The organism is Cellvibrio sp. KY-GH-1 (assembly GCF_008806975.1).
Taxonomy (GTDB): domain Bacteria; phylum Pseudomonadota; class Gammaproteobacteria; order Pseudomonadales; family Cellvibrionaceae; genus Cellvibrio.
This window is the reverse complement of the sequence record NZ_CP031728.1, coordinates 2,189,683-2,247,353: the sequence shown is the minus strand read 5'-3', so window position 1 is coordinate 2,247,353 and position 57,671 is coordinate 2,189,683. Positions and strand designations below refer to the sequence as shown.

General features: G+C 48.3%; 50 protein-coding genes (2 of these 50 only partly in view). 37 read left to right on the top strand and 13 right to left on the bottom strand.

What is annotated here, in order from left to right; all coding sequences use genetic code 11:
• The 7 genes from D0C16_RS09720 to hisD all read left to right on the top strand — a co-directional run.
• Positions 1–1,658, top strand: partial view of a type I secretion system permease/ATPase gene (locus D0C16_RS09720; protein ID WP_151032174.1) — the 3' portion only. It extends 523 nt beyond the left edge of the window; only the last 1,658 of its 2,181 coding nucleotides appear in the window; the start codon falls outside the window, past its left edge; its stop codon occupies positions 1,656–1,658.
• Positions 1,651–3,141, top strand: coding sequence for an HlyD family type I secretion periplasmic adaptor subunit (locus tag D0C16_RS09715; RefSeq protein WP_151032172.1), 1,491 nt, complete (start codon positions 1,651–1,653; stop codon positions 3,139–3,141). Before D0C16_RS09720 ends, D0C16_RS09715 begins: the two co-directional genes overlap by 8 nt.
• Positions 3,142–3,345: 204 nt before the next feature.
• Positions 3,346–5,703 carry a calcium-binding protein gene (locus D0C16_RS09710; protein ID WP_151032170.1) on the top strand — a complete coding sequence of 786 codons (2,358 nt, stop codon included), beginning with the start codon at positions 3,346–3,348 and terminating at the stop codon, positions 5,701–5,703.
• 165 nt (positions 5,704–5,868) lie between these two features.
• The gene (locus D0C16_RS09705; protein ID WP_151032168.1) at positions 5,869–6,123 is read left to right on the top strand and encodes a BolA family protein; all 255 of its coding nucleotides are present in this window, start codon (positions 5,869–5,871) and stop codon (positions 6,121–6,123) included.
• Positions 6,124–6,176: 53 nt separating this feature from the next.
• Positions 6,177–7,442 carry a UDP-N-acetylglucosamine 1-carboxyvinyltransferase gene (murA, locus tag D0C16_RS09700; protein ID WP_151032166.1) on the top strand — a complete coding sequence of 422 codons (1,266 nt, stop codon included), beginning with the start codon at positions 6,177–6,179 and terminating at the stop codon, positions 7,440–7,442.
• A 2-nt stretch (positions 7,443–7,444) separates the two neighbouring features.
• Positions 7,445–8,083 carry an ATP phosphoribosyltransferase gene (gene hisG / locus D0C16_RS09695; RefSeq protein ID WP_151032164.1) on the top strand — a complete coding sequence of 213 codons (639 nt, stop codon included), beginning with the start codon at positions 7,445–7,447 and terminating at the stop codon, positions 8,081–8,083.
• 168 nt (positions 8,084–8,251) lie between these two features.
• Entirely contained in the window at positions 8,252–9,559 is a 1,308-nt protein-coding gene (gene hisD, locus D0C16_RS09690) for a histidinol dehydrogenase (protein WP_151032162.1), read from the top strand.
• 77 nt (positions 9,560–9,636) lie between these two features.
• On the opposite strand, the gene D0C16_RS09685 is transcribed toward hisD, so the two are convergent.
• Positions 9,637–10,764 carry a trypsin-like peptidase domain-containing protein gene (locus tag D0C16_RS09685; protein ID WP_151032160.1) on the bottom strand — a complete coding sequence of 376 codons (1,128 nt, stop codon included), beginning with the start codon at positions 10,762–10,764 and terminating at the stop codon, positions 9,637–9,639.
• Positions 10,765–10,877: 113 nt separating this feature from the next.
• Positions 10,878–11,381, bottom strand: coding sequence for a YhcB family protein (locus D0C16_RS09680; RefSeq protein ID WP_225318971.1), 504 nt, complete (start codon positions 11,379–11,381; stop codon positions 10,878–10,880).
• 139 nt (positions 11,382–11,520) lie between these two features.
• Here D0C16_RS09680 and D0C16_RS09675 point away from each other — a divergent pair, with 139 nt between their 5' ends.
• The 17 genes from D0C16_RS09675 to D0C16_RS09595 all read left to right on the top strand — a co-directional run bounded on the left by D0C16_RS09675 (position 11,521) and on the right by D0C16_RS09595 (position 30,091).
• Positions 11,521–12,183 (top strand): alpha/beta hydrolase, encoded by a 663-nt coding sequence (locus tag D0C16_RS09675; protein ID WP_151032158.1) that lies wholly within the window; start codon positions 11,521–11,523, stop codon positions 12,181–12,183.
• Between the two features lie 91 nt (positions 12,184–12,274).
• Positions 12,275–13,408, top strand: a complete 1,134-nt coding sequence (gene zapE / locus D0C16_RS09670) for a cell division protein ZapE (RefSeq protein WP_151032156.1) — start codon at positions 12,275–12,277, stop codon at positions 13,406–13,408.
• Positions 13,409–13,543: 135 nt separating this feature from the next.
• Positions 13,544–13,972 (top strand): 50S ribosomal protein L13, encoded by a 429-nt coding sequence (gene rplM, locus D0C16_RS09665; RefSeq protein WP_151032154.1) that lies wholly within the window; start codon positions 13,544–13,546, stop codon positions 13,970–13,972.
• A gap of 11 nt (positions 13,973–13,983) precedes the next feature.
• Positions 13,984–14,373, top strand: coding sequence for a 30S ribosomal protein S9 (rpsI, locus tag D0C16_RS09660; protein WP_151032152.1), 390 nt, complete (start codon positions 13,984–13,986; stop codon positions 14,371–14,373).
• A gap of 285 nt (positions 14,374–14,658) precedes the next feature.
• On the top strand, positions 14,659–15,258 hold the full coding sequence (gene petA, locus D0C16_RS09655) for a ubiquinol-cytochrome c reductase iron-sulfur subunit (RefSeq protein ID WP_151032150.1): 600 nt from the start codon (positions 14,659–14,661) through the stop codon (positions 15,256–15,258).
• Between the two features lies 1 nt (position 15,259).
• Positions 15,260–17,494, top strand: coding sequence for a ubiquinol-cytochrome c reductase (locus tag D0C16_RS09650; protein WP_151032148.1), 2,235 nt, complete (start codon positions 15,260–15,262; stop codon positions 17,492–17,494).
• Positions 17,495–17,600: 106 nt separating this feature from the next.
• A complete protein-coding gene (locus tag D0C16_RS09645; protein WP_151032146.1) occupies positions 17,601–18,017 on the top strand; it encodes a ClpXP protease specificity-enhancing factor in 417 nt (138 codons plus the stop codon).
• 192 nt (positions 18,018–18,209) lie between these two features.
• Positions 18,210–19,181, top strand: a complete 972-nt coding sequence (locus tag D0C16_RS09640) for a PstS family phosphate ABC transporter substrate-binding protein (RefSeq protein ID WP_151032144.1) — start codon at positions 18,210–18,212, stop codon at positions 19,179–19,181.
• A 159-nt stretch (positions 19,182–19,340) separates the two neighbouring features.
• On the top strand, positions 19,341–21,632 hold the full coding sequence (locus D0C16_RS09635) for an ABC transporter permease subunit (RefSeq protein ID WP_151032143.1): 2,292 nt from the start codon (positions 19,341–19,343) through the stop codon (positions 21,630–21,632).
• Between the two features lie 29 nt (positions 21,633–21,661).
• Complete coding sequence (gene pstA / locus D0C16_RS09630; protein ID WP_151032141.1) at positions 21,662–23,350, top strand: phosphate ABC transporter permease PstA; 1,689 nt, start codon at positions 21,662–21,664, stop codon at positions 23,348–23,350.
• 87 nt (positions 23,351–23,437) lie between these two features.
• Positions 23,438–24,214, top strand: coding sequence for a phosphate ABC transporter ATP-binding protein PstB (gene pstB, locus D0C16_RS09625; protein WP_151032139.1), 777 nt, complete (start codon positions 23,438–23,440; stop codon positions 24,212–24,214).
• Between the two features lie 21 nt (positions 24,215–24,235).
• Positions 24,236–24,955 carry a phosphate signaling complex protein PhoU gene (phoU, locus tag D0C16_RS09620; RefSeq protein ID WP_151034870.1) on the top strand — a complete coding sequence of 240 codons (720 nt, stop codon included), beginning with the start codon at positions 24,236–24,238 and terminating at the stop codon, positions 24,953–24,955.
• 220 nt (positions 24,956–25,175) lie between these two features.
• Positions 25,176–25,886 carry a FadR/GntR family transcriptional regulator gene (locus D0C16_RS09615; RefSeq protein ID WP_151032137.1) on the top strand — a complete coding sequence of 237 codons (711 nt, stop codon included), beginning with the start codon at positions 25,176–25,178 and terminating at the stop codon, positions 25,884–25,886.
• A gap of 73 nt (positions 25,887–25,959) precedes the next feature.
• Positions 25,960–26,745, top strand: a complete 786-nt coding sequence (locus D0C16_RS09610) for an SDR family NAD(P)-dependent oxidoreductase (protein WP_151032136.1) — start codon at positions 25,960–25,962, stop codon at positions 26,743–26,745.
• A gap of 228 nt (positions 26,746–26,973) precedes the next feature.
• Positions 26,974–28,539, top strand: coding sequence for a sodium/sugar symporter (locus tag D0C16_RS09605; protein WP_151032134.1), 1,566 nt, complete (start codon positions 26,974–26,976; stop codon positions 28,537–28,539).
• Between the two features lie 162 nt (positions 28,540–28,701).
• Positions 28,702–29,583, top strand: a complete 882-nt coding sequence (locus D0C16_RS09600; protein WP_151032132.1) for an SMP-30/gluconolactonase/LRE family protein — start codon at positions 28,702–28,704, stop codon at positions 29,581–29,583.
• A gap of 13 nt (positions 29,584–29,596) precedes the next feature.
• Positions 29,597–30,091 (top strand): N-acetyltransferase, encoded by a 495-nt coding sequence (locus tag D0C16_RS09595; RefSeq protein ID WP_151032130.1) that lies wholly within the window; start codon positions 29,597–29,599, stop codon positions 30,089–30,091.
• 15 nt (positions 30,092–30,106) lie between these two features.
• Here D0C16_RS09595 and D0C16_RS09590 read toward each other — a convergent pair whose 3' ends face one another.
• Positions 30,107–31,000: an AEC family transporter gene (locus D0C16_RS09590; protein ID WP_255482043.1), complete on the bottom strand. Its 894-nt coding sequence runs from the start codon at positions 30,998–31,000 to the stop codon at positions 30,107–30,109.
• Between the two features lie 179 nt (positions 31,001–31,179).
• Positions 31,180–32,595, bottom strand: coding sequence for a glucuronate isomerase (uxaC, locus tag D0C16_RS09585; RefSeq protein ID WP_151032127.1), 1,416 nt, complete (start codon positions 32,593–32,595; stop codon positions 31,180–31,182).
• Positions 32,596–33,111: 516 nt separating this feature from the next.
• On the opposite strand from uxaC, the gene D0C16_RS09580 reads away from it, so the two are divergent.
• The 7 genes from D0C16_RS09580 (at position 33,112) to D0C16_RS09550 (ending at position 42,641) form a co-directional block, all read left to right on the top strand.
• Entirely contained in the window at positions 33,112–33,462 is a 351-nt protein-coding gene (locus D0C16_RS09580) for a pentapeptide repeat-containing protein (protein WP_151032125.1), read from the top strand.
• 247 nt (positions 33,463–33,709) lie between these two features.
• On the top strand, positions 33,710–34,984 hold the full coding sequence (locus D0C16_RS09575) for a glycosyl hydrolase (RefSeq protein ID WP_151032124.1): 1,275 nt from the start codon (positions 33,710–33,712) through the stop codon (positions 34,982–34,984).
• A gap of 221 nt (positions 34,985–35,205) precedes the next feature.
• The gene (locus tag D0C16_RS09570; protein ID WP_151032122.1) at positions 35,206–37,464 is read left to right on the top strand and encodes a glycoside hydrolase family 3 C-terminal domain-containing protein; all 2,259 of its coding nucleotides are present in this window, start codon (positions 35,206–35,208) and stop codon (positions 37,462–37,464) included.
• Positions 37,465–37,560: 96 nt separating this feature from the next.
• Positions 37,561–40,125, top strand: coding sequence for a carbohydrate-binding protein (locus D0C16_RS09565; protein WP_225319032.1), 2,565 nt, complete (start codon positions 37,561–37,563; stop codon positions 40,123–40,125).
• 258 nt (positions 40,126–40,383) lie between these two features.
• Positions 40,384–40,590: a YtxH domain-containing protein gene (locus tag D0C16_RS09560; RefSeq protein WP_151032119.1), complete on the top strand. Its 207-nt coding sequence runs from the start codon at positions 40,384–40,386 to the stop codon at positions 40,588–40,590.
• Positions 40,591–40,766: 176 nt separating this feature from the next.
• Positions 40,767–42,044, top strand: a complete 1,278-nt coding sequence (locus D0C16_RS09555) for an MFS transporter (RefSeq protein WP_151032117.1) — start codon at positions 40,767–40,769, stop codon at positions 42,042–42,044.
• 15 nt (positions 42,045–42,059) lie between these two features.
• On the top strand, positions 42,060–42,641 hold the full coding sequence (locus D0C16_RS09550) for a DJ-1/PfpI family protein (RefSeq protein WP_151032116.1): 582 nt from the start codon (positions 42,060–42,062) through the stop codon (positions 42,639–42,641).
• 4 nt (positions 42,642–42,645) lie between these two features.
• On the opposite strand, the gene dinB is transcribed toward D0C16_RS09550, so the two are convergent.
• Positions 42,646–43,746: a DNA polymerase IV gene (gene dinB, locus D0C16_RS09545; protein ID WP_151032114.1), complete on the bottom strand. Its 1,101-nt coding sequence runs from the start codon at positions 43,744–43,746 to the stop codon at positions 42,646–42,648.
• Between the two features lie 273 nt (positions 43,747–44,019).
• Between dinB and D0C16_RS09540 the strand changes: the two genes are divergently transcribed.
• Entirely contained in the window at positions 44,020–45,573 is a 1,554-nt protein-coding gene (locus tag D0C16_RS09540) for an alpha-N-arabinofuranosidase (protein ID WP_151032113.1), read from the top strand.
• 79 nt (positions 45,574–45,652) lie between these two features.
• On the opposite strand, the gene D0C16_RS09535 is transcribed toward D0C16_RS09540, so the two are convergent.
• From D0C16_RS09535 to D0C16_RS09510, 6 genes are all read right to left on the bottom strand, one after another.
• Positions 45,653–46,339, bottom strand: coding sequence for a mobilization protein (locus tag D0C16_RS09535; RefSeq protein WP_151032111.1), 687 nt, complete (start codon positions 46,337–46,339; stop codon positions 45,653–45,655).
• A 237-nt stretch (positions 46,340–46,576) separates the two neighbouring features.
• A complete protein-coding gene (cysK, locus tag D0C16_RS09530) occupies positions 46,577–47,488 on the bottom strand; it encodes a cysteine synthase A (RefSeq protein WP_151032109.1) in 912 nt (303 codons plus the stop codon).
• Between the two features lie 144 nt (positions 47,489–47,632).
• Positions 47,633–48,643 (bottom strand): choice-of-anchor A family protein, encoded by a 1,011-nt coding sequence (locus tag D0C16_RS09525; protein WP_151032107.1) that lies wholly within the window; start codon positions 48,641–48,643, stop codon positions 47,633–47,635.
• Between the two features lie 157 nt (positions 48,644–48,800).
• On the bottom strand, positions 48,801–49,934 hold the full coding sequence (locus tag D0C16_RS09520; RefSeq protein WP_151032105.1) for an ABC transporter permease: 1,134 nt from the start codon (positions 49,932–49,934) through the stop codon (positions 48,801–48,803).
• Positions 49,931–50,899, bottom strand: a complete 969-nt coding sequence (locus tag D0C16_RS09515) for an ABC transporter ATP-binding protein (protein WP_151032104.1) — start codon at positions 50,897–50,899, stop codon at positions 49,931–49,933. Before D0C16_RS09515 ends, D0C16_RS09520 begins: the two co-directional genes overlap by 4 nt.
• Entirely contained in the window at positions 50,892–51,848 is a 957-nt protein-coding gene (locus D0C16_RS09510; protein WP_151032102.1) for an HlyD family secretion protein, read from the bottom strand. The genes D0C16_RS09515 and D0C16_RS09510 overlap by 8 nt, the downstream gene beginning before the upstream one ends.
• Before the next feature lie 124 nt (positions 51,849–51,972).
• On the opposite strand from D0C16_RS09510, the gene D0C16_RS09505 reads away from it, so the two are divergent.
• Genes D0C16_RS09505 through D0C16_RS09495 form a run of 3 tightly spaced genes read left to right on the top strand, consistent with a single transcriptional unit; the run spans position 51,973 to position 54,201 of the window.
• On the top strand, positions 51,973–52,386 hold the full coding sequence (locus tag D0C16_RS09505; protein WP_151032101.1) for a DUF350 domain-containing protein: 414 nt from the start codon (positions 51,973–51,975) through the stop codon (positions 52,384–52,386).
• A 21-nt stretch (positions 52,387–52,407) separates the two neighbouring features.
• Positions 52,408–53,025, top strand: a complete 618-nt coding sequence (locus tag D0C16_RS09500) for a DUF1190 domain-containing protein (RefSeq protein ID WP_151032099.1) — start codon at positions 52,408–52,410, stop codon at positions 53,023–53,025.
• Between the two features lie 3 nt (positions 53,026–53,028).
• The gene (locus D0C16_RS09495; protein ID WP_151032097.1) at positions 53,029–54,201 is read left to right on the top strand and encodes a glutathionylspermidine synthase family protein; all 1,173 of its coding nucleotides are present in this window, start codon (positions 53,029–53,031) and stop codon (positions 54,199–54,201) included.
• A gap of 33 nt (positions 54,202–54,234) precedes the next feature.
• Here D0C16_RS09495 and D0C16_RS09490 read toward each other — a convergent pair whose 3' ends face one another.
• Positions 54,235–54,786, bottom strand: a complete 552-nt coding sequence (locus D0C16_RS09490) for a sugar O-acetyltransferase (protein WP_151032095.1) — start codon at positions 54,784–54,786, stop codon at positions 54,235–54,237.
• Positions 54,787–54,872: 86 nt separating this feature from the next.
• Between D0C16_RS09490 and D0C16_RS09485 the strand changes: the two genes are divergently transcribed.
• Both D0C16_RS09485 and D0C16_RS09480 read left to right on the top strand, forming a co-directional pair.
• Positions 54,873–55,358, top strand: a complete 486-nt coding sequence (locus D0C16_RS09485; protein WP_151032094.1) for a DUF1456 family protein — start codon at positions 54,873–54,875, stop codon at positions 55,356–55,358.
• A gap of 3 nt (positions 55,359–55,361) precedes the next feature.
• Complete coding sequence (locus D0C16_RS09480; protein ID WP_151032093.1) at positions 55,362–55,910, top strand: DUF1415 domain-containing protein; 549 nt, start codon at positions 55,362–55,364, stop codon at positions 55,908–55,910.
• A 127-nt stretch (positions 55,911–56,037) separates the two neighbouring features.
• On the opposite strand, the gene D0C16_RS09475 is transcribed toward D0C16_RS09480, so the two are convergent.
• Positions 56,038–57,671: the 3' portion of a TonB-dependent receptor domain-containing protein gene (locus D0C16_RS09475; RefSeq protein WP_225318970.1), read on the bottom strand. It continues 1,492 nt past the right edge of the window; only the last 1,634 of its 3,126 coding nucleotides appear in the window; the start codon falls outside the window, past its right edge; it ends in the stop codon at positions 56,038–56,040.

Genomic DNA, 57,671 nt, shown 5'->3' with positions numbered 1-57,671 from the left:
TGGTGATGGATAAAGTGTTAGTGCATCGCGGGTTCAGTACGCTCGATGTCATCGCCTTTGGTTTTTTAGCGATTGCGATTTTTGAAGCATTGCTCGGGGGTATTCGCAGTTATGTGATGTCCCATACCACCAGCCGGGTGGATGTGGAATTGGGCTCGCGCCTGTTTAATCATTTAATGGCCTTGCCCATGGCCTATTTCGAGTCGCGGCAAGTGGGGCAAAATGTCGCGCGCGTGCATGAGCTGGATACCATCCGCAATTTTATTACCGGTAGTGCACTTACTTTAATTCTCGATCTGGGTTTCACCATCGTCTTCCTGCTGGTGATGTGGTACTACAGCACCACCTTATTTTTTGTGGTGGCCGCCACCATCCCCTGTTACATCCTGCTCTCGGTATTTATCACGCCGATATTGCGTCATCGCCTCAATGACAAATTCAAATACGGTGCCGCGAATACGGCATTCCTTACCGAATCCGTCACCGGTGTACAAACCGTAAAAGCCATGGCGGTAGAGCCGCAGATGCAGCGCAAATGGGAAGATCAACTCGCCCATTATGTGAATGCCTCCTTTCGTAGCCAGAACCTCGGCAATGTGGCCAATCAAATTGCCGGATTGATTAATAAGCTAATGACACTCGGGATTATCTGGTGGGGAGCGCATTTGGTAATCGCCGGTGAACTCACCGTTGGCGAATTGATTGCGTTCAACATGCTCGCCGGTCGCGTGAGCGGCCCTATTTTAAAACTTGTACAACTCTGGCAAGACTTCCAGCAAGCGGGTATTTCCATTGAGCGCCTGGGCGATATTTTAAATACCCCGCGCGAACCCGGTTACAACCCCAATCGCTCCACACTGCCATCGATTGCCGGGCAAGTGAATTTTGAACACGTGCGTTTCCGCTATCGCCACGACGGCCCGGTGATTCTCGATCAATTTAATCTGCAGGTTCAACCTGGGGAAATTATTGGTATTGTCGGTCGCTCCGGTTCCGGTAAAAGCACGCTTACCAAATTGATCCAGCGGCTGTATTTGCCCGAGTCGGGGCGAATGCTGGTGGATGGAGTAGACCTTGCTATGGTGGATACCGCTTGGCTGCGACGCAATATTGGTGTGGTATTGCAAGAGAATTTTTTATTTAACCAAACCGTGCGTGAAAATATCGCGCTCACTAATCCCGCCGCGCCCATGGAGCAGATTGTGGCGGTTGCCAAACTCGCCGGCGCCCATGAATTTATTGTGGATCTCCCCGAAGCTTACGACACTATGGTCGGCGAACAGGGCAGCAACCTCTCCGGCGGCCAACGCCAGCGCCTCGCGATTGCCCGCGCGTTATTAACCAATCCCAAAATATTAATCTTCGATGAAGCCACCAGTGCGCTGGATTACGAATCCGAACGCATCATCCAGGACAACATGGCGCACATTTGTAACGGCCGCACCGTGTTTATCATCGCCCACCGCTTAAGTACGGTGCGCATTTGCAATCGCATTATTGTGATGAACAAAGGCCGCATTGTAGAGCAGGGCTCGCATGATCAGTTATTGCAACAACAAGGCTACTACGCGCAATTGCATGGCTATCAGGATGCCAAGGCAGCCGCACGCCCGATGGTAAAAAAGGAAAATATTGAGATGGAGTTTAACCATGACTAATTTTTTTGAATTACTGCGCGAAGCCTGGCGTGAACGCGGTAAATTGGGTGATGGTTCCAAGCAGCAAGGCTTGTCGGAATTTATGCCAGCGGCATTGGAGCTACAGGAAACCCCGCCCAACCCCTTAGTGCGCTGGCTCGCCTGGACACTCATTACCTTATTTATCCTCACGCTGCTCTGGGCCATCTTTGGCAAAGTGGATGTAGTAGCCAGTGCGGAAGGCAAAATTATTCCCGGCAGTCGCGTTAAACAAATCCAGCCGTTGGATAAAGGCGTGATCAAAGCCATCCACGTGAAAGAAGGGCAGTATGTAAAAGAGGGTGATCCACTGATCGAATTGGATCGCACCATCACTGCTGCGGATCAGGCACGTATGCAACAGGAGCTGCACAATGCGAGTTTGAATCTTGCGGGCAGTGAAGCCTTGCAAGCATTAATAGCTGACCAGCAAAACACGGCAGAAAAAAATTCGCAACAACCCAAGAATCAACAGCATCAAAAAATTCATCAAAGAATCAACCAACACAAAAAACCTGTCGCCGCGAGTGAGCTGGCCTTGGTGATTGATGAAAAACTCACATTATCTGCTTCAGAAATATTATTGCACCAACAAAAAACCTGGGAGCAATGGCAACAATACCAGGCACAACTCAGCAGCTTGCACAGCGCCTTAACCAAAGCGCAAAGTGAAAAAATCGCCAACCTGGAAACCATCAAGAAACTCGAGCAAACCCTGCCGATGGTCACCAAACGCGCTACTGCCTTGCACAGCCTCTATCAAAAAAACATGGCCTCAGAAGCGGAATACCTGGAACTGGAACAACAGCGCATCGAACGCACGCAAGACCTCGCCACGCAACAGCAAATCCAACAACAACTTATCGCCGCGATCAATGAAGCCCAGCAGCAAATCAACGCCCTCAAAGCAGACACCAGCAGCAAACTGCTCGCACAAATTGCGGATAGTCGCAACCAACTCGCCACTATCACCGAAGAGCTGGTTAAAGCGCGCGATATGAATGACAAACAAATCCTCTACGCCCCGGTCTCCGGTTACGTACAACAACTCGCGGTCAACACCATCGGTGGTGTTGTCACCGAAGCCCAACAATTAATGATTGTGGTACCGGAAGAAGAAAACCTGGAAGTACAAGTCATGCTCGGCAACCAGGATATCGGTTTTGTGCAAAGCGATATGCCGGCAGAAATTAAAATCCACACCTTCCCCTTCACCAAATACGGTTTGATCGACGCCACCGTTACCCATATCTCCGATGACGCCATCCTCGATGAAAAACTCGGCCTCGTATACGCCATGCATTTAAAAATGCACAAGAGCACTATTCGCGTAGAAGCGAAAGATGTGAAATTAATTCCGGGCATGGCGGTCACGGCGGAAGTGAAGACGACGCAGCGACGAGTGATTGAATATTTTCTGTCGCCACTGTTGAAGTACAAGCAGGAGAGTATTCGGGAGCGGTGAGTAATTATTTCACAAAAATTTATTTTCAATGTTTGTGTTAATTTTTATCAATTGCAACTATCTGTCATTTTTTATTAAAACCAATTCAAGTATATTCATTGTGCCTTTTAACAAAGGAAATTTTTTGTGTGGTAGTGTTCTGTTTTGCGCCACATAAATTTTGTTATTTATTTTATCTTAAAAAGTGACAAAGGAGTTTTATAAATGGCAACAATAAATGGCGACCAAAATGCAAATATCATTGTTGGTACTGACGTCGGTGATTTGATATACGGTAAGGCGGGAGATGATGTTATTTCAGGTGCAAGCGGCAACGATAGTGTCTACGGCGATGCCGGCAACGATGTTCTGGATGGCGGAACGGGTAATGATATTCTGAGTGGTGGTGCGGGTAATGATACTTACCTCTTCGGTTACGGTGGCGGTCAGGACAGTATTTCTAACTACGATACCGGCGCTGGTCGAGTTGATGTATTGCGCTTCGCGGATGCGGTTGCTACGACAGATGTAAGAGTTACCCGTAACTACAATGATCTGATCGTTACCTTGACTAGTACCGGCGACAAGGTGACTGTTGGTAATCATTTTTATAACGATGGTGCGGGAGGTTATGCATTAAATCATCTGGTATTCGCTGATGGTACTGTGTGGGATTACGCTGCGCTTCAGGCATTGGCGGCGACGGCCACAGAAGGGGCTGATAATTTATACGGTGATGCTGGCAATAATGTTCTGAGTGGCTTGGGCGGCAATGATTATTTATATGGCCGTGCAGGGAATGATGTACTTGAGGGTGGTTTTGGTGCTGACAACCTTTATGGTGAAGATGGCAATGACAACCTCAATGGCGGTTCAGATAATGATTATGTTGCGGGCGGCAACGGCGATGACTTCGTTGCTGGTGGTGCAGGTAATGATAACGTCTACGGCGATGCCGGCAACGATGTTCTGGATGGCGGAACGGGTAATGATAATCTGAGTGGTGGTGCGGGTAATGATACTTACCTCTTCGGTTACGGTGGCGGTCAGGACAGTATTTCTAACTACGATACCGGCGCTGGTCGAGTTGATGTATTGCGCTTCGCGGATGCGGTTGCTACGACAGATGTAAGAGTTACCCGTAACTACAATGATCTGATCGTTACCTTGACTAGTACCGGCGACAAGGTGACTGTTGGTAATCATTTTTATAACGATGGTGCGGGAGGTTATGCATTAAATCATCTGGTATTCGCTGATGGTACTGTGTGGGATTACGCTGCGCTTCAGGCATTGGCGGCGACGGCCACAGAAGGGGCTGATAATTTATACGGTGATGCTGGCAATAATGTTCTGAGTGGCTTGGGCGGCAATGATTATTTATATGGCCGTGCAGGGAATGATGTACTTGAGGGTGGTTTTGGTGCTGACAACCTTTATGGTGAAGATGGCAATGACAACCTCAATGGCGGTTCAGATAATGATTATGTTGCGGGCGGCAACGGCGATGACTTCGTTGCTGGTGGTGCAGGTAATGATAACGTCTACGGCGATGCCGGCAACGATGTTCTGGATGGCGGAACGGGTAATGATAATCTGAGTGGTGGTGCGGGTAATGATACTTACCTCTTCGGTTACGGTGGCGGTCAGGACAGTATTTCTAACTACGATACCGGCGCTGGTCGAGTTGATGTATTGCGCTTCTCGGATGCGGTTGCTACGACAGATGTAAGAGTTACCCGTAACTACAATGATTTGATCGTTACCTTGACTAGTACCGGTGACAAGGTGACTGTTGGTAATCATTTTTATAACGATGGTGCGGGAGGTTATGCATTAAATCATCTGGTATTCGCTGATGGTACTGTGTGGGATTACGCTGCGCTTCAGGCATTGGCGGCGACGGCCACAGAAGGGGCTGATAATTTATACGGTGATGCTGGCAATAATGTTCTGAGTGGCTTGGGCGGCAATGATTATTTATATGGCCGTGCAGGGAATGATGTACTTGAGGGTGGTTTTGGTGCTGACAACCTTTATGGTGAAGATGGCAATGACAACCTCAATGGCGGTTCAGATAATGATTATGTTGCGGGCGGCAACGGCGATGACTTCGTTGCTGGTGGTGCAGGTAATGATAACGTCTACGGCGATGCCGGCAACGATGTTCTGGATGGCGGAACGGGTAATGATAATCTGAGTGGTGGTGCGGGTAATGATACTTACCTCTTCGGTTACGGTGGCGGTCAGGACAGTATTTCTAATTACGATGCTGATGCATCCAGTGTTGATATCGCGCGTTTTGATGGAAATGGTTTGCAGGATTTGTTGTTCTCACGGCTTGGTAATGACGTGCTTGTTGCTAGGGTTGGTTCAGCTGATCAAGTTTCCGTTTATAACTGGTATTCCAACCAATCTTATCAGTTGGATCAGATTGAAATAGGGGCGGATATCATAACGAATAGCCAAATTAATCAATTGGTTAGCGCTATGGCGGCATTTGCTCCGGCAGTTGGTGTTAGTAGCTTGAGTCGTGTTGGCGAAAATGATCACCAGTATCCTGTTTTGGCAGTGATGTCTTGATGCGCTAGTATTACCGAGGACTAATATCCATTTTGAACCCCGGCCTAACGGCTGGGGTTTTGTTTTTGGGGTGGGTGGGATTTTGGGTAAAACCGGTTTTTGGGGTGCTAGTTGCCAGCAGTTCCGGTAAACTTCGCGCCTTATTTATTTCTACCGGATACAACTATGCAAGCCGAACAAATCAAAGCGCTAATTGAGAGCCAAATTCCTGATTGTGATGTGAAATCTGTCGAAGTGCAGGGCGATCATATTGGTCTTGTTATCGTCAGCCCGGCGTTTGCGGGTTTGACGCCGGTCAAAAAGCAGCAGCTGGTGCTCTCCACCCTGAGTGCCCAATTCGCTGATCGTAGCATCCATGCGGTGGATTACATTAAGTCCTTTACCCCTGAGCAGTGGCAACAGCAGCAACAGCAGCAGTAATTCGTCGGCGCGAGCCAGTCCCGTTTTTACAATTTTCAGTTTTCAGGTTAGTAATGGATAAGTTTTTAATTACAGGCGGCGGTCCGCTTTCCGGTGAAATTCGTGTTTCCGGTTCCAAAAATGCCGGTTTACCACTGCTGGCGGCGACGATTCTTGCCCAATCCAAAGTGCGTCTGACGAATGTCCCGCACTTGAAAGATATGACCACCATGGTCACCTTGTTGCAAACCCTCGGGTTGACGATTGAAATTCAAGGTGATCACGTGGTGATCGTTGACCCGAATACCATCAACTCCTACACCGCACCTTACGAGCTGGTGAAAACCATGCGGGCCTCGATTCTGGTGCTCGGCCCACTGTTGGCGCGTTACGGCGAAGCCAATGTGTCTTTTCCGGGGGGGTGTGCGATTGGGTCGCGTCCTGTGGATATCCACCTCCGCGGCCTTGAAGCTATGGGTGCCAGTATTGAAATCGACGGCGGTTATATTCGCGCCCGCTCCCATGGCCGCTTGAAAGGCTGCCATTTCCTAATGGATGTGGTGACGGTTGGCGGTACCGAAAACCTGTTGATGGCAGCGGTATTGGCCGATGGAAAAACCGTGTTGGAAAACGCCGCGCGCGAGCCGGAGATTGTCGATCTCGCCAATATGCTGGCGGCCATGGGTGCAAAGATCGAGGGTATTGGAACCTCGACCTTAACGATTCAAGGCGTTGAATCCCTGCACGGCTGCGATTACGCGGTAATGCCGGATCGTATCGAAACCGGTACTTATTTGGTTGCTGCGGCCGCTACACGTGGCAAAATCAAACTGATCAATACCCGCGCGGATATTCTGGAAGCGGTAATTTTGAAGTTGCAGGAAGCTGGCGCAGACATTGCGAGCGGCGGCGACTGGATTACCTTGGATATGCATGGTCAGCGCCCGAAAGCGGTCAGCCTGCGCACCGCGCCTTACCCGGCATTCCCTACCGACATGCAATCGCAATTTATGGCGATGAATGCCGTTGCCGAAGGTGTCAGTCATATCACTGAAACGATTTTTGAAAATCGTCTGGTGCAAGTGGCTGAATTGAATCGTATGGGGGCACATATCGAGCTGGAGCACAACACCGCGATTGTCACAGGTGTTGAGCGATTGAAGGCAGCGCCGGTGATGGCGTCGGATCTGCGTGCGTCGGCGAGTTTGGTGATTGCCGGGTTGGTAGCTGACGGCGAGACCCTGATTGACCGCATTTACCACATTGATCGCGGTTACGAAGCGATTGAAGAAAAATTCCAAAGTTTGGGCGCCAGCGTGCGCCGAGTAAAAGGTTCCTGAGCATGAGTCAGACGCTGACTATCGCCCTGACCAAAGGGCGTATTCTGGATGAAACCCTGCCGCTGCTGGCGGCAGCGGATATTCGTCCGCTCGAAGACATGGAAAAAAGCCGTAAGCTGGTTTTTGAAACCACTCAACCTAATGTGCGCTTTTTGTTATTGCGCGGCGCTGATGTGCCTACTTACGTGCAATTTGGCGCGGCGGATATGGGGATTTCGGGCAAAGATACGCTGATGGAAAATGGTGCAGATGGTTTGTATGAACCTCTCGACCTGAATATCGCGCGTTGCAGACTAATGACCGCGGGCGTTAAAGGGCAGCTAACACCCCCGGGCCGTATTCGCGTTGCAACCAAGTACGTCAATGTCGCTAAACAATATTACGCTGCTCAGGGTCGCCAAATCGATGTAATCAAACTTTATGGTGCAATGGAGTTGGCGCCGATTATGAATTTGGCTGACGAAATTGTGGATATTGTGGATACCGGCAACACCCTGCGTGCAAACGGCCTTGAGCCACGCGAGTTTATCGCTGATATCAGTTCGCGACTCATAGTGAATAAAGCCTCGATGAAAATGAAGCATGTCCAAATTCAGGCGATTATTGATTGCGTCGCGGGTGCAATAACTTCTGCAGAATAAATTCTTCGCAATGCCGGCGCTTGCAATCTTTGCGAGGCAAACAAGCTATGATTGCAATTAAATAGTTTAATGAGCTATTGCAGGCGCCGGTAAGCATCATAAGTTTCGACTAATTCACCGTTATTCAGTGTTTTCCCTTTTTACCTTTGTTACAGCAACGAGATTTTTATGTCTGAATCTGTTATCACACGATTGGATGCAAGCCAGGGAGATTTTAATCAGCGTCTGGATGAATTGTTGGCTTGGGAATCAGTGAGCGATACCCGTGTGGCCAGTGTGGTAGAAGAAATTCTGCATCAAGTAAAAGCCCGTGGCGATGCGGCTGTGGTGGAATACACCAATAAGTTTGATCGTCGTAGCGCACAATCTTTGAATGATCTCGTGGTGCCGCCAGCGCAATTGCACGCGGCACTGCAACAAATCACGGCGGAGCAACGTACTGCCTTGGAAGTGGCAGCAGAACGCATTCGCAGTTACCACAAGCATCAATTGCAATCCTCCTGGCAATACACAGAGGCCGATGGCACTGTGTTGGGGCAGCAAATTTCCGCGATGGAACGTGTCGGGCTTTATGTGCCCGGCGGTAAAGCGTCTTACCCATCCTCTGTTTTAATGAATGCGATTCCCGCAAAAGTGGCTGGAGTGGATGAGTTAACTATGGTGGTGCCGGCACCGGATGGTGAAATTAGTCCAATCGTATTGGCTGCTGCCGCGGTTGCTGGTGTTGATCGCGTAATTACCATCGGCGGTGCGCAAGCCGTTGCAGCGTTGGCTTTTGGAACTGAATCAATTGCCAAAGTCGATAAGATTGTGGGACCGGGCAATATTTATGTGGCGACTGCCAAGCGTGCGGTATTTGGGCAGGTAGCGATTGATATGATCGCCGGGCCGTCAGAAATTTTAGTGGTATGCGATGGTTTAACTGATCCGGATTGGATTGCGATGGATCTGTTTAGTCAGGCTGAGCATGATGAGCAAGCCCAAGCTATTTTGTTGTGCCCTGATGCGGAGTATTTGAATAAAGTTGAGGCATCGATTAAAAAATTATTACCCACACTCGCACGCAAAGACATTGCTAGTGTTTCTTTAAAAAATCGCGGTGCCTTAATTAAAGTGGCGGACATGCAGCAAGCAGTTGCGATTAGCAATCGCATCGCACCCGAGCACCTGGAATTGTCAGTTGCAGATCCGGAAGAGATTCTGCCGCAAATTCGTCACGCGGGCGCTATTTTCATGGGACGCCATACCCCAGAAGCGTTGGGAGATTACTGTGCTGGGCCAAATCACGTTTTACCCACTTCAGGTACTGCGCGCTTTTCGTCTCCCTTGGGTGTTTACGATTTTCAAAAGCGCAGCTCGGTAATTATGTGTTCGCCAGCGGGAGCATCGACTTTATCGAAAACCGCGTCGGTATTGGCGCGTGGTGAACAACTAGAAGCGCATGCGCGCTCCGCAGAATATCGCATCATTGAATAACAATTGATGATGTGTTGTGATAAAAAAACGGGTGCATTTGCACCCGTTTTTTAGTTCTTAATTATTGAATGGGCTAATCAGGTCTTGGTAGGAGGGAAGGCTGCAACGGCTTTAATCTCAATGGACTTTCCATCGCGCAGCACTCTGAAGGTTACTTCGGCGTTAGGCTGAATATTGAAGAGCGAATTGTTAACTGAGCGCTTGTCAATGAGTGGTATGTTATCAATATGGGTGATGTAGTCGTTCACTTTAAAACCCGCTTTTGCAGCGGGGCTATCGGGTTCAATTTCGCTAACCAGTAAGCCTACAGCACCTAGTTTCTGCACCAGCTCGGCGGAAGTTTCTGTTACGCCAATGCCCAGCCAGCCGCGTCTTACTCCACCAAACTCTACAATTTGCTTGAGTGAGTTCATTGCCTTATCGACGGGCACCGCAAAGCTGATTCCAAATGATGCGCCTGTTTCATCCAGCATGGCGGTATTTATACCGATCAGATTGCCGTAGGCGTCTATCAGTGCACCACCCGAATTTCCAGGGTTAATAGCGGCATCGGTTTGAATAAAATTTTCGGCACTGTTAATGCCAAGATTCCAGCGACCGGTGGCACTTACAATTCCCTGGCTGACGCTTTGGCCAACACCAAAAGGATTGCCGATTGCCAGCACGACATCGCCCACGCGAATGTTGTCGGAATTGCCAAGATTGATAGCGCTGATTTTGTCGAGCTGTATGCGCAACACCGCCAGATCGTTGGCTTTATCAATACCTACTAATTCGGCGGCAGTAAATCGGCCATCATACAGAAGCACGAAAATTCGATCGGCGCCGTTAATGACGTGGTTGTTGGTGAGAATTAATCCGTTGTTATCAACAATCACGCCTGATCCCAGGGTTTTTTCCATCCGCTCTTGTTGTGGGACGTTTGAGTTGTTGTAGAGCTGGCGAAAAAAAGGATTGTTGTACAGGTTTTGGTAGCGCTGTATTACGCGCTTTTCCGTGTAGATATTTACCACCGCCGGTGCGGCACGATTTACCGCATCGGCATAGGACACAACACCGGTGCCCAGGTTGCTAGAGGAATTGCTGTTGGTCGGGGTTTGTATGTCGCCGCGTAATTGGGGAAATAAAAGTAGTGCTAGTAACGCGATAATTACACCTGCAATAACCGGCCAGCCGATAAAGTTTAGCAAGCGTTGAAAGTGCATTACTGTGTTCTCCGTCGATTTGTTTTTGGTGTGCAACAAAAACCCCGCGAGCGCGGGGTTACTTAATTCCAGTCGACGTCCTGTGCGCAGAAATGGCTATTGTTGAGAAAATGTTAATAGCGGTTGGCCTTGCCATCAAAATCAAAATCATCGGCGGACTCCGTTGGCATGCGGCTGTGATGCTGGTCTTCGCGCAGATCGTAATCTTCGCTCAGTGTGCCTTTAGTGCCAGGGGTTTTAGGTGCCCAGTCGCGTGGTGGCTCAATCCGTTGTTCATTGATATAGGCTTTTGTATCGCCACTCAGGTTAGTGTTGGCGGAGTCGATAATTTGGCGGCTGATGGCGGGTGTGGCCAATTTCAACGCACCGCTCGCGAGATGCTCATGCACTTCACGATAAGCTTGGGTGAGGTTGTTTACCAGTTGCGAGGTTTGGGCGAAATGCTCAGCAACATCGCGCTGATAACCTTGTAGTGAGTTTTCTGCTTCATGCAGGCGTTGTTCTAAATCGCGGCCTAATAATTGAGCGCGAAAAACGTACAGTACGGCAGCGCCCACAGCGCCACCCATCAATAAACAAATGAATCCGGTAATAACTAGCGCACTGAATGAATACACAGGAATCTCCTCATCAACGAGTGTGTTTATGATCATATGCGATCAAGAACACGCATAGACCTATTATAAGTCCATTTTCTCATTAAAATGGGCAAAAATTATCGGGCTTTCGTCTGAGTAACGAAATTTGAGGTAAATCATGCAATTTCCGTTTGCAAAAGAAGAGTTGTTAATAATCCCTGGGCCAGTTGGTCAGTTGCAGGCTGTCCTTCATCAGGGGGATGAGGCAGGCATGTTTGCCAGCCATCACTGGTTAGTGGTCGTTTGTCATCCGCACCCGGTGCATGGCGGAACCATGGACAACAAAGTGGTGACAACCTTGATGCGCACTTATCGCGATCTTGGCATTCATGTGTTGCGTTTTAATTTTCGCGGCGTAGGTAAAAGCGATGGTGTTTTTGATAATGCTATTGGCGAGCAGGATGACTTGCGAGCAATTATTAGTTGGTGTCGGCAGATGCTACCGGACGCAGGTGTGCTACTCGCAGGGTTTTCATTTGGTTCCTCGATCGCGGCCCAGGTTAGTTACGAGGTTGCCGGGTTGCGCCATTTAACCCTGGTGGCGCCACCGGTAGAGCGTTATCCCTACTCGCGCGACAATCAATTTTCCAGTGCGACCTGTGTTATTCAGGGAGATCAGGATGAGCGAGTTATCGCCCAAGGCGTATATGACTGGGTTGCGAGTTTGCAGGGCGAGGTAAAATTATTGCGCTACCCTGATGCCGGGCATTTTTTTCACGGCTATTTAACGGCGTTAAAGACGGATCTCACACAAATCCTGCAACAGCAATTGCGCTTATAATCTGAAATTGCCGTGGTCATTCCTCGATGCAGCCGTTAAAGTGGCTGCTGCACTTTAATCTTCTCTCTTGATGTTAAATTCAGCTAATCCCATGACAACACCAGATTCAAATTCTCCGCTTGCGCGCTATGGGCGCGATTTGCTGCGTCCCGACTTTCGCCATGATCCGGCCCAGGAGGCTGCGGTTAAGCATTTGCAGCATTTGTATGAGCAGTTGGTTTCAGCGTGGCGGGCCGAGCAACAACAGAGTCTGTTCGGTAACTTTTTTAAGCGTTTTAGTGGTGATTCATCAAGGGAATTGGTGCGTGGGTTGTATTTTTGGGGTGGGGTAGGGCGCGGTAAAACCTACCTGATGGATAATTTTTTTGAGAGTTTGCCATTTGAGCAGAAGCTGCGCGCACATTTCCATCGCTTTATGCGCCGGGTTCATGCGGAGTTGAAAAAGCTTGATGGTAAAAAGAATCCACTCAAACTGGTGGCCGATACTATTGCGGCTGAGGCGAGGGTGATTTGTTTTGATGAGTTTTTTGTATCGGATATTACCGATGCCATGATTCTTGGCACCTTGATGGAAGAGCTGTTTGCGCGTGGTGTTACGCTGGTGGCTACGTCTAATATTGTCCCTGATGGCTTGTACAAAGATGGGCTGCAGCGTGCGCGCTTCCTGCCTGCCATTGATTTACTGAACAAACATACGCTAGTGGTGAATGTAGATGGTGGTGTGGATTATCGTTTGCGTGCGCTGGAACAGGCGGAGTTATACCATCATCCACTAGATGATGCCGCTGACGAAAGCTTAATGTGCAGTTTTAAAAGCCTGGTGCAAGCTGGCGCCGAGGTGCGTGAGCAGTTAGAGGTGGAAGTTGAGGGGCGGATGATTCAGTCCCGTTATATCTCCGAGGGGATTATCTGGTTTGATTTTGTTGATCTCTGCGATGGCCCTCGCTCGCAGAACGATTACATCGAGCTGGCGCGCGAGTATCACACGGTTATTTTGAGTAATGTCCCAGGCTTGGGGCGGGCAAAGGATGATCAGGCTCGCCGCTTTGTAAACCTTGTGGATGAATTTTATGATCGCCAGGTTAAGTTGGTTATATCCGCGGAGCTCCCGCTAGCGGAGCTGTATTCTACCGGCAAGTTGGATTTTGAGTTTCAACGTACTGTGAGCCGGTTGCTAGAAATGCAGAGCCACGAATACCTGACGCGGCCGCATCGCCCCGAATAGTCGATCGCCTTGCGGATGCCGAACCTATATTCTGGTTGAAATCTACTCGTCGTATGTGTAGTATGCCGCCTCCCTGATTTCAGGGGTGTTTGATTCATTTAAATCAGTTCCACATCCAATTTAGGCAGGAATAACATGAAGACCTATATTGCCAAACCTGAATCTGTCGTACATGACTGGTTCATCGTGGATGCGGCGGGTAAAACTCTCGGCCGTTTATCTGCGGAAATCGCCTCGCGTCTGCGTGGCAAGCACAAGCCAGAATTCACTCCACACGTTGATACCGGTGATTACATCGTTGTTATCAACGCGTCGCAAGTGCGTGTTACTGGCCGTAAAGCTACTGACAAGGTTTACTACCATCACACCAACTTCGTTGGCGGTATCAAATCTACTACCTTCGAAAAGTTGATGGAAAAAGCTCCAGAGCGCACTATCCAGATCGCCGTTAAAGGCATGCTGCCAAAAGGCCCGCTGGGTCGCGCTATGTTCAAGAAACTGAAAGTTTATGCAGGTAATGAGCATCCGCATGCTGCTCAACAGCCTAAAGAACTGAGCATCTAAGGGGAGTCGACATGTCTGCACAATTTTACGGCACAGGCCGTCGCAAGACCTCTACCGCACGTGTGTTCATCACTGCCGGTACTGGCACTATTACTGTAAATGATCGTCCTCTGGACGAATACTTTGGTCGTCCGGTAGCGCGCATGGTTGTTCGTCAGCCGCTCGAGCTGGTTGGTCTGGTAGAAAAATTTGACGTAAATGTTACTGTCTCTGGTGGCGGTAGCTTTGGTCAAGCTGGCGCTATTCGTCACGGTTTGACTCGCGCTCTGATGGAGTACGATGAGAGCCTGCGTGGCGATCTGCGTAAAGCTGGTTACGTAACCCGCGATTCTCGTGAGGTTGAGCGTAAGAAAGTTGGCTTGCGTAAAGCGCGTAAAAAGCCACAATTCTCCAAGCGTTAATGATTTCTTGCGGTGGGTTTTGTGCCTGCTGCTTGATGATCATCAAAAAAACGCCCAAGTCTTTTCTGGCTTGGGCGTTTTTTTACGTCTAAAATTGCGGGCCAATAACCCACTGTTTGTGTGTGGTTATTCTTGTAAGCCGTGTGTGAATTCATTAAGATTGCCCGCCTTTTCTTGAGTCACCCAATAATCCTTTGTCGTCGGACTTGGTTGCAGAATCTTTGCACAGTCGCAGCGCGATTTAGGCGATTTGCTAGCCGTTAGCTGTTAGGGGAGAAATTCGTCATGAGTAATGACGCAGTAAATAAGACGCGCCGTCGTGTATTAATCGGAGCCACTTGTGCAGTGGGTGCGGTTGGTGTGGTTGGTGCAGCAGTGCCGTTTGTAGGTTCCTGGAACCCGAGTGCCAAGGCGAAAGCTGCAGGTGCTCCTGTGAAATACAACCTTAGCAAGGTAGAGCCGGGCGCTATGGTCACCGTTGAGTGGCGCGGTAAACCGGTGTTTGTGGTGCGTCGTACCCAAGCCGCACTGGATAGCCTGAAAAAGGTAGAGGAGTTGGGAGTATTGCTCGACGCAAACTCGGAAGAGCCTCAGCAACCTGAGTATGCAAAAAATCCAGAGCGTGCCATCAATAAAGAGTTTGCGATCCTGTTGGGCGTTTGTACCCATTTGGGTTGTGCACCTATGTATCGTCCGGATGTACACGCGGCGGACCTGGGTGGTGAGAAATGGCAGGGTGGCTTCTTCTGCCCATGTCATGGTTCGAAATACGATTTGGCAGGCCGCGTTTACATCGGCGTTCCTGCTCCACTGAACCTGGAAGTTCCTCCTCATCGTTATGAGAGTGATGCTGTAGTTGTGATTGGCGAAGATCAAGGGGCTTAAGATGAATTGGTTAGTTGGATTGTGGCAATGGGTTGATAAGCGTCTTCCGGTACAACGTGCCTGGGATACCCATATGGGTAAATACTACGCACCCAAGAACTTTAACTTCTGGTATTTCTTTGGTGTGCTTTCGCTGCTGGTATTGGTTAACCAATTGGTTACCGGTATCTGGTTGACCATGAGCTACAACCCTTCAGCAGAAGGTGCTTTCGCGTCTGTTGAATACATTATGCGCGATGTGGATTTCGGTTGGTTACTGCGTTACATGCACTCTACCGGCGCTTCTGCATTCTTCATCGTTGTTTATCTGCATATGTTCCGCGGCATGATGTACGGTTCTTATAAGGCTCCACGTGAACTGGTGTGGATCTTCGGTATGACCATCTATCTGGTGCTCATGGCAGAAGCCTTTATGGGTTATGTATTGCCTTGGGGGCAGATGTCCTACTGGGGTGCACAGGTAATTGTTTCGCTATTCGGTGCTATTCCCGGTATTGGGGAAGATTTGGTGCAGTGGATTCGTGGTGATTACCTGATTTCCGGTATTACCTTGAACCGCTTCTTCGCCCTGCACGTAGTGGCGTTGCCAATTGTATTGTTAGCTTTGGTAATGATGCACATTTTGGCGCTGCACGAAGTGGGTTCAAACAACCCTGATGGTGTTGAGATCAAAAAGAACAAAGATGAGAATGGCATTCCGCGCGATGGCGTTCCTTTCCATCCGTTCTATACAGTGCACGATTTGGTGGGGATCACAGTATTCCTGTTTGCCTTCTGTTTCATAATGTTCTTTATGCCGGAGATGGGCGGTTTCTTCCTTGAATACGCCAACTTCGAAGAAGCTAACAACCTGAAGACACCAACACATATCGCACCGGTATGGTACTTCACTCCTTTCTATGCGGTACTGCGCGCAGTGACCATGCAAATCGAACTCGGCCCAATGGTATTGACCGCCAAGTTCTTAGGCTTTGTGGCTATGGCAGCGGCAATCGCTATTCTGTTCGTATTGCCCTGGTTGGATCGCAGCAAGGTCAAATCTATGCGCTATCGCGGACATATTCCACGTATTGCGCTGATTGCATTTGCCTCCATGTTCGTTGTTCTCGGGTATTTGGGTGTTAAGGCTCCAACGGAAGGTAGAACCCTGCTATCGCAAATTGCCACAGCGTTCTACTTTGCATATTTCGTAACTATGCCGGTTTGGACAACTACGAGTGCAGAAAAAGCCAAATCCAAAACCTCGTGGGTGTTGAGTGGTGCTTTTGCGGTGATCTTTGCCTGGATGGGTGCTGTTTATATCGGTGGTGATGTACCTGCGCTGCTGATTGGGTTCTGCTTCCTGCTAGCGGCTATCTTCGCGGTTCTGCCCTTGTTGGCGGCGCGTGATAAAGATTTGGTTGAGCCGACTCGTGTTCAGGCCAAAGGATTGCCGGGCTTGTTGGTTGCTGCTGGCTTTATCCTGTTTGTGATTCTGGCGGTCGTACCTATCAAAGCGGTGGCATCTGAAGGTGCTTTCAATTGCGGTGCGATTCCTTGTGATTACATGGAGGCTGACCTGAATGACAAGGATTCATTGCAGCGTGGCGCCAAATATTTCACGAACTACTGTATGGGTTGCCATTCACTGAAATATTCCCGTTTTGAGCGTGTAGCTGATGACTTGGGTATTCCCCATGATGTGATGGAGCAAAACCTGATTTTCGGCGATCAACGTATCGGTCAATTGATGGAGATTGCTATGAAGCCCCAGCAAGCCAAAATTTGGTTTGGTGTGGTTCCTCCGGATTTGACTTTGGTTGCGCGTGCACGCTCACCTGAGTGGATTTATACCTATTTGCGTAACTTCTACAAAGATGAAACCCGCCCATGGGGTGTTAACAACCGTGTATTTCCTAATGTGGGTATGCCGCACGTGTTAATCGGCCCGCAAGGCTTGCTTGAATGCGGTGCCGGCCCAAAACTGAATCATCACGGTGGCGCGTTGCGCAACGATGTTGGTCAGGTGGAAATCGATGAGCATTGCGGTGCGCTCAAAGAAGGTAAAGTTAAGGGTTCTATGTCTCAAGCTGAGTTTGATGAGGCGGTGTATGACCTTGTTAACTTCCTGGAGTATGTGGCTGAGCCAATCGCTGTAAAGCGTCAGGGCATTGGATACTATGTCTTGGGCTTTCTGGTAATTTTATTTATCTTTGTATACTTCCTGAACCGTGAGTTCTGGCGAGAAATTCACTGATAGATCTGCAACAAACAAAAAGGGCGACGCAAGTCGCCCTTTTTGTTTGAGTCTATTGTTGAATCCCTGTAACTTGATGATGTTGTTTACTTTCAAGGAAAATTTTATGTCCATGTCTTCCAGTCGCCCTTACTTTTTGCGCGCCATCTACGAATGGATATTGGACAATAATTGCACCCCTCATATTTTGGTGGATGCCCATGTGCAAGGAACCCAGGTACCCCAGCAGCATGTCAACAAAGATGGTCAGATCATCTTGAATATATCACCCACTGCAGTGAAAGATTTTTTTATGGATAATACGGCGGTTTCCTTTAATGCTCGTTTTAGTGGTGTGGTGAATAATCTGTATATCCCCACAGGCGCCGTTCTGGGTATCTATGCCCGTGAAAATGGCCAGGGGATGATGTTTGAGGCGGAGGCACATCCCCAGCCGCCGGTGCCGCCTCCTACCCCACCTACACCACCGGTTAAGTCAATAGGGGATGGGGCGAAACGGCCCGGACTCAGGGTTGTGAAATAAAACTAGACTCAACAACACCAGCTGCGGCTGGTGTTGTTGCTTTAGGTGCAGGTTTGTGACGCTTGTGCGACATATTTGTGACAAAAACATTCGTTGGTCACATTACTGTCATATTCGCTCGTTAGAGTAGCGCTCAGTGGTAAGGCAACCTTGCCATCTAACCAATCTACGCAATGACTAACGGAGCGCTCTATGAACGCCAAGAACATTATCAAGGGGCTGGTATTGGCCGGCTCTATGGTTTGCACTGCTGCACTGCAGGCTGCCGTTGATCCAAAGTTGCCGGAATACAAGGTGGCAACAGGGGTTTCCGGCAACGTTAACTCAATTGGTTCAGACACACTGAACAACTTGATGACCCTTTGGGCAGAAGATTTCAAAAAGCTGTACCCGAATGTAAACATCCAGATTCAAGGTGCTGGTTCTTCAACTGCGCCACCAGCGTTGATCGAAGGTACTGCTAACTTCGGCCCAATGAGCCGTGAAATGAAAGCTGAAGAAGTTCAGGCTTTCGAAGCAAAATACGGTTACAAGCCAACTGCTGTGCCTGTGGCGATCGATGTTTTAGCAGTCTATGTAAACAAGGACAACCCGGTAAAAGGTTTGTCGCTGCAACAAGTGGATGCCATTTTCTCTGCTACCCGCAAGTGCGGCGAAGCTAAAGATATCACCCGTTGGGGTGAGGTAGGTCTTGAGGGTGCATGGGCGAACCGCGATTTCACCATCTACAGCCGTAACGCAGTATCGGGTACCTACGGTTACTTTAAGGATGAAGCCCTGTGTAAAGGTGACTTCAAAGCAACTATCAATGAGCAACCAGGTTCTGCTTCGGTAGTGCAGGGTGTATCAGAGTCGATCAACGGTATTGGTTACTCAGGTATTGGTTACATCACTTCTGGCGTGCGTGCGTTGCCACTCTCCAAGAAAGATGGACAACCATTCATAACGCCTGATGCAACTCACGCATTGGATGGCACCTATCCTCTGGCGCGCGTGTTGTATGTTTACATCAATAAGCACCCAAATCGCAAGCTGGATGCTCTGCAGCTCGAGTTTTTGAAGATGGTTCTCTCCAAGCAAGGTCAGGAAACTGTAGTGCGTGATGGTTATATCCCGCTGCCGTCGACCATGACCACCAAAGCGCTGGCTGATCTGCAAAAATAACTAATTTGCTGATGTTAAAGGCCGCCCCGATGGGCGGCTTTTTTTCGTCCTAGTGATTTGTGTTACAGAAAAATGACAATCAAATCGGGTTTTGTAACAAAAGTGTCATTTTTGATTGTTAGGATTCTCGTGCCAGAAGTTTAATCAGGTGAGCAGACCATGTCCGAACCCATTCCCTTGGTAAAAGAAACCGTCAGCTTGATGCCGACACTCGAACAGCGCAACCGCCTGCGTCGCCTACGCAAATTTAAGGATGGCTTATCCCGTTATGGAGTGATGACCGCCGGCATGGCGGTTGTTTTTTCATTGGGGTTGATATTTTTCTACCTTTTCTCTGAGATCGCACCCCTGTTTCGTGGGGCATCGGTAGAGGTAGTCAAAACTTATACACCTGAGGCCCTTCATCAAGCGCCGGAAGATGAAACAGAATTCCTGACCCTGGAGCGCTATGAAGAAATTGGTGGCAACTTTAAACGCAGTGGCGCTATTAGTTTCTTCACCGTGGATGACGGTAAAACCCTGCTGTCTGCTCAAATGCCAAAATCGGAACGCAGCGAATTTTCGGCGCTGGCAACCAGTACGGCTGATCATGGTCTGGTAGCTTACGGCTATAACAATGGTCAGGTTGCTGTCGCGAAAACAGAATATGAACTCAGCTACCCAAACGACAAACGTCAAATTACTCCTAGCATTGAATTTCCACTAGGCGATCAGCCAATTCAATTGGATGAGAAGGGCAGTGCTTTAAGCGTATTAGCGATTCAGGAGACCTCCAGTGGTACGTTAATTGGAGCCTTGACGGCCGATAATAGGTTAATACTCGGTGTATTTAGCAGCAGTCGCAATTTAATTACCGGTGCGGTAAACCTCGAGCAGGAAATTTTTACTTTACCACCTTTGCCACAAGGCGCGACCGGTACGCACATGCAAATCGATGAGGGGGCACAACATCTGGTTGTTGCAACCGATAAAGCGCAAATTATTTTGTACAAAATTGTTAGCCCTTCTGCGGCAGAGCGCAAAGAAGCCGTGGTTATTCCTCACGGAAAAATCACCGCCATGCAATTTCTGGTAGGCACGGGTTCGCTGGCTGTGGGCACTAGCGAAGGCCACGTAAGTCAATGGTTTTTAGTGCGCGACCAACACAATGAATATCACGTAACCCATGTGCGCGATTTTGATTCTCTGCCAGGTGCAATTACCGGGTTTGCCCCGGAGTTTGCGCGTCGCGGTTTTTGGGCCGGCGATGTTAAAGGCAATATCGGTATTTATTTCGGCACGTCGCAGCGCACCTTGTTAGTTGAGTCCATGGGCGACAAACCCATTAACAAAATTGCCGTATCACCAATAAACAACCGCGCTTTGCTAATTGATAACAGCAAAAATTTGTCACTACTCGATGTTTGGAACAAACACCCGGAAGTATCTTTCAGCTCGCTCTGGCAAAAAGTGTGGTACGAAGGTCGCGATGCGCCGGAATATATTTGGCAGGCTTCTTCAGGTAGCGACAACTTCGAAGCCAAGATGAGTTTTGTCCCGCTTTCGTTAGGTACCTTAAAAGCCGCTTTCTTCGCGATTTTATTTGCGGTTCCGCTGGGTGTGATGGGCGCAATTTACACCGCTTATTTTATGACTCCGAAATTGCGCGGCATTGTAAAACCGACCATTGAAATTATGGCGGCGCTGCCGACAGTAATTCTCGGTTTCCTTGCAGGATTGTGGCTCGCGCCTTTTATTGAAAATCATCTACCCGCAATTTTCAGCATATTAATATTGTTGCCAGTCACTATGTTGGTAACCGGATTTGCGTGGAGTAAGTGCCCTGAATCTGTCCGCAACAAAATGCCGGAAGGTTGGGAGGCGGTAATTGTGTTGTTACCAATTGTTGCCACTGTGTGGGCCTGCGTTACGGTCAGTCCATTAACGGAAGTCTGGTTTTTTAATGGCAGCATGCGTCAATGGTTTACCGATGCCGGAATAAATTACGATCAGCGCAACGCGTTGGTGGTGGGAATTATCATGGGCTTTGCAGTTATTCCAAGTATTTTTTCTATCGCTGAAGATGCCGTGTTCAGTGTACCGCGTCATCTCACACAAGGTTCGCTCGCTTTAGGCGCAACGCCTTGGCAGACGATGGTGGGAGTAGTGTTGCCAACCGCAAGTCCAGGTATTTTTTCCGCAGTGATGATGGGGTTTGGTCGGGCAGTGGGTGAAACCATGATTGTGCTGATGGCAACTGGTAATAGCCCAGTGGTGAATTTCAATATCTTCGAAGGTATGCGTACGCTATCGGCAAACATCGCGGTGGAATTGCCTGAAACTGCAGTAGGTAGTACGCATTTCCGGGTGCTGTTCCTGGCGGCACTGGTGTTACTTGCACTGACGTTCGTAGTGAACACCTTGGCAGAAGTTATTCGTCAGCGTTTGCGTCAACGCTATAGCAATCTGTAATTTCAGATGATTTTTTTCGGAAGCCTGTAATGAAAAATTTATTGAAACGAAAAACGTCCTGGTTCAGCAGTGGCTCGCCCTGGATTTGGCTAAACGGCGGTGCAGTTGCCATTTGTATGTTGATGGTGTTGGGCCTGCTGGGTTTGATTGCGGTGCGTGGTTTTGGTCACTTCTGGCCGGCGGATATTTTGCAAACGTCGATTGTTGACCGCGACGGCGAGCGTCATGTCGTGATGGGTGAAGCCGTGCGCGATGAAATTATTTCTGCGGCGGTAGCACGTGATGGCGGCTACACAGTTGCACCTGAGGTTGAGTTAATCACTCGCCATTTATTAAAAATGGGTAATCGCGATGTCAACGGCCGCGACTTTGCCTGGTTCCTCGATACAGGGATGGATAAGTGGGAATACCCCAAAGATGCGATTGCGATTGAGCGTCGTGAGTGGGGTAATTTTTACGGTTATCCTGTGGCCATTAAAGAGCAGGACCATGTTGTTAGTGAATTAAGCAGCGCTGATTTTTGGCAGCAACTGGATCAGCGGCTCGGTCGTGCATTGGAATTGCATGACAAGATCCATCGCATTGAAAAAGTGGATATTGGTCGTATCAACAATCAAATGGACGAGTTGCGTCTGGAGCGCCGCCGGTTGGAATTGGATGGTGTCGCTGGTACGCAATTGGCCAATGCTGATGCAGAATTGGCTGAGCGTCGCGCGGCGCTGGAAGCAGAATACGAAGTGATAAAAAAAGAGCGCGATGAAATCCTTACGCAGGCAACACGTGACAAATTAATTGCGCGCACCGCAGACAACAAAGAAGTTGTGATTGCGTTCGATCATATAGTGCGCGTTACTCGCCCGAATGATATGGGTGTGATTGCCAAGTCAGGTCAGTACGTGGAGCGCTTCTGGGAATTTATGACAGCCGAGCCGCGCGAGGCAAATACTGAAGGCGGTATCTTCCCGGCAATTTTCGGCACCCTCACGATGGTAATCGTGATGTCTATTATGGTTACGCCATTTGGTGTGCTGGCGGCGATTTATCTGCGTGAATACGCCAAACAGGGCACTTTCTTAAAAATTATTCGTATCTCTGTGTATAACCTCGCCGGTGTTCCTTCGATTGTGTACGGAGTATTTGGTTTGGGATTCTTTGTCTATACGCTCGGTGGCAACATCGATGAATTGTTTTATACCGAGTCTTTGCCATCGCCAACCTTTGGTACTCCCGGTTTATTTTGGGCGTCGTTAACGCTTGCATTGTTAACCTTGCCGATTGTGATTGTATCGACAGAAGAGGGATTGTCGCGTATTCCCAGCACGATTCGCCAGGGCAGTCTTGCGCTGGGCGCTACCAAAGCGGAAACCCTTTGGAAAGTGGTTGTGCCGCTAGCAACACCCGCGATGATGACGGGTTTGATTCTGGCAATTGCTCGCGCGGCAGGTGAGGTTGCACCATTAATGTTGGTGGGGGTTGTTAAGTTAGCTCCCGCCTTGCCGGTAGATGGCAATTACCCTTACTTGCACCTGGATCAAAAAATTATGCACCTCGGCTTCCACATTTATGATGTGGGCTTCCAAAGCCCTAACGTAGAAGCGGCGCGCCCATTGGTATATGCCACTTCATTAACGCTGGTGTTGTTGATTATTGCCCTGAATATTACCGCCATCAAAATCCGTAATAACCTGCGTGAAAAATACCGCAGTGCGTCGGATTAATGGGTACGTGGGTTTGTAATAATTTTGTCATTTATTTGCAATATATTGTTCATCAAAATTTAACCGAGTCTTACACAGGCCCCGAATATGAGCCCAACAGCACTGGTAGAACCTATTAAGCTTGAAGTGAAAAACCTCAACTTGTACTACGGTCCGAAACGCGCGTTAAACACTGTGAATATGAAAATTCCAGAGAAAAAAGTGACTGCCTTTATCGGCCCTTCCGGGTGTGGTAAGTCAACTTTATTGCGCTGCTTTAATCGCATGAACGATTTGGTAGATGCCTGCCGCATTGAAGGTGAAATTTTGTTGGAAGGCGCTAACATTTATGACAAAGCGGTCGATGTGGCTGAGTTGCGCCGCCAAGTGGGAATGGTGTTCCAAAAACCCAATCCATTCCCAAAAACTATCTACGAAAATGTTGCCTATGGTCTACGCTTGCAAGGTGTGAAATCCAAGCGTGTATTAGACGAAGTAGTCGAAAAATCATTGCGTGGTGCTGCGCTTTGGGACGAGGTAAAAGATCGCTTGCACGACAACGCCTTTGGCTTGTCAGGCGGTCAACAGCAGCGCTTGGTGATCGCGCGTGCAATTGCGATTGAACCTGAAGTGATTTTATTGGATGAGCCGGCATCGGCACTCGATCCAATTTCTACGTTGAAAATTGAAGAACTCATTAACGAATTAAAGCACCAGTACACGATTGTGATTGTGACGCACAATATGCAACAGGCAGCGCGCGTTTCCGATTACACCGCGTTTATGTACATGGGGGATTTAATTGAGCACGATTTAACCGATACTCTCTTTACCAATCCCAGCAAAAAACAAACTGAAGATTACATCACCGGCCGTTACGGTTAATGCGGAGGTCGCATCATGGTTATGGATATTACGAGTCACACTCATCATATCTCGCAGCAATACAATATTGAGTTGGAAACCATTCGTACCCATTTGTCAGAAATGGGCGGCATGGCCCAGCGACAAGTGAACGATGCGATCCAGGCGTTGATTGACGCGGATCTGGAACGCGCCGAACAAGTGGTGCGCGCTGATACCAAAGTAAACTCCATGGAGATTACGATTGATGAAGAATGCGTGCGCATCCTCGCTCGTCGCCAGCCAGCGGCGAGCGACTTGCGTCTGGTCATTGCGGTCACCAAAGCGATTACCGATTTGGAGCGCATCGGTGACGAAGCATCGAAAATTGCCCGTCAGGCAATCGCCATGAATAAAGATGGTCATGCACCCCGCGGTTACATTGAGGTGCGTCATATCGGTGGCCACGTGTCGAAAATGCTGCAGGATGCACTGGATGCATTTGCGCGTCTGGATATGGAGTTGGCGCTGAACGTAGTGCAAACGGACAAGCAAGTGGATATGGAATACAGCACCGCCATGCGCGAGTTGGTGACTTTCATGATTGAAGATCCGCGCAGTATTACGCGCGTGTTGAACATCATCTGGTCGCTACGTGCGCTGGAGCGTATTGGCGATCACGCACGCAATCTGGCCCAGTACGTAATTTACCTGGTTAACGGCGAGGACGTGCGTCACTCTAATCTGGAAGAGATAGTCGATAACCTGACCAACAAAGAGTAACCGTTAGGCACCTCATGGATAGAAGGGGTTTCATGCAAGTTTTGCGTGACTAAAGCCAGATCCTCTTGTTAAATAACCCGCGCCTGCACCAGGTGCGGGTTTTGTTTTTTCTGGGGTCACAACAGCGTTTCCTGCTTCAGGCACAGCTTCAAGCAACCATCCAACACAGGGCTCTTGCCGGGGAACGCATAAATATATAATATAAATAGGCTAAATAAATATGCTGGATACAGGGCGCAACCTAACTCACCAGTTAACCCATCAATTGGGTGCGGCGATAGTCCAAGGTCAATATGCGATTGATAAGTCCTTCCCGACAGAGGCGGAATTATCGCAACAATTTAACATTAGCCGCAGCGTTACCCGCGAGGCGGTGAAGATGCTGACAGCCAAGGGGTTGATTGCCTCTCGGCCACGGCAGGGTATCCGGGTCATGCCCAGTACTCATTGGAATATGTTTGATGCAGATGTTCTGGGTTGGACCTTGAATGCGCGGCCATCGCTAGAGCTGTTGCGCGAGTTCACCCAGCTGCGCATGGCGATTGAGCCGGAAGCAGCGGCGCTGGCTGCAGAAAATTATAAGGATGCCGCCAAGTTGAAAGTGATTGGCGATGCGCTGGCGCGAATGAAAAAGGCAGATGAGGGGCACGATGATCCACTCGCGGCAGATATAGAGTTTCACTGTGCAATTTTGGCTGCAAGCAATAATCGCTTTTTCTTCCAATTGCGCGAGTTTATCCAGGTTGCGTTGCGAGTAAGTATCGCGAGTACCAACCAGTTAAAGGGTGTACTGACAGCCGATTATGATGATCACAAGCGTATCTATGATGCGATTTGTGCGGGCGATCAGGACGCCGCTAGCAAGGCGGTCAAAACCTTGCTGCAAGAAGTTATGCAGTTAATCAATGTCTCTCTGGTAAAACCGAAATAGATTGCCACGGTCAGAGCTTTCTACCTGAGCTAAAATCGGTAAGCAAAGGGTTAGAACCCGGAGAGAATTGAACATGCAAAGTTATTCAAGCCATCAAGGATACACCCGCTACGCCAGCCTGCAGGGGCGTGCGGTGTTTATTACTGGCGGAGCCACGGGGATTGGCGCGGCACTGGTTGAGGCTTTTGTCTCCCAGGGGGCGAAGGTCGCGTTTGTCGATATCGATGTAGCGGGCGCCGAGGCGCTATGCGATGAGCTGGTGCAAAAAGGTCTTTCGCGCCCCTGGTTTGCGGCATGCGATGTTAGCGATATAGCAGCGCTGAAACAGAGTATTGAGAAAGCGGCTGAAGATCTGGGCGAGATCAGCGTGCTGGTCAATAATGCGGCGAATGATCAGCGTTACGACACACGCACTATGACAGAAGACAATTGGTATCGCGGTTTGGCAATTAATTTGCACCCGGCTTTTTTTGCCGCGCAAACTGTGCAGCCGATGATGGCAAAATTGGGTGGTGGTTCGATCATTAATATCAGTTCCATCAATGTCCAGTTTGGGCCGCCCAATTTGGCCAGTTACATCACCGCCAAAGCCGGTATTTTGGGAATTTCCAAAGCCCTGGCAACTGATTACGGTGTGGATAATATTCGAGTGAATTCTATTTTGCCTGGCTGGGTCGCAACACCCAAGCAATTGGAAAAATGGCTGACACAGGAAGAAGAAGCAGAACTGATGAAGCGCGTTTGCCTGAAAAAACGCTTGGGGGCGCCGGACGTTGCCAGCCTTGCGTTGTTTTTAGCGGCCGATGATTCTGCCATGATCACCTCGCAAGAATTTGTTGTCGATGGTGGGAGGATATAAGCACGAGCAACAGTGCAGATTGAATTAAGTAATGCCCGGGAAGCATTCATCAGTACCACTGGTGAATGCTTCTTGCTTAAAGAGAGAGCTATTTTTAATACGCGAGACAAGTTGGCACCTTTAGACCCAAAAGTCGTAGTAGACCAAGAAATCGCAGTCCTGATAAAAACAAAATTTTTTAATAACAAAGTGCTTTGTGTCTGAAGCACTACTACATAGAGGTTAATCATGATTCTTAACGGCATTGATATAGGCGTATTGGTCGTCTACACGTTGGTGTTATTAGGTGTGGCCTGGTGGGTTTCCCGCGATGAAAAAGGGCACGACAAAAATGCGAATGACTACTTTCTGGCAAGCAAATCTTTGCCCTGGTGGGCGATAGGCGCATCGCTGATTGCCGCAAATATTTCGGCAGAACAAATCATTGGTATGTCCGGTTCTGGTTATGTGATCGGAATGGGCATCGCGGCTTACGAGTTAATGGCGGCAATTACGCTGATTATTATCGCAAAGTATTTTTTGCCGATCTTCCTCGCCAAAGGCATTTACACCATGCCTCAATTTTTGGAAAACCGGTATGACGGACGCGTGCGCACTGTTATGGCGATTTTCTGGCTCGCGCTTTACACCTTTGTAAACTTAACCTCAGTGTTGTATCTGGGTTCATTGGCTATTTCACAATTCCTCGGTGTAGACATGTTGTATGGCATGATCTTTCTCGCCATTTTCTCTATGACTTACTCCATTTATGGCGGCCTTAAAGCGGTAGCTATGACCGATATCATTCAAGTTGCGTTATTGGTATTGGGCGGAATTTTGGTGAGCTATCTCGCGTTAAATCAAATTTCTGGCGGGGCTGGTGTAGTCTCCGGTTTCTCTACCTTGTTGGAAAAAGCACCGGAAAAATTCGATATGATTTTGTCGCCGGATAATCCTAACTACAGCAACCTGCCAGGTATTTCAGTGTTGATTGGCGGCTTGTGGATTATGAATATCAGCTACTGGGGTTTTAACCAATACATCATTCAGCGCGCTCTGGCTGCAAAAAGTATTCAAGAGGCGCAAAAGGGAATGGCATTCGCCGCTTACGTAAAATTGTTTGTGCCGATTATTGTGGTACTGCCGGGAATTTGCGCAGTAGTCCTCGCGCCGGATTTGGCGAAAGCAGACCAAGCTTATCCTGAAATGATGAAGTTATTACCACACGGGTTGTTGGGGGTTGCCTTTGCTGCCCTGGTTGCAGCGATTGCTTCGTCATTGAGTTCTATGAGCAACAGCGTGTCCACCATTTTTACTATGGATATTTATAAAAAATCTATTAATCCGGAAGCATCAGAACACAAACTGGTATTTATCGGTCGTGCAACTGCGACCGTCGCGATGATCATTGCGGTATTGTTGGCCAAACCTCTAGTGGGTAAATCCGAGCAGGCATTCCAATTTATTCAAGAATTTACCGGCTTCTTTACCCCGGGCATTGTGGTGATTTTCCTGTTTGGTTTCTTCTGGAAAAAAGCAACCGCTGCCTCTGCGCTAACCGCTGCAATTGCCTCTGTAGTGTTGTCTTGGGCGTTTAAGATTTATTTGCCCGAAATGCCATTTATGGATCGTGTTGGTCTGGTATTTATTTTGTGTTGTGTGTTGGCTGCCGCCGTTACCTATCTTGCTGGCGCTAAAGCACAGGACAATGCGATTGATCTGAAAGGTATTAGCTTTAAAACTACTGGAGGCTTCAACATTGCATCGCTCGGTGTAATTTTGGTGCTTGTCGTAATCTACGCTACCTGGTGGTAAGCTGACCCCCATTCGGGATAAAAAAATGCCCCTTTTTAGGGGCATTTTTATTTTTACAGCTGTGAATTTCCCTGCGGAAGTTAGAGTTAGTTGTTAACTCAGCAGCTTGCGAGAATAGTTTTTCCCAAAATGACAGCAACTACCGATCAAAAGATAATCGCAATGACTCAGATAACATTAATCGATACGGTTCCCTGTGAAAACCTGTTAGGCGAAGGCGTGCAATGGAATCATCAAGATGGGTGTTTCTGGTGGACGGATATTCATAGCGCAACACTTTATCGCTATCACCTGGATACCAGGAAAATATCGCACTGGGATTTACCGGAAAAACTGGGATGTTTTGCATTTGCAAAAAATGATTCGCGTTTGTTGGCGGCTTTTGCTTCCGGCTTTGCCTGGTTTGAACCGCAAACAGGTGCATTGGCGTGGATTGCAAAACCGGAAGCGCATCTAATCGGCAATCGCTCCAATGATGGCCGCTGTGATCGTCAGGGCCGCTTTTGGATGGGGACCATTCGTGAACAACAACATACCCCGGATCAATGTGCAGCACTTTATTCTTTAACGGCTGATGGGGATGTACATCAGCATCTTGCCGGTTTACATATTTCCAATGCGCTCTGCTGGAGCCCGGATTCGCGCAAGCTTTATCACGCGGATTCTCCGTCACACGCTATCAATGTTTATGACTTTGACGCAGCAACCGGCACATTTTCCAATCGCCAAATATTTGCGCAAACCGAACCCGGTGTGGAACCTGATGGTGCCTGCGTAGATGCGCAGGGCTATGTGTGGAATGCACAGTGGGGTGGCAGTCGCGTAGTGCGTTACGCACCCGATGGCGCTAAAGATTTTGTATTACCCATGCCGGTATCCCAGGCAACCTGTGTTGCTTTTGGCGGCGAGCAATTAAATGTTTTGGCGGTCACTAGTGCGCGTATTGGGTTAAGTGATGAAGCATTGCGACAGCAGCCACAAGCTGGAAATTTATTTATTTTTCAAACCGATATTCAGGGCTTGGAAGAATCCCGGTTTGGTTAACACGGAAATATTTATGACACAAGCATCTATTCAAATTGTGCAAGCCGATTACAAAAATCCACAACACGCGCAGGACCTGGTGTATTTGTTAAATACCTATGCCACTGACCCTATGGGCGGCGGAACTGCGCTGGCAGATCAGGTGCAAAACACGCTGGTTGCTGAATTGGCCAAACGCGATTTTGCGCTGTCACTGCTTGCCTATGTAAATGGGGCGCCGGCGGGGTTGCTCAATGCGTTTGAAGGGTTTTCTACCTTTGCCGCAAAACCTTTAATTAATATTCACGATGTAATTGTGGTAAAAGAATATCGCGGCTTGCAACTCAGTCAGCGTTTGCTGGCTGCATTAGAGGTAATCGCGCGCGAACGCGGTTGCTGCAAAATAACCCTGGAAGTATTAACCGGTAATGAAGCCGCACAGCGCGCATACCAGAAATTCGGTTTTTCCGGTTATGCTCTGGACCCCAAAGTAGGGCACGCGGTGTTCTGGCAAAAGAAGTTAAATTAATTGACGCAAATACGCTCACGTTAATTGCATTAACTCCAAACCCCATAAGCCAATAGTGACACTAACGAGTGCCCACACGGTGGTGTGCGCTACGATTCTTGCAGCGAGAGGTGCGTTGCCGTTCATCGCTTGCACCATCACAAAGCTAATGGTCGCGCTGGGCGACGCCGCTAATAAAAATAAAATAGCCAGTGCATCACCGCGTAAACCCAAGGCAATTGCCAATGAGCAGGCAATTAGCGGTGAAAGAATTAGTTTCCACACGCAGGCGCTCATGGTGGCTGAATCAATGTGAGTTAAGCGCGCTGTTCCAAGTGAACCGCCAATACAAATTAATGCCAGCGGCAATACCATTTGGCTGAGATATTTTCCGCTATCGAGAATAACCTCTGGTAATGTAATTCTGCATAGGTTTACGAGGAACCCCAGCGCAATTGCGATAATCAGCGGATTTTTTGCAATGCCAATCAGCGTGGGTTTTAATGAAGCGCCGCTCTCGCTCAAGCTGCGGTTCAATACGTAAACGGAGAGCACATTGTAGACAATAACCGTCATTGCAACGGGCAGTGATGCGAGCGCTAATCCTTTCTCCCCATACGCATTGGCACAAAATGCCAGCCCGAGAATTACCAAATTTCCACGAAAAGCACCCTGAATAAACACACCTTCATCGCGTTTATCGCTACAGTGCCAATGGGCTGTTAACAAGCTGCCGATAAAGACCAGTCCGGTCATTACCGCAAACGCAATTAATAAGGTCCAGTCGGTTGCATGCGACGTGTCGGCGGTCGCGCAAGTAATAAATAGCATCACCGGCAAGCCGAGGCTATATACCAATTGCGATGAGGTTTTGATAAAGGTGTCGTTAATCTTGTTGCGCTTTTTGAGCCAAAGCCCGAGAAATAACATTACGAAAACGGGCGCAGTAATTTTAAAGGCAAAAAGAAATGTGTGGAGTGCGTGTGTAAGCACGATTTACCTGAAGCCTAATGCTCGCGTGAAAAATCTTTAACGCCGAAAACAATAAAGCCCGGCGAACCGGGCTTTATTGTACTGCAAATGATGTATGGCAAAACAAACCCGTAGACTTATTCAGGCACTACAAACGGAAAATAACTTTTCGCATTGTTGAAGCTGATGTCCTGAATCATTTTGCCTACCATTTTGGTATCGTTTGGCACTAAACCTTTTGCCATATCGCGGCCCAACATTCCGCACAGTATGCGACGGAAGTATTCGTGACGCGAATAGCTCAGGAAGCTGCGGCTGTCAGTCAGCATGCCCACAAAGCGACTCAATAAACCTAATTGACTCAAGGCTTCGATTTGACGAGTCATGCCATCCATTTGGTCGAGGAACCACCAGCCGCTACCAAATTGGATTTTGCCAGCCACTGAGCCGTCCTGGAAGTTACCGATCATGGTGCCAATGACTTCGTTGTCACGCGGGTTCAAGTTGTAAATAATCGTCTTGGCAAGTTTGTTTTGATCATCCAGACGGCCCAAAAATTTCGCCAGGGGTTTGGCGTAGTTGTGGTCACCAATCGAATCAAAACCCGTATCAGCGCCCAGAGTGCGATACAAGCGCGGGTTGTTGTTGCGAATTGCTCCAATATGGAATTGTTGCACCCAGCCTTTGGCGTGATCTTGCAGGGCGAACTCTACCATCATGGCGGATTGGAACTTCTCAATTTCCACTGCGTCCAGATCTTTGTGGCTCCGGATTTTGAGGAAAATTGCTTTAATTTCTTCGTCGGTGTAATCCGCTGCGTAAACGGTTTCCAAACCATGATCCGACAAACGGCAGCCATTAGCGTGGAAATAATCGTGGCGAATGTCCAGCGCGCGCATTAAATCGGTGAAGGTGTTGATGTTTACATCAGCAGCAATCGCCAACCGATCCAGATACTTGTTGTAGGCTTCAGTATTCTCCACCGCCATAGCGCGGTCAGGGCGCCAGGTTGGCAGCATCGCCGATTTAAACGATTTATCGGCAGCGGCGGTTTTATGATGCTGGAGATCGTGAATTGGATCGTCGGTAGTGCACACCATTTTAACGTTGGCCTGTTGCATCAAGCCGCGCGCGCTGAATTCGGGTGTTGCCAACAATTCGTTGCATTGGTCCCAGGTGCGTTTGGCGTTGGTGCTGTCAAGCAAGCGATCCGTAATACCGAAAGGTTTACGCAGTTCGAGGTGAGTCCAATGGTAGAGAGGATTACGCAGGGTATACGGAACCGTTGCGCACCATTGTTCAAATTTTTCCCAGTCGCTGGCGTCGCCAGTACAGTAGCGTTCATCGACGCCGTTGGAGCGCATAGCTCGCCATTTGTAATGATCACCCGCCAGCCAAACCTCGTAGAGATTTCGGAATTGCTTATTTTGGCCTACTTGTTCGGGCGGTAGGTGGCAGTGGTAATCGATGATTGGCATGTTCTTGGCGTAGTCATGAAACAGCACCTTCGCCTGTTCGGTATCGAGCAAAAAGTCGTCGTGGATAAAGCTCATTCTCACAATTCCTCAAGATATGCCGAGGCAACAGCTTTTCCCGCTGAGGCTGTGCGATGGCAAGAAAGTATTACGCTCAACGCATGTTCCGTCTTTCCTGAAGCTATAGATAAAGCCTAGCTCGAAAAATAAACGAGCAACCTTTGGAAAGGGAGACTGGTTGAATGTTGTTATTCCATCGCGTAATAGCATGCTGCCAATACACGAAGAGATAAGTTTGACCGAGGATTGCCTGCCCAAAAGGCTCAATGGATGACCACACGAAAACCGTAACTATTGGGCGCGCTGCTATGTTGCAGCTTGGGTACCAGTGTAACTGTTGGCAGGCAAAATACCAACTGTTTGGCGTAGCCATTTAGATTGCCTATAACACTTCTTAAACCCGAATGTAATCGTTTACAGTATAATCCCTTCCACCGCTAAACCGGTTAAGCAAAAGTGGATTCATCAACTATAGTCAAAGCAGGTTTTTAGAATATTTGTTGCTACCGCTATTGTTACTCAATGGAGTCTGCTATGACCAAGCCGATTGTGCACAATAACCCTTACTACGCATTGCTTCGTTCAGAGCGGGTGGCGGAGTTTAATCAGCGCAAAGCGCGCGGGGAAGTGAAAGAAAATATGTTGCGCGGTGGCGACTTCCGCGGGTTGGATTTACGCGAGTTGGATGCCAGTGGTCTTGATTTACGCGATGCGTATTTTCGCGGTGCCGATTTGCGTGGGGTTGATTTTCGCAATACGCAACTGGAAGGAGCAAGCTTTTGCCAGGCGCATATCTCGGGTTGCTTTTTTCCCGCAGAGATACCAGCAACAGAATTGCGATTGTCGTTTGATCTGGGAATTCGAGTGCGCTATTTCAGCAAATAGTAGTGTTCTGCTCGCGTTTGGATTTTCGATCAACAAAATTATAAAAACAGTAGCTAATCATGAAATGCCGATTGATCGATACACATGTGATCGATGTAAAAGTGATCAATGCATAAATGATTGGTAAAAAAATACTTGTACGATAAAAAAATATCGTGCAATCAAAAACACAATACCAGCGGTTATTACAACTTTTAAAAAGAGGCAAACTCTTTGCCTTGTCATTTTTAAAATCCGCGAGGGTAGAATGAAAAAACGTTTAGTGCCGAAAATAGTATCGGTGTTGGGATGGTGTTCTGCGTTAACTGTGGCCGCATTTTCCGCCGTTGTACTGGCCGAAACCAAGGTTTCTAAAATGCCGGTCGGTGCGCAGGTGAAAGCGCCTATTGAAATTAATATTGTCGACAAAAAGGCGACTGCTGAAACCCGCTCTCTGTTTGCGTTTATGCTACAGCAGCGTAAACACGCAATAATGTTTGGCCATCAGCATGAAACAACACAAGGGTTGACTATTACCACCACTGATGGCTCTCAGTCAGATACTTTTAACGCGGTGGGTGATTTCGCCGCTGTCTACGGTTGGGACACGCTCAGTATTGTTTCCCCAAAACAAGAAGGGGATGTGGTTGCGCAAATAAAAATGGCTTATGCACGCGGCGGTATTATTACCGTTAGCTCGCATTTTGATAACCCCAAAACCGATAAACAAAAAGGCCAGGGGATGACCGGGACTGCCTGGGATCAAACGCCCGCCGTCGTAGAATCCCTGCCGGGCGGCGCGTTTAATGAAGTGTACAAAGGCTATCTGAATCAGTTGGCGGATTGGGCTAACACCTTGAAAGATGATCAGGGCAAATTGATTCCTGTTGTCTTTCGTATACTGCACGAAAATACCGGTGCTTGGTTTTGGTGGGGCGATAAACAATCTACGCCCGAACAGTACAAACGGCTTTATCAATACACCGTAGAATATCTGCGCGATAAACGAGGCGTGCACAACTTTCTTTACGCTTATTCCCCCAATAATTTTTGGAATGTCACTGAAGCAAATTATCTTGAGCGCTACCCGGGAAATGCCTGGGTAGATGTGTTGGGATTTGATACCTATGGCCCCGCAGAAAACAATGCTGACTGGTTTAAAAATGTGGTGGCTAATGCGGCCTTGGTGGTGCGTATGGCGGAGGCGCGTGGAAAAATTCCGGTGATTTCTGAAATTGGAATTCGTGCGCCCGATATTGAAGCGGGCAAATACGACAACCAGTGGTATCAAAAGCTTATCGCTGGTTTAAAGGCAGACAAGGACGCGCGCCGTATTGCGTTCCTGTTAACCTGGCGCAACGCGCCGCAAGGTGTGTCTGGGCCCGATGGAACACCAGTGCCACACTACTGGGTGCCTACTAAACGCGAAGAAAATATCAAAAATGGAACCCTGGAAGATTTTCGGATCTTTTATAAGGACGAGGCTACTGCATTTAATCGCGATATATCCGGTGTTTATGGCTTGGCCACTGAGGTTAAGTAAAGGTTTTCAGTAATAAAAACGGCTCTCGCACAAGGGCCGTTTCCTTATGCAGGCTACTAAAACGGTGGGTGCAGGAATGGCAGGTAAAAATGCGTTAAGTTCCTGCGTTCAACACGCCGAACCGCTAGTATCGCGCGGCTCTCACAAGGCTCGATATATAAGCATCACATAACAACAATATTTTTAAAAAACTCTCCAATACACAACGCAAGGGGCTCCTTATGACCTATTCCAAAAAACTCAGCATTATCGCCATGAGCTGCGCTCTGGCTGGTTTGCCGCTAAGTGCACTTGCACAACCTCCACAACCGCAGGTTGTACCCAGTCAACAAGAGCTGGCAAGCAAACCCTGGATGAACACCAAACTCAGCGCCCAGGAGCGTACACAACTGGTGTTAAAAGAAATGACCATGGATGAAAAGCTGGGTTTATTGATGGGTTATTTTGGAACAGATGCGCCCTGGAAAAATTTTACTCGTCCGGTTGAGTCTTATCCACAGTCCGCCGGGTTTGTTTACGGTGTTCCGCGTCTGGGAATTCCACATATTTGGCAAGCGGATGCCGGTGTTGGTGTCGCTTCGCAATCAGGTCCTAATGTACGTGAACGCACCTCATTGCCATCGGGCATGGCGACGGCAGCTACCTGGAATCCACAAGTGGGGTTTGACGGCGGTGCCATGATAGGTTCCGAAGCGCGCACGTCAGGCTTTAATGTATTGCTGGCTGGTGGTGTGAATCTGGTGCGCGAGCCACGCAACGGGCGCAATTTTGAATACGGTGGTGAAGACCCTTATCTCGCAGGCGTGATGGTCGGTCATCAAATTAAAGGTGTGCAATCCAACCACATTGTATCCACCTTAAAACATTTTGCTTACAACGATCAGGAAACCGGGCGTTTTAATGTGAACGTAAATATCGATGAAGCTGCCGGACGCATGTCTGATTTGCTTGCGTTGCAATTCGCCTACGAGATTGGCAACCCGGGATCGGTCATGTGTTCGTACAATCGTGTCTACGGTGTTTATGCTTGTGAAAGCGATTACTTATTGAATCAGGTGTTGAAACAGGATTGGGGCTTCAAAGGTTGGGTTATGTCCGACTGGGGCGCAACTCACTCGACTGTGCCCGCGGCAAATAACGGGCTCGATCAACAATCTGGTTTTCCCTTCGATGTCTCTGCCTATTTTAAAGAGCCGCTAAAAGAAGCGGTGGTGAATGGTTGGGTATCACCAGAGCGTTTTGATGATATGGCCGGGCGCGTTCTTTTTGCCTTGTTTGATAAAGGTATTATCGACAACCCGGTACCCAAAGGCAGTAACAATATCGATTTCAAAAAGCATGCACTCATCACTCAAAAAGATGCAGAAGAAGCTATCGTTTTATTAAAAAATGACAAGCTGTTGCCCGTTGCAAAAGACGTGAAAAAAATTGCCATTATTGGTTCCCATGCAAATGTTGGCGTGCTTTCCGGTGGTGGTTCCTCACAGGTTTATCCGCTCGGTGGTATGGCGGTTTCTGGTCTTGGCCCGAAAGTATTCCCCGGCCCTATGGTTTACCATCCTTCGTCACCCATGAAAGCATTGGAAGCGCGCCTGCCCAACACGCGTATTACCTTTGATGAGGGTACTAATGTAGAAGCTGCTGCAAAGTTGGCCGCAGAAAGTGATTTGGTATTGGTGTTTGCTAATCAGTGGACCGCAGAGTCAGTGGATGCGGCTAGTTTGTCATTGCCAGATAATCAGGATGCCTTAATTTCCGCGGTAGCCAAGGTTAACAAAAAAACGGCGGTGGTTTTGCAAACGGGCGGTGCGGTATTAATGCCTTGGTTAACTGATGTCGGCGCCGTGGTAGAAGCCTGGTATCCAGGTACTAGTGGTGGAGAAGCTATCGCACGCGTACTGACCGGCGAAGTGAATCCCTCGGGGCATTTGCCAATTACCTTTCCAGCTGCAGAGACGCAACTGCCGCGTGTAAAAGTAGATGGATATCCGGAAGTCAAAGATCAACGTTTTGACGTGACGTACTCCGAAGGGGCGACCGTAGGTTACAAATGGTTTGATGCAAACAAGCAGGAGCCTTTATTTCCGTTCGGTTTTGGTTTGTCGTACACCAATTTTGAATTTAACGATTTGAAAGCTGTTGTGAAAAACAACCAGCTCAATATCAGTTTTAGTGTAAAAAATACCGGGGTTGTTGCGGGTAAAGAAGTGGCGCAAGTTTATATTGCCCCACTGAGCACCAAATGGGAGGCACCGAAACGTTTGGGGGCATTCCAGAAAGTAGACTTAAAACCCGGTGAGTCTACCCAGGTGTCGGTGAGCGTTGATCCGCGTTTATTGGGAATGTATCAGGGTAAAACCAAAACCTGGAAAATTGCCAAAGGCCAGTATGAGGTGATCCTTGCCACGTCAGCGACTGAGCCACAAGCGCGGGTGAAGGTAAAACTTCCGGCGCAAGTGGTGGACGTTAATGGGAAGTAAGCCAATGGCTTGCTTCTCTCCGCAAATAAGGCGACATTATGTCGCCTTATTTTTTTTCGGTTTTATATTCTCTTTTAAACGGTGGATTTTATTGTGATGGACCGGTATCTACGTGTGTTGTCATTGTTGTTAATTAGTGGATTAGTTAGTTGCGGTGGTGGAGGTGGCGGTAAAAGCGCAGGCGGGCAACCCCCTTCATCGTTAACGCCGGCAAATTCCTCGTCTACCGCCAGTGCTATTTCCTCAACACCATCGTCACTATCGTCAGTTACATCGAGTCCCGAATCTCTTTCCTCTATCCCCAATTCCAGCGTTGCGGCCGGAGTTTTATCAAGCGCATCGTCAAGTGTGTTGTCTTCGAGTTCCGTGTCTGATATTTCATCGTCGAATAGTTCGGCGTTGGCCGCACGCGAAGTAATTGTTCAGGCTGAGGATTACAACCGCTATTTTGACTCAACGCCGGCCAATGAAGGTGGAAGTTATCGCACTGATGCGGTTGATATTGAACCGGTCAGCGATGTTGGTGGGGGCTATAACGTCGGTTGGGGAACGCCGGGTGAATGGTTGGAGTATGAGGTTGATTTGTTGCCTGGCACCTACACCATTAGCACGCGTGTTGCCTCTGCAATCACAGGTAGCTACAGTCTTAGTATGGATGGAGTTACGCTGGTTTCTAATGTGGGGATTACCACTGCTGGATGGCATAGTTGGGCTACGCAGCGTCCAGCGACAGTGATTATTTCCACGGCAGGGGTGCACACTTTTCGCTTTGCGATTGCGTCCGGCGGCGTAAATATTAACTGGATTAAATTTACGCCGAACACTGGTTCCAGTTCATCCGCTTCTTCTATCTCGAACACCGTAACGCTTCCGTACTCAAAAATTAATCCACATTTACTCTTTGGTTTTGAGCGTACGGGGTTATGGACGGCGAGTAATACCAGCGTGCAATTATCCAGTAATCGTACACAAGGCGACTATGCACTCAGTTTAACTAATATCACTACGACGAAAATTACTTCAGCGGCAATTAATTCATTTAAAAATTGGGGGGCACAGATGGGAATGGATATCTATCTGGAAAATGCTGCTGTCGGCACATTGGCAATTGAAGCCAGTGTACCATCCAGAAATATCCATAATCTGCGCTTATCAACAATTGATCTCGCAGATATTCCGCTAAAAAAATTCACCGGTATCACGGCGGCCATACCGCAAGCCTTACAAGATCTTGAAGGGGAATACACTGATCTGGCATTTAGCCTGGTAATTTCCAGTGCATCCGTTATTAGCAATCTAACGCTTGATAATATACGTTTTGTGCCAGCTATTAGTCCGGTCCAGGATAAGGTAGAAATCGAAGTTAAAGGCAATACCGATATTCTCTATGTCATTGTGAATGATGTGGTGCGGGAGGTATGGCGCAGCGGGCAATTGCGCAGAAGTAAGTTGTCGCCGCCTGTCAACGGAAAGCTGGATATCAGTGCATTGTTTTGGAAAGGTGCGAATAGTGTAAAAGTGATTGGCATTAACGGTAAAAATAGAAACCCAATTGATGTTCAGTTATGGGTGAATGGTCAATCTATTTTTTCTAAATATTGTGCGGAATACGATTATGAACCTCAATGCTTGGCCGACAATCCCGAGGGAATACGCCATCGTTATTATTTAACGGTTAATACCCCCAATTTACCCGAGCCGCAGAAACTGGAAGTCGCGCCAACGGTAGACGCCCAATGGGGCGCAAATCTTTATATTAATGATATGTATATCCCTGGTTCGATGCCGGCGACGGTTTTCTTGCCGGTGGGGAGCTATAAAGTAGGTCTGGGAAAATACCGCGATGAGCATCTGAATTATCAAGGTAATTTTTTCGAACAAGACGTAGATTTGCGCAATGGCAATGCGTTGGTAAATTTTGCAGGGTTACAGCCTCTGGGTGTGCAAAATACGGTGAAAATTGCGATTTTACCCATTAAATACGCGCTCTATTCAAACACCAATTTAACTGGCGTCTTACAGCAGAGTGAATTGGCCGGCTACTTAAAACAGTTGGAGATGACTTACAACATCTGGACCAAACCCTTTTCCTATGGTTTGCAGCAATGGGATATGAGTGTATTACCGATGGTGGAAAATGTTACGTTGCGTACTAATAGCAACCAGGATTTTAGTCCTGAGGCGTTTCTCTCCGATGCTGGTTTGCAGCAACTTCGCGCGCAATATCAAATTATTATTTTTGCATTTTCGGTGTATAACCAAAACGGTGCTCGCATCGATGGTGCTGGTGGTGCGGGAGCTTGGGCTGGCAACGGGTTTATTTCAATGAATAATGCTACGCAGTGGCCGAATACTCCCAATGCACCACATCCGGTATTTACGCATGAAATTTTGCATGTGTACGAGCAATATCAGCGCGATATTTACGGTTTTTACAATGGATTGGAGGGGTTGCACGGTGCGGAGGAGCAGGGCTATTTAGAAACAAGTCCAATCGGTGAATTGTATTGGCTCGGTTGGTATAAGGACTTTATGCGAAATACTGTTGGCGAAAACCATACTGCAAGGTTAGGCATTCAACCGGGTGTTATTCCCGCTGAGCAGGATCTATTTATTGGCACCTTTGAAACTACCCGGTATGGTTTGGGCTTTCTGCATTAGTAACCTGGATGTTTGCGGAAATCTATGAACATACCCGCTTGCTTTATAAAGGAAGGTTGTAGTGTTGGATGTTTGTAATTTTTACCGATTGTTATTAATTTTTCATTAGGCTATTCGCAATTTTTGCGGGCGATTAATCTTTACCTGTTGAATTTATTGGGAATTTAATTAGTTGGCATGCATTACGCATTACGAAATGTGATGTTTGATGTTGTGCAATTCTTTATTGAAAAGAAATAAATCGGTAAGGAGTCTATTATGACAACGCTAAAGCAAGTATTGATTATTTTATGTCTGGCATTTCCATTGGCGGCCTGTGATTCCAATGATGGGAAAGCAGAACAATTGGGCAAAAAACTTGATGAAGCCGGTAATGAGGTGCGCGATAAAATTGATGACGCGGCTGATGAAATCAAGGATAAAGTCGAAGATGTTTGCGAAGAGGCTACCGACAAAAACTGCTAATTAGAATGATTTCAACAACAGCCGGTATTGGGCGCTCCCAATATCGGCTAACCATTGCCAGTGATAGCCGTGTAGCTGGTGGTGGTATGTGATTTTTACTGATCTATTGCCGCTGACGCCGGCGGGATAAACAGCTATATTGAGTGCACATTGATCAAGTTATCAAGGACACAAATATGGGTGCAGATCTGTCCGGCAATAGCAGTCGATTTGTTATTTTTTCCGTTTTTTTCACCGCTCGCGCCTACTATCCCGTTTTAGCTATTTTATTTATTGATTTGGGGCTGACGCTTGATCAATTTGTCATGCTCAATTTCATTTGGGCCCTCACAATCTTCCTGTTTGAAGTTCCCTCGGGCGCATTGGCTGATACGCTTGGGCGGCGCAAATTGCTTGTTGCAGCAGCAGCGTTAATGTTGCTTGAAATGCTCTGCCTGTTATTGGCTTCCTGGACGAGCGGGGCACTGTTGTTAGGGCTCTGTGTTATCAATCGAATTTGTTCCGGGTTATCGGAAGCTTGTGCCAGCGGTGCCGATGAGGCGCTTGCCTATGATTCGCTACCAGAACAAAATCGCGCGGCGGCCTGGGATGAATTACTCGCAAAAGCCATGCGTTGGCGCTCGGTGGGTTTTGTCGTTGCCATGATTCTGGGCGGGTTGTTATATGACCCACGTATTGTCAATTTCGTTTTGCCATCCTTCGCGCAAATTACTACTGAATTCGCGCACCGGCTGCCCGTCATTTTGGTATTGCTGCAAGCACTGGTCTGCTTATGGTTCACGTTAAAAATGATTGAACCGACCCATGCTATCGCCGGCGCCAGACTGGAAAATACGCTCAACCATATTCTCAGCTCGGCGCGCTGGGTGTTAACCACACCCAAAACCCTGGTGATTATTTTGATTGGCGTTGCGGTGGATTCTATCGTGCGTAACTTTGCCACCATCAACAGCAGCTATTATCGATTAATTGAAGTGCCTGAATGGACCTACGGCTTTCTTGGTGCTCTGTTTGGGGTAATGGGGTTCGTTATTCCCTCAATTGCAAAATATCTCAATGAAAACTTCAGCCTATTTACCAATTTGGTCTTTATTGTTGTGTGTACCTTGTTGGGGTTAGTAGCTCTTGTGCCGGCCTGGCCAGTGTTCGGATTGATTCCAGCCATATTTGTGTTTAGCGTGATCTTTTTCCTGGGTTTTACGGTGAGCCGTGTGTTGCACGAGGAAGCGGAATCATTTCGTCGTGCGACTGTATTATCGGTTAAAGGGCTTATTTTTAATTTGGGTTACGGCATTTTTAGCTTGGCGTTCTCTGTGTTACTTACGCAGTTTCCCGAGTCGGCTGAAGGCAATGCGTTGCGTAGTGCACTCTTATGGCAGGTACCATTTTTTGCGTTAATTGCCATGGCGTTATTAACCTGGGCAAAATTCAAACTAACTAAAAACGTGAGCTAATGGGAGAGCTCTGCAATGAATGTAGGAATTTATATTTATGACGATGCTGAAGTGTTGGATTTCTCCGGGCCGTTTGAAGTATTTTCTACCGCTGCGAGGGTTAACGGCACACCGGATCTATTTAGTGTCTACCTCATCGGCGAAACAGGGCGTAGTGTTACGGCTCGTGCGGGCTTTAAAGTGATTCCGGATTATTCAATTCACAAACATCCGGCGTTGGATTTGCTGGTAGTTGTTGGCGGCGTACATTCCGGTGAAATGGAAAAAAATACTGTAATGGTTTGGCTAAAACAACAATGTGACCGGGTACCCCTTGTTGCTACCGTTTGTACTGGCATTTTTTTGCTTGCCAACGCCACTGATTTAGGTAACGTTGAAGTGACAACGCATTGGGAAGATATCCCCGAATTGCGCCAGCAATTCCCGGCACTCGTGGTACAGGAAAAAATTCGCTGGGTCGATGCAGGAAGTCTGGTCACTTCCGGAGGTATTTCCGCAGGAATTGATATGAGTTTGTATTTGGTAAGTCGCTTACACAGTCGCGATTTGGCGGAAAAAACGGCGCGACAGATGGAATATGATTGGAATCAGCGGTGAGCTGCTAGTGAGTAGTGTTGCTTGGCAGTGACACGACGTTGCCCGCGCCGGAAAATAACTCCAGCTGCAAAAAATTATTGTCCACTCGCAAATCAATAAATCGTACTCCCACACCTAATAGTCGCACGGGCATATTTTTTCGTTCGTACGCATCGCTGCATAGGCTTTGCAATTCACTCAATGCAACAGCACTGGCACTACGTTCAATAGTGGTGATGCTGAAATCGGAAAATTTTATTTTCACAAACAGTTTTACCACCTGGTAGTCATCGTCCACACGGCGCAAGCGAATGGCTAATTGTTGGCTGAGCGCGGGGATCTCATTCAGACAATGTGCTAACCCCGGTAAATCATTGGCAAAGGTATTTTCCACGCTCAATGATTTGCGACGGCGATCCACCGTCACGGGTCGATCATCAACACCTCGACTCAAATGATAGAGACGGGTGCCCATTTGACCAAAGCGCTGGGTTAATTCAAACACTGAAAATTTGTGCAAATCCCCACAGGTGAAAATACTGGATTCTGCGAGTTTGGCAGCCATGGCCTTACCGACGCCGTAGATTTTTTTAACCGGTAGATTGGCCACAAACGCTGCAACTTTTGCCGGCGGAATTACAAATTGCCCATTGGGTTTATTCCAGTCGCTGGCAATTTTCGCGAGGAATTTATTGGGCGCAATGCCGGCAGAAACGGTAATTCCAATTTCTTTCTGGATGCGTGCGCGAATTTCCTGTGCAATCAAGGTGGCACTGCCGTTATGAAACTCTGAATCACTCACATCCAAAAAGGCTTCATCCAATGATAAGGGTTCGATCAAGTCAGTGTATTCGTAAAAGATACTGCGCATTTGCAGTGAGGCTTCGCGGTAAGCGTCCATGCGGTGTGGCAATACCAGCAGGTCTGGACACAAGCGCTTGGCATGGCTGGTGGGCATAGCCGAATGTACGCCAAAGCGCCGCGCGACATAATTGCAGGTGGATATAACCCCTCGTCGTTCACTGCGCCCGCCGACAGCAATCGGTAAATTGACCAACGACGGATCATCACGCATTTCAATTGCGGCAAAAAAGCAGTCGGCATCAAGGTGGATAATTTTGCGCATGCGAGCAGCTCAATCAGCATGGTGATACTGTATTTAAACACAGTATCCCTTAAAAGGCAGCGATTGAATGTTGATTTGAGAGCTGGCGGGTGATGTTGCTGCCAATGACTGACAGCAAAGTGGAAATTCCCCCGATTTTGCCTTTACTCCAGAGACTGCAGATGTGGTGTGAGACGAGTAAAAATAGGTTAAATTGTATGACTATATGATCTCTGCGCGACTATCCTTGCCCGGCCTGATTTAACTATAAATACAAACTCTGGAGAAAATCCTATGCGTTTTATCAAACCGCTCGCCGCCGCTATCGGCCTGTGCGCCTCCACCCTGGTATTCGCCAATACCCAAATGAGCGTGGATACCACCAAGCCAGGTCCGGTCATTAATAAGAATATCTATGGCCAATTTACCGAACATCTTGGGCGTGGAATATACGAAGGGCTTTGGGTGGGTGAGGGCTCCAAAATCCCTAATACACGCGGCTGGCGCAATGATGTAGTCGGTGCCTTGAAAGAAATTCATGTCCCCTTGGTGCGTTGGCCCGGCGGTTGTTTTGCCGATGAATACCATTGGCGTGAAGGTATCGGGCCGCGCGATAAGCGCCCTGTGCGGGTAAATACCAACTGGGGCGGTGTGCTTGAGGATAACGCGGTAGGTACTCACGAGTTTTTTGATCTGGTGGAAATGTTGGGCGCAGACGCCTACGTCAACGGCAACCTGGGTACTGGTACTGCGCAAGAAATGGCGGATTGGATGGAGTACATGACCTCCGAAAGCAAGTCGACGCTCGCGGAGTTGCGTCGTAAGAACGGCCGCGATAAACCCTTCCGTGTCCATTATTTTGCAATCGGCAATGAAGCCTGGGGCTGCGGTGGCAACATGACCCCGGAGTTTTATACGCACCTCTATAAGCAATATGCCAGCTTTCTCAAAACGCCCAAACACAACACGCCGATATTGATTGCGAGCGGTGGTCACACTGACGACACCAGTTGGGCCGATCATCTTACCGCCAATGTGAAACCGAATTGGGCATTGCGTATGGATGCACTGACCTTTCACTATTACACCTTGCCGACCGGTGATTGGAAAGTAAAAGGTGCCGCGCTTGGTTTTCCTGAGGCGGAATGGATGTCCACCCTGGTGAATACCCTGAAAATGGATCAATTCATCATTAACAACAAAAAGGTAATGGATAAAAACGATCCCGAGAAAAAGGTTGGTTTCTATGTGGATGAATGGGGTACATGGTATGACGTTACCGGTGACGATGATCCTGGTTTCCTCTATCAACAAAACAGTTTACGCGATGCGATTGTGGCGGCATTGAATTTCAATATTTTCCATAAGCATGCGGACCGCGTGCACATGAGCATCATCGCGCAGATGGTGAACGTGTTGCAGGCGATGATTTTAACGGATAAGGAAAAAATGATTCTGACTCCAACTTATCATGTGTTCAAAATGTACGTTCCGTTTCAGGATGCGACCAGCCTGCCATTGGAGTTAAAAGATGTGCCCAAGTACACCTTGGGTAAAACGTCTGTTCCAGCGGTGAGTGCAACGGCAGCGCGCGCAAAAGATGGGAAGATTTATCTGGCGTTGGTTAACGCGAATCCCCACAGCGCGGAAACTGTTGATATCAACCTTGCCGGAGTGAAAATTAATTCCGTGAGTGGGCAGGTATTAACTGCAAAAGCGATGGATGCACATAATACCTTTGCGGCACCAACCGCAATTCAACCTGAAGCCTATTCTGCTAAGGCGACTAACGGAAAATTGTCATTGGCGCTGCCGGCTAAATCAATTGTAGTAGTGGCAGTTGAATAGCGAAAAATCCAAATAGAGTTGCAGTAAACAAAAAGGGCGCGAGTTGCGCCCTTTTTGTTTGGGTGAAATTATTGCCAGCTTATTGGCTTAACTTTTCCAATTCCTGATAGGTGTTTTTTAACCACACACGCACACGTGAGCGCTCTATAATATTCATTACATCGTTGTTATTGGCAGCAGCCCAAAAGCTGGTGTTGCTGAAATCAATGCGCGCCGCTAATTGCGGTTGCAGCTTTCCGATTTTAATAAAAATTGCATCGCGATCTTTGGCTTTCTGAAAGGTTGCGGACTTTTCGAAATAATCGAAACATTCGCCGCGCCCAAAATTATTTACTACCACAATTTTCAGAAAGTCTTCCGGGTAGCGATTTAATAAATTATTAAGCAAATGTACCGAGTCAGCGCCGTCATCCATCACATGCCACCAATAAACCTGACAGCCTATTTCCTGTAGTAGCGTGAGTGCATCGCTTTCTTCAATCCATTTACCTAGGCGAGTCGAAGTTTGCGCTGCCAAATCAACGATCAAATCACTCTCCGGGTTTTCTTGGGCCAGAATAATTAATTGATCCAGACTGTCGTAGTTGTCAATAATCAGTGGCGAAGCAAACTCGCTGTAAAAACGCGAAAAAGTGCCGTGTGATTGGTCGGAATCCAACCCGATAAACGGCGTACCCGCATCAATTAAATGTTGTGCTAATAAACGTGCGGTCATGGATTTGCCGACGCCGCCTTTTTCTCCGCCAATAAAGTGGATATTGCTCATTGCTGTTTCCTTGTTGGAAGTTGTAGATTTTTTTGCGAAGGGACTTTATCACATGCGATGTGACATTTTTTAATGCGCCCCAAAAGAGGGCTTGTTCTTGCGGAATGGAGCGGAATGGGGCGGAAAAGGGCGCGAAGAATCAGGGCGCGATAAATCGCGCCCCTACAAATCGATAATTTTTTCCATCCCGGAGGGGCGCAATTTATTGCGCCCTTTTTTTTGTATTTATCGATTTACTTAAAATAAATCCTCAATTGATAAATAGCGTTCGCCGGTGTCGTAGCTGAACACAATCACTCTGCTGCCGGGTGCAAATTCCGCTTGTTTTTGCGCGACGGCGGCAAGGGTGGCTCCGGAGGAAATGCCGATAAAAATTCCTTCTTTGAGCGCGCATTGGCGAGCCATTTCAAAAGCGCTTTCTTCGCTGACCAGAATGGTGCCGTCCAGTGTTTCTTTTGCCAGTACTTGCGGGATAAAACCGGCACCTATGCCTTGAATGCGGTGCAAGCCTTTTTGCCCGCCGCTGATGACGGGAGATTTTTCCGGTTCAACGGCCAGGGTTTTCAGTTGCGGGAATTTTTCTTTCAACACTTCACTGCAACCAGTGATATGACCCCCGGTACCCACGCCGGTAATCAGGTAGTCAAGACCTTCCGGGAAATCCGCAAGTATTTCTTGTGCAGTGGTGGTGCGATGTACTTCCACGTTGGCCGGGTTATTAAATTGTTGCGGCATCCAGCTGTTGGCGTTTTCTGCTAATAATTCATTGGCTTTCGCGATACAGCCGCCCATACCTAATTCTTTCGGCGTTAAAACCAGTTCTGCACCTAGAGCTTTCATATATTTGCGACGCTCTATCGACATGGATTCGGGCATGGTTAGAATCAAACGATAACCTTTTACCGCGCACACCAGCGCCAGGCCGATGCCGGTATTGCCTGAAGTTGGCTCAATAATCACAGTGTCTTTATTGATCAGCCCCTTGGCTTCTGCATCTTCAATCATTGCCAGAGCAATACGATCTTTAATACTTGAGCCCGGATTAAAGCGTTCCACTTTCATCCAAACTTCAATATCGCTGCGGAATAAGTGGTTGATGCGCACGTGCGGGGTATTACCTATGGTTTGCAAAATGTTATTGGCTTTCATGATTTTCCCTGATGAGTTGGGCTTGCAGAGCAAGCGATGAACAGAAAATAGTGGGCATACCGCGACAGTGTAGCGAATACGAGGCATAAAAAAAGCCGCTATCGCTAGCGGCTTTTTGATGTCGTGGAAATTGATATGGAAAAATCAGCTGTGTCTGCGGCGAATAAAAATCAAAGCTACTAAACCGCACAGCAGCAGTAATAAGCTGGATGGCTCCGGCACCCTAACGACAGGTGGGGTTGGGCCGGGTGGTGGAGTAAGGTCTACGGGGGGAACAAAAAAGCCATCCCATAAGTTGGCTTGCGCACCCCAGCCACCGGTCCAGGATTTAGCAATCACCTGTCCGCTTAAATCGCCTTGCAGGAAGGTGAAGTTGGCATTGGGAGCAAGGATGTTGCCTTTAAATCCACCACTAAAAGTAATGTTCTCTGCTTCGAAAAAGTTGTAAAGGATGTTGCTGGACGACAAGTTCAATGCGGCAGAGTTTTCGCGGGCACCGTAATTCAGTGAATCGAAATTAATATTTTTGCCGCTTACATTGATGATCAAGGTGTCATTTTTATCCAGGCCGGTCGCCGTCAGGTCGGTGGCATTAGCCAGCATTTGGCCGGTGATATTGGCGAAGTACAAATCATTGGTCGCCGTACCATTCAGCTGCAGCCAGTTGTTGTATTTAAAATCCAGTCCGCCAGTGTTGCTATTGCTGGCCAGGTTTTGTGATAAATCGCTGAAATAGTTAAAGGCGCTGTTGAAATCGATAGGGTTGCCTTTGATGGTGGTGCCTAACACCGAGTTTTTACTGGAGCCGGATGTTAACTCGCCACCCAGTACCAGGTTGCCTTTGATGTTTCCCCATGCCCATTGAGTGGTCGTCAGATTGCCGCCCACCACCAGTACGTCGGAATACTTGCCCGGCTCTTTCCAGAATTGAATGCCATCGCGCCAGGTACCGGGCTCGTAGTTCACGCCTACATCGTACTGGCCAATATTGGCGTTGCCGCCAATAGCAATCTTGCCCTGGGAGTCGGCACCCGGTTGGCTGAAGTTTTCTTTGATAAAGAGGTTGTAGCCGGTAGCGGCACCCAAATCGATACTAATAGCACTGGCATTGGCAGCGATCACCAGAGCGAAAAGGGCAGAAACTTGCTTGAGCATATGTGCGAACCAGTTCACAAAATTGATGTGATGCAAGTTTAGGTTGAATTCTGCGCAAGCTCAAGGCAAACCACTATAAAAATTTTTCTGGTTAATTTTTTTGGTTATAAACTCTGGTGATTCGAGCTGCTTATACCAAACGTTGGGTATAAGCCTGCTAGTCGAGGCGTTTTTTGAAGCGCATTGCTGCTGCGAATACGCCGAGAATCGTAAAACCGATTAACCAGAGCAGGTCTGGCCAGAGGTCATCGAGAGTGGCGCCGCGCAACACGATTGCCCGCACCATGCGAATAAAGTGAGTAGCCGGAAGTGTTTCCGCAATCCACTGCGCCGCTTCCGGCATTCCCTCGTAGGGAAACATAAAGCCGGACAGGAGGATTGATGGGATAAGTAGAAAGACAGTCAATTGCATCGCCTGCAATTGGGTTTTGGCGATAGTGGAGATCAACAGCCCGAGTGTCAGGCTGGCGCTGATAAAGGCGAATACACCCAGCACCAATTGGTCGATGCGCCCGTTAATAGGCACATCGAAAATCAAATGGCCAAGACCCAGGATAATGGCCATCTGGATCAACCCAACAAAAATGTAGGGTACGATTTTCCCGATCATAATTTCGCTGGAGTGCACAGGCGTGGTGATCAACAACTCCAGGTTGCCACGCTCGCGTTCACGCACCAGTGCGGCAGAGGTAAACATTACCATCGTCATGGTTAATACAATCGCCACCAGTCCCGGCACAATGTTGACTGCCGAGCGGCGCTCCGGGTTAAAAAACAGCGCTATCTCAAAGGTATTTTTGCGCTGCATTGGTTGGGCTTCAAAGCCGCTACTAAACGGCATTTGTTGTAGTGCAAGCAGGGCGTTGCTAACCATGGTGTCCGAGCCGTCGATCAGCCAATGCGCGATGGACCGGTTGTCTTGCAGGCGCTGGCCAAAGTCGTCGGGGATTATCAATACGGCATGGACATGACCGCGGCGAATGGCGTCTTCCGCCTGTTGTGGGGTTTGGTAGGTCTCGCTGAAACGGACTACCTGAGTGGCTTGTAAATCCGCTGTTAGCTGACGGGCGACTTGGGTGTGGCTTAGGTCTACCAAGCCAACGGGTAGATCGCGCACATTGGTGTTGATGGCAAAACCAAATAATAAAAGCTGAATCAGCGGCACCATTACGATCATGCCGAACGTCGGACGATCCCGAGTGAGCTGGCGCAACTCTTTAAAGACTATGGCTCCGATTCTCTGCAAGCTACGACTTATGCCACTCGTGGATGATGTTATGGCGTGGTTCATTGACGTGCTCCCCCATTTTCACCGCCGGTGCAATGGACGAACACATCCTCGAGGCTGGGCCGAACCTGATTAATTTGCCGTCCGTTAACCAGCGCCGGGTAATTGCCGCGCAGCCAGGTTTCCGGTGCACTTATTTCTTCCTTTATGAGCACGCGCAGATGGGTGCCTTGTTGGGCGGTGGATAACACTTCAGGTAACGCGCCCAACTGCTGCTTAAGCAAGCGCAAGTTGTCGCCATCGACTTCCACCACACTGGCGCCCAGGTCGCGCATCAGTTGAGCGGGTGCGCCATCGGCGCGTTTGATGCCCGCTTCCATAATCGCCAATCCATGGCAGCGCTCGGCTTCATCCATGTAGTGGGTAGAAACAAGAATCGTGGTGCCCGCTTCACACAGGTCAAACAGTTTTTCCCAAAAATCGCGTCGGTTCTCGGGATCTACCGCAGAGGTGGGCTCGTCGAGGATCAATAGCTCCGGCTGATGCAAGGTTGCGGCGGCCAGGGCGAGGCGCTGGCGCTGCCCACCGCTCAAAGCGCCAGCAAGACGCTGGCGGCGCTCATCCAGTTGATATCGACTCAACTGCTGGTCGATCAGTTGTTTACTCTGGTGTTTACCGAGGTTGTAGATCTGCGCCATAAAACGCAGATTTTCAATTACGGTCAGGTCTTCATACAGCGAGAACTTCTGGGTCATGTAGCCGAGCCGACGACGCAATTGTTCGGCCTGCTCGGGAATGTGCATACCCAGTACGCGAATCGAACCCTCGCTGGGTGTGAGCAAGCCGGTAATCAAGCGCATGCTGGTAGATTTGCCGCAGCCGTTAGGGCCGAGAAAGCCGTAAATACTTTTATGCGGAATGCGCAAATCCAGTTTATCCACCGCCACAAACTCGCCAAAGCGGCGGGTCATGCCGGTGGTTTCAATGGCCCATTCGCTGCGCGCCGAACCTGTACCAGAATTATTCATGGGGTAGGTCAACCTGTACCGGCAAGCCACTGGGTAAGTTTGAATCTGAGTCGGGCAGTTTCACTTCAGCCAAATACATCAGGCGCGCCCGGTCGGTGGAGTTCAGGGCAAAGTAGGGCGTAAAGGCTGGGTCTTGAGAGATCCAGCGCACCTTGCCAGTTTGTGGCTCTGCCAATCCATCGATATGGATCTGCAGTGAATCACCGGTTTTGATTTTTAAGCGATGGGTTTCAGGCACATAGATACGGGCATAGGGCGCGCCCGCATCCAGCAGGGTAGCTACCGCCTCCCCGACTTGAGTGCGCTCGCCCAAATGCTTGGGTAAATGATCGAGCCGCGCTGCACGCGTAGCGCGCACGCTCAGGTCGGACAAATTGTGTTGTTCCAATTCCAGTGCGGCTTTGGCGAGTGCGACCTGTGCTTCGGCCTGCTGCAAATCCTCCTCGCGGGTGCCGTTGGTTAGTAGCAATAAATTCTCGCGCGCTTTTTCCTGATTGGCTTGTGCTGAGTCGCGTTTTGCGCGGGCGGTGTCCAGTTCAGCAGCGCCGGCGAGTTTGCGCGTCACCAGCGTTTGGGTGCGATCGAAGGTTTTTTGAGCTTCGAGTAATTGTGCTTCGGCGCCTTTGACCTGCGAGCGTGCGGCAGCAATATCTTCGTTGCGATTGCCATTTTGTAACTTGGTTAGATTGGCTTGGGCGCTCAGTAGATTTGCATCTGCCTTGGCGACTAACGCGCGTTGTCGGCGATCGTCCAGCTGCAATAACAAGTCACCTTCAGCAACTTGTGTCCCCTCGTTAATCGGTAGCTGGGTAATAATTTCGGCGGCGGTGGCCTTCAGGATAATCCGGTCGCGCTCGAGTGTTCCCAGTGCTTGGTGTGGCTGTGAATCGCTACACGCCAGTAGGCTGAGGTTGCACACCATGAGTAAATATAATGCTGAATTTTTCATCACTTATCCCTGAATTCGGAAGCCGTAGAGCAACGGGGAGATATATGTCAGAATCGCCGCCAGATTCTATTGCTCTTCTCCACAAATTGTATTGTTGTTTATCAAAATATTAAGGAAATCTACCATGTTAGAAACCACTCTTTCATCGCTTGATGGTCTGCCCGCATTTCTTGCCTATTTCGCCGTAGCCATAGTGTTGGTGCTGTTGTTTATCCGCATTTACACCTGGGTGACTCCGCACGATGAGTTGGCATTAATTCGCGCGAATAATCCTGCTGCGGCACTGGCGTTTGGTGGGGCACTGATAGGTTTTGCTTTGCCTTTGTCAAGTTCTATCACTCATTCATTGTCGGTGCTTGATTGTGCAATCTGGGGCGCAGTGGCATTGATTGTACAGGTGCTGACCTTTTTAGTGTTGCGCTTTAGCCTTAAACAGTTGGAGGCGCGCATTAAACAGGGCGAAATCGCCAGCGGAATTTTTTCTGCGGCGGTAGCCATTGCAGTGGGTATGATCAACGCGGCTTGTATGAGCTATTAATTTATTTACAGGATGTCAATTATGAAACGTAGTAAAAAAGCTGCATTGGTATTAATGGTTCCTACGGCAACGATCCTTTTGGCGGGTTGTGGAGAAGAGCGCGAAAACGCGCTGGTTTATGCTGATCCGAGCGAGTGTGCCTCCAGTGGGTTTAATACCGCTGAACAGTGTCAGGCGGATTACGCCGAAGCAAAAGCCTTGCATCCGTTAACCGCACCCAAATATGAAAGTAAAGCGGATTGTGAAACTGAGTTCGGTGCTGGCAAATGTGAAGCGGCACCTGCGAGTTCCGGCGGTAGCTTTTTTATGCCGATGATGATGGGCTACATGATGGGCCAAATGATGAACCGCAGTGCAGCAGCACCGCAAAATTTCCAACAGCATTCAAGCCAGGGAAATTCTAACTATGCAGGTGGAGCGGCTGGTGTTGGCCGCGCAATTCGCACACAACCACTTTATAAAGGCCGCGATGATTACAATAATTTCCGCACCTCTAACAATGTGAAGCTCGATAAAGGCATTGGGCCTATCCAATTAAAACCCTCACAAGTGCAGCCGCAATTTGGTCAGGTGGTTAAACGTGGCGGCTTTGGTGGACAAGCTGCTTCACGCTCTGGCTACAGCGGTTTCGGCGGTTAATCGATGAAGCGAATCAGTATTGATGAGCGCGCTAATTGGCGCGCTCAAGCGGAAGAACTCGGGTTTAAATTTCACACGTTTGATGGTGAGCCCTATTGGGATGAGACTGCTTATTACCAATTTTCTCTCCAGCAAATAGAGCAAGATCTCGAAGCTCCCACCGAAGAGCTGCACCAAATGGTCATGGATATGGTGGGCGATATTACGCGCAGCGAAGAAATGCTCACGCTGTTGGCGATTCCACGTGACTATTGGAGTTTTGTGTGGAATTCCTGGAATAAAACCCAGCCGCATTTATATGGCCGCATGGATTTTGTTTACGACGGTAAAAGCCCCGCCAAGTTAATGGAGTTAAATTACGACACTCCAACATCGCTCTACGAAACCGGATTTTTTCAATGGGTGTGGTTGGAAGATCAAATCAAAGCGGGTGTATTGCCCGAGCATGCGGATCAATTTAATTCCCTGCAAGATAAACTCGAACAAGCCTTTGCTGAGCTTGCGTTACCACAGCCGTTTTATTTTTCCAGCGTGCGCGAAAGTATTGAAGATCGCGGTACCGTAGATTACTTAATGGATATTGCTACGCAAGCAGGTGTGGATTCGCGTTACATCGCCATTGAGGATTTGGGCGAGTGGCAAGGGCAATTGGTAGATTTGGATAATCAACCCATTAAAGGCTTATTCAAACTTTACCCCTGGGAATTTATGGTGCAGGAAGAGTTCGGGCGGGTGATGATTAACACCCAAACCCAATTTATCGAGCCTGCGTGGAAAATGTTGTTATCCAATAAGGGCATTTTGCCGCTCTTGTGGCAACGCTACCCTAATCACCCCAATTTATTGCCAGCGTTTTTCGAAACACCAACAAGCGAACCTATGGGGGCAGGTTGGGTACGTAAGCCGTTATTTTCGCGTGAAGGCGCCAATGTGGATTTGATTACCACCAGCGGTGAAAAAGTATCGGCACATGGCCCATACAGTGATGGCCGCTTTGTTCGCCAGGCTCTGCAGCCTTTGCCAAAATTCCGCGATGAATACCGCAATGCCGACACCTACACCATGGTAGGTAGCTGGATTGTCGGTGACAGCGCCGCCGGCATTTGTATTCGCGAAGATGAAACCTTAATCACCAAAGACAGCTCACGTTTTTTGCCGCATATTATTCTGGATTAACTAAAACGTTTATTTCCACGTTAACGAAACTTCTCATTTTGAAGGGGAAGTTTCATTTACGGATTTAACCACCCGGCAAGGATTGCCGAGTGCGACAACGCCGGCGGGAATATCTTTAGTTATCACGCTGCCCGCGCCAATCACAGAACCATTGCCGATGGTTACCCCGGCCAAAATAATTGCCCCTCCGCCAATCCAACAGTCGTCGCCAATGGTGACGGCTGCGCTGAATTCTTTACCGGTGGCGCGCTCGGCCGGGTCAACCGGGTGGGTGGTTGCGTAAATTTGCACGCTGGGGCCAAACATCACCCGGTCACCAATTCTCACCTCAGCGCAATCCAGAATCACGCAGTTGTGGTTCGCGTAGAATTTTTCGCCCAAAAAAATATTACTGCCATAGTCGCAAAAAAAATTTGGCTCTATGTAGGCGCTGGAGACCTGCCCGAATAATTGTTGGTAGATGGGTTTGCGGGCTTTGGTTTGGTCGGCGCGCAAGGCATTTAGCTGTTGGCAGAGGTGTTTGGCCCGCTTGCGGGCGGCTACCAGTTCCGGGTCGAAGGGGTGAATTTCAGTAAACGGATGCATAGAGTTATTTTCCTACCCGGCGTTTTTAAATGGGGTTTGGAGTAGAATAGGCGCTAATACCCCAGCTGCATTATAAAGAGTGCTCCATGAGAACCAATGATATTTTTCGCCAACTGACCCAATCTTTACACTGGGATACGCCAACCATTCAAGCCTTGTTTGCGCCGGCAAATATTGATCTGAGCGAAAAAGAAATCGCCAACTTGTTGAAAACAGATTGCCAACCCGGCTTTTCCGTCATGCCAGATTATATATTGTTGATCCTCCTGAATAACTTAATTGATAGCAAGCGCGGAAAAAAAGACGGTGCCGAGCCTGAGCCCGTTGCCAAGCATCAAAAGCTGCCTAATAACGATGTACTAAAAAAATTGCGCATTGCGTTTAATTTGCACGAGCAGGATGTGCGCGAAGTTTTTGCAGCCGCAACTATTGAATTAACCAAGTCGGATTTGTCGGCATTGTTTCGCAAGCCGGGCAATACCCACTTCAAAGCCTGCGACGATGAGCTGGTGTTGGACTTTATCGAAGGTTTGGGTAAATGGTTGCAGCAAGGCCCGGCTCACGAGGCTTGATCGATGGATGAACAAGCAATAAAAATTGCGGTAGTACGCTGGCTTAACGAGGTGGTGATCGGCTTAAACCTGTGCCCCTTTGCTGGTAAACCCACCGGTGAAAATCGAGTTCGCTTTTTTATTTCCCATGCGAATGATGATGAAGTGCTCTTGCAAGATTTGCAGCGCGAAATGGAGTTGCTGGATGAAAAACCGGCAAGCGCAATAGAAACTACCTTGGTAGTGGTTCCCCGACACTTGCACGATTTTTTCGATTACAACCAGTTTTTAAACTGGGCGGAAAAAATGATAAAACGCAATGGTTGGACAGGTGTTTATCAGCTGGCGACATTTCATCCTGATTACTGCTTTGCCGGCGCTGATCCGGAGGATGCCGAGAATCTGACTAATCGCTCTCCTTACCCAATACTTCATATTATTCGCGAAGCCAGTTTGGAAAAAGCGCTGCACTATTATGAAGGGGTAGAGGATGTACCCGAGAATAATAAGCGGCGGGTAGAGGCGTTAACTCTGGAAGAAAAGCATCGTTTGTTTCCCTATTTGTTTGGTTGAATGTTTTTTGCCTGCTTGCGGGTGTTTCTTTGGTAAGCAATTTTGTTCGAATGCAACCTGAATAAAAAAGCCAGCATCTCTCGATGCTGGCTTTTTTCGTGACGCTTTTAGTTGCGCCGATTAGTGATTAGTAATTAATTTGGAAATTAATAAACACTTCGCGCCCCACGTAATCATAACCGCTGTACAAAGGTGAATTGCCAACGCGGTTGAAATAACCGGCGGAAATTTCCGGTGGCGTTTCATTGGTCAGGTTGCGTACTCCGAAGGTGGTTTTCCAGGTGTCGGTTTGATAGCGAGCGGAGATGCGATGCTCCAGGTAACTGGGAACAGTGTAATCCGAAATACTATCTACAGGATCTTCATCTGCTTGCTTGTATCCATCCATGCTGCCGATCCATTCTACGCCGTAAAGGAAGCGCCATTCCTCCCAAGTGTAACTGAGTGACGCTGAACCACCGAATTCCGGTTTTTCCAAGCCGCCATTAAAATCCTGCAGTGGATCATCGGAAAATAATTTTTCAGATTGTTCGTAATAACGGGTAAAGCTCAGGTACACGCCGAAATTTCCTGGACCTATGTCTTGTGAGAAATCCGTATTGATATCCAGCCCACGTACGACTTCTGTGGCCACGTTGGTGTAGGCATCATTTACCGTCAGTTGTTTAGTGACAGGATCGCGTGAAACTAAACGGCAAACACCGGTTTCGTTAGCAAAATCGTCGGCAGAGTTATAGCATTTTTCGAGAATATTTACTTCCCCGACCTGATTGACACCGTTTTCAATTTCAATATCAAAATAATCAACAGCAATGCTGATTGATGTGGAATCGCTGATGTCAGGATCCAGAATAAAACCATACGTTATGTTGTCAGAGGTTTCAGCGAATAATCCGGCTTCGGCGCCGCCAAGGTTAAATACTTCAATGCCACTGGTTGCATCAAAGTTGGGTTGGTCTGGCAATTCTATTGCACAGTTCGCCGCGATATTTGGCGGTGTATCCTCCGCGCCGTAGTCGTTGCAGGGATCGAGGGCGGCGGCACGGAAACCGCTTGTTGGCCCTTGAAATTGTTCAAAGAGCGCGGGTGCGCGGAAGGAGGTGCCACGGCTCGCGCGTAGCGAGAACCAATCGGTAGGCGAATAAATTAAACCTATCTTGTAAGTATCGTCTGAACCGTAGGAATCATAATCTGTATAACGCAGAGATCCGTTCAGAGTTAAATCTTCTGCAAACGCGACACCTGATAAAATAGGAATCTGGAATTCTGTATAAACCTCGGTGACTTTGTCTTCACCCACAGTCGGTGAGGCGCTACTCAAATTGTAGAGGTTGCCATTAACACTATTTTCATCGGGTTGGTCATTAATTTCCATTTTGCGATGTTCAAGGCCCAATACGCCTTGTACTTTGCCCGCCGGTAATTCGAATAGGGGGCCATCGATAATAGCGCTATAAATATTTTCCTCGTATTCGGTGTTACCGATAGTATTCTGGAAAATGTAATCCTTGAAATCCTGCGGTAAATCGCCGCCGACAACTGCGGTGGTTAACCGTGGGAAAGGAATACATTTTTCATTGGGATCGGTCAGGTTTATTTCGCAGGTTAAACCACCGCGCACCAGACTTGCGTCTACAGTGCCAGTAGCAACGACAGCATCACTGGCATAGGTTAATTTATCGATCAGAAATGAGTTGCGCTCATAATCTGCATCGGATTTGGCGTGGCTAATGTAAACATCGTAGTGCCAATCTGGCAGGA

Bases quoted from the DNA above. Each gene is read 5' to 3' on its own strand.
- D0C16_RS09715 (WP_151032172.1), top strand. From the start codon at position 1,651: ATGACTAATTTTTTTGAATTACTGCGCGAAGCCTGGCGTGAACGCGGT.
- D0C16_RS09710 (WP_151032170.1), top strand. From the start codon at position 3,346: ATGGCAACAATAAATGGCGACCAAAATGCAAATATCATTGTTGGTACT.
- D0C16_RS09705 (WP_151032168.1), top strand. From the start codon at position 5,869: ATGCAAGCCGAACAAATCAAAGCGCTAATTGAGAGCCAAATTCCTGAT.
- murA (WP_151032166.1), top strand. From the start codon at position 6,177: ATGGATAAGTTTTTAATTACAGGCGGCGGTCCGCTTTCCGGTGAAATT.
- hisG (WP_151032164.1), top strand. From the start codon at position 7,445: ATGAGTCAGACGCTGACTATCGCCCTGACCAAAGGGCGTATTCTGGAT.
- hisD (WP_151032162.1), top strand. From the start codon at position 8,252: ATGTCTGAATCTGTTATCACACGATTGGATGCAAGCCAGGGAGATTTT.
- D0C16_RS09685 (WP_151032160.1), bottom strand. From the start codon at position 10,764: ATGCACTTTCAACGCTTGCTAAACTTTATCGGCTGGCCGGTTATTGCA.
- D0C16_RS09675 (WP_151032158.1), top strand. From the start codon at position 11,521: ATGCAATTTCCGTTTGCAAAAGAAGAGTTGTTAATAATCCCTGGGCCA.
- zapE (WP_151032156.1), top strand. From the start codon at position 12,275: ATGACAACACCAGATTCAAATTCTCCGCTTGCGCGCTATGGGCGCGAT.
- rplM (WP_151032154.1), top strand. From the start codon at position 13,544: ATGAAGACCTATATTGCCAAACCTGAATCTGTCGTACATGACTGGTTC.
- rpsI (WP_151032152.1), top strand. From the start codon at position 13,984: ATGTCTGCACAATTTTACGGCACAGGCCGTCGCAAGACCTCTACCGCA.
- petA (WP_151032150.1), top strand. From the start codon at position 14,659: ATGAGTAATGACGCAGTAAATAAGACGCGCCGTCGTGTATTAATCGGA.
- D0C16_RS09650 (WP_151032148.1), top strand. From the start codon at position 15,260: ATGAATTGGTTAGTTGGATTGTGGCAATGGGTTGATAAGCGTCTTCCG.
- D0C16_RS09645 (WP_151032146.1), top strand. From the start codon at position 17,601: ATGTCCATGTCTTCCAGTCGCCCTTACTTTTTGCGCGCCATCTACGAA.
- D0C16_RS09640 (WP_151032144.1), top strand. From the start codon at position 18,210: ATGAACGCCAAGAACATTATCAAGGGGCTGGTATTGGCCGGCTCTATG.
- D0C16_RS09635 (WP_151032143.1), top strand. From the start codon at position 19,341: ATGTCCGAACCCATTCCCTTGGTAAAAGAAACCGTCAGCTTGATGCCG.
- pstA (WP_151032141.1), top strand. From the start codon at position 21,662: ATGAAAAATTTATTGAAACGAAAAACGTCCTGGTTCAGCAGTGGCTCG.
- pstB (WP_151032139.1), top strand. From the start codon at position 23,438: ATGAGCCCAACAGCACTGGTAGAACCTATTAAGCTTGAAGTGAAAAAC.
- phoU (WP_151034870.1), top strand. From the start codon at position 24,236: ATGGATATTACGAGTCACACTCATCATATCTCGCAGCAATACAATATT.
- D0C16_RS09615 (WP_151032137.1), top strand. From the start codon at position 25,176: ATGCTGGATACAGGGCGCAACCTAACTCACCAGTTAACCCATCAATTG.
- D0C16_RS09610 (WP_151032136.1), top strand. From the start codon at position 25,960: ATGCAAAGTTATTCAAGCCATCAAGGATACACCCGCTACGCCAGCCTG.
- D0C16_RS09605 (WP_151032134.1), top strand. From the start codon at position 26,974: ATGATTCTTAACGGCATTGATATAGGCGTATTGGTCGTCTACACGTTG.
- D0C16_RS09600 (WP_151032132.1), top strand. From the start codon at position 28,702: ATGACTCAGATAACATTAATCGATACGGTTCCCTGTGAAAACCTGTTA.
- D0C16_RS09595 (WP_151032130.1), top strand. From the start codon at position 29,597: ATGACACAAGCATCTATTCAAATTGTGCAAGCCGATTACAAAAATCCA.
- D0C16_RS09590 (WP_255482043.1), bottom strand. From the start codon at position 31,000: ATGTTATTTCTCGGGCTTTGGCTCAAAAAGCGCAACAAGATTAACGAC.
- uxaC (WP_151032127.1), bottom strand. From the start codon at position 32,595: ATGAGCTTTATCCACGACGACTTTTTGCTCGATACCGAACAGGCGAAG.
- D0C16_RS09580 (WP_151032125.1), top strand. From the start codon at position 33,112: ATGACCAAGCCGATTGTGCACAATAACCCTTACTACGCATTGCTTCGT.
- D0C16_RS09575 (WP_151032124.1), top strand. From the start codon at position 33,710: ATGAAAAAACGTTTAGTGCCGAAAATAGTATCGGTGTTGGGATGGTGT.
- D0C16_RS09570 (WP_151032122.1), top strand. From the start codon at position 35,206: ATGACCTATTCCAAAAAACTCAGCATTATCGCCATGAGCTGCGCTCTG.
- D0C16_RS09565 (WP_225319032.1), top strand. From the start codon at position 37,561: ATGGACCGGTATCTACGTGTGTTGTCATTGTTGTTAATTAGTGGATTA.
- D0C16_RS09560 (WP_151032119.1), top strand. From the start codon at position 40,384: ATGACAACGCTAAAGCAAGTATTGATTATTTTATGTCTGGCATTTCCA.
- D0C16_RS09555 (WP_151032117.1), top strand. From the start codon at position 40,767: ATGGGTGCAGATCTGTCCGGCAATAGCAGTCGATTTGTTATTTTTTCC.
- D0C16_RS09550 (WP_151032116.1), top strand. From the start codon at position 42,060: ATGAATGTAGGAATTTATATTTATGACGATGCTGAAGTGTTGGATTTC.
- dinB (WP_151032114.1), bottom strand. From the start codon at position 43,746: ATGCGCAAAATTATCCACCTTGATGCCGACTGCTTTTTTGCCGCAATT.
- D0C16_RS09540 (WP_151032113.1), top strand. From the start codon at position 44,020: ATGCGTTTTATCAAACCGCTCGCCGCCGCTATCGGCCTGTGCGCCTCC.
- D0C16_RS09535 (WP_151032111.1), bottom strand. From the start codon at position 46,339: ATGAGCAATATCCACTTTATTGGCGGAGAAAAAGGCGGCGTCGGCAAA.
- cysK (WP_151032109.1), bottom strand. From the start codon at position 47,488: ATGAAAGCCAATAACATTTTGCAAACCATAGGTAATACCCCGCACGTG.
- D0C16_RS09525 (WP_151032107.1), bottom strand. From the start codon at position 48,643: ATGCTCAAGCAAGTTTCTGCCCTTTTCGCTCTGGTGATCGCTGCCAAT.
- D0C16_RS09520 (WP_151032105.1), bottom strand. From the start codon at position 49,934: ATGAACCACGCCATAACATCATCCACGAGTGGCATAAGTCGTAGCTTG.
- D0C16_RS09515 (WP_151032104.1), bottom strand. From the start codon at position 50,899: ATGAATAATTCTGGTACAGGTTCGGCGCGCAGCGAATGGGCCATTGAA.
- D0C16_RS09510 (WP_151032102.1), bottom strand. From the start codon at position 51,848: ATGAAAAATTCAGCATTATATTTACTCATGGTGTGCAACCTCAGCCTA.
- D0C16_RS09505 (WP_151032101.1), top strand. From the start codon at position 51,973: ATGTTAGAAACCACTCTTTCATCGCTTGATGGTCTGCCCGCATTTCTT.
- D0C16_RS09500 (WP_151032099.1), top strand. From the start codon at position 52,408: ATGAAACGTAGTAAAAAAGCTGCATTGGTATTAATGGTTCCTACGGCA.
- D0C16_RS09495 (WP_151032097.1), top strand. From the start codon at position 53,029: ATGAAGCGAATCAGTATTGATGAGCGCGCTAATTGGCGCGCTCAAGCG.
- D0C16_RS09490 (WP_151032095.1), bottom strand. From the start codon at position 54,786: ATGCATCCGTTTACTGAAATTCACCCCTTCGACCCGGAACTGGTAGCC.
- D0C16_RS09485 (WP_151032094.1), top strand. From the start codon at position 54,873: ATGAGAACCAATGATATTTTTCGCCAACTGACCCAATCTTTACACTGG.
- D0C16_RS09480 (WP_151032093.1), top strand. From the start codon at position 55,362: ATGGATGAACAAGCAATAAAAATTGCGGTAGTACGCTGGCTTAACGAG.